We start from the raw sequence: 41,974 nt of genomic DNA, 5'->3' as shown, positions 1-41,974 counted from the left end.
CATCTTAGCTTCCCCCCGCCAGAGCGGGGGAAGTGGCGAGCGTAGCGAGCCGATAGGGGCGTTTATGCAACAGTCCCTTTTGATTTTATTCTATGGGCTATTATATAATGGGCTATTATATCCGATATACAATATAAGTGTGAATGTGTCTATTATGGGAGAACAGACATGAAAAACAATCGAACGGAACTATCGCGGCGCGTGCGTTATGCGCTGCTTGCGGGGATGGCGGGTGCTTTTTTGATTCCGCAGGTCGGCTTTGCCGCGCCGACGGGAGAGCATGTCACCTATGGCGGAGCGACTGTTGGGCGTGCGGGAAATGATACGAACATCAATTCCGCAAACCTGAATAACGTGATCGAGTGGAAGGACTATTCCCTCGCCAGCGGAGAACGTGTCGTGCATGACGGCGGCAACAAGACGAACAACTATCTGAACATCGTCACGGGCGCGAACACCTCGAACATCAACGGCAAGATCGTAGGCGGCAAGGATGTCTACATTGTCAATCCGAACGGCGTCATCTTCGGCAAAACTGCCGAGGTCGACGTCGGGAATCTCTATGTCTCCACGCAGGATACGGGATCTCTGAACCGTGCGGCATTCGAGATCACAGGATCATCGGGTGCATCGCCGCTTGTCAATACTGCCGCGCTCAAAGCCGATGTCGTCAACATGGGTAAGATTAAGGCGGATACTGTCGAGGTGCACGGATCACACATCCGCTTCCTCAATGCGGCGGATGTGACGGCAACGAATCCCGTTGTGCTCTATACGGATGCGCCCGCTGCGAGTCCGACGGCTGCCGACGGCGGCTATGCCCATATCGGCTATCGCGGGACGGCGCCGACGAACTATACGAGTGGTGCAGGCGCGACGCCGGAATACTACCAGTTAGTCAAGAATACGACTGAATTGAGCGGAATCACGTCGAATCTTGCGGGCAATTATATGCTTGAGCAGGATATTGACTACGCAACTGGGACGCATACTCCGATCGGAACGACGGGGACGCCGTTCACGGGCAAGTTCGACGGCAATCTCTTCCGGATCAAGAACTTTAAGACAACCCATCCAAATCGTGCGGGTCTCTTTGGAGAACTCTCAAATGCGCGCATCGAGAATCTCGGCGTGACAGGTGCGACGATTATAGGCGGCGATCCCGACAGTGAGACTGCGGGTGGTATTGCCGGATCTGCAACAGGCAGCCTTATCAAGAATGTCTACGTCAAGGACAGTGTGATCACCAGCGTAATGTCGGATGGCGTTACGGAAGGTGCTGCCTATGTTGGCGGAATTGTCGGAGTGATGGCGAACTCGACGATTGACTCCGCCTACACGAAGAACCGCATTGGCGGAAATGCGGGCGGCATTGCGGGACGTACCAACGCGGGCTCGCAGATTTCCAACAGCTACAACGATTCGGAGGCGATCAGCGCACCCGGGACGAAAATTTATTTCGTCTATATCCCGGGGGGATTAAACACAACAACGATCACGAATTCCTATAATGTCGGACTCAATTTTTCCTCGAATAAGCCTCGTTTGGCGGGTGGATTGACCAACGTCTACGAGCTCGATACCGCAACCAACCAGATGAGGGTCGTCGAGCCGGTGACGACGCCGACCACCCCCACGCGATTTGCCTCCACGGCAGCCGCCTCCTACAGCGGCTGGTCGATCAACAACACGGGCGAGCCCGGCGCGAAGTGGCGCATCTACGAGGGGCGGTCGCTTCCTTTGTTGACCGCATTTATGGGTGTTTCGTCTGAGGCGACGTACAACTATCGCTATTTCAATGGAGTCGGTACGGCGTCGACGGCTGCGGCCAATACGCCCAAGACCAACAATGGCGCAGACATGAAGGACGTGGAGTACAACAGCTACTATCTGAAGATCGTAGACAAGAACTCCCCCAATGCCATCGGCGGCAAGTCGAATGTCACATTCGGCGCGGGCGCGGATACGAGCGGCGTCAAAGACTACGTGAGCGGGAATGACCTCAACAGGACGAACGGCATCCGCAATGTGGGCACGAAGGCGATGCTCTGGACGGATCAGGACGGTCCGAATCTGCGCGGTGTCAACGTCACGATCAAGCCGCGTGTCGTAAGCCTTAACAACGGTTCGCTCAGTCCTTCGCGCATGTATAACGGCAAGAGCGATGTGACAAAGGCGTTCCGTGAGGCACTCACAAGCGGCGGCATCGGCTCCACGGGGTTTACAGCGGAGGATATTGCTAATAGTTCGGTCGCCCTTGACTTTACCACGGGCAGTTTCAAGGCGTGGGCGGTCGATGGCAGCAACAACCCCGATAGGAATGTCGGCACAAACAAGCCCGTCAAGTTCAGCGGAAGCATCGGCTTCAGCGGTCCGGATGCAGGGAACTATAAGTTTGACACCAGCTCTCTCAGCGGTCTGACGGGCAGCGTGACCATTACCAAGGCACCGCTCTACCTCTCGATCCAGAAGAAGACGGCGGACGATAAGACATACGACGGCACATCCAGGGTGGTCGACAGTGCGATGCTGCAGACCAATACGCCCCCGAACATCAAGCTGGACGATACCAAGACGGGTCTGACTCTGGCGCAGATCGATGCCGGTACGCCCGCGATGCCCGACGGCGCGATTATGACGGGCGATGACGATGCGACAAGGGACAATGTCAGCCTCACGACCGTGGGCGGTCCGAAGTATACGAATGCGACGGGCGTGGAGCAGCTTCATGCGGGCACGCACAAGCTCCAGTATACGAACGTCGGGCTACAGGGCAACGACGCGGGCAACTATGAGCTCTACTATACGCCCGCAAACAACACAAAGACACTCGTTTCGACGACGGATAAGACCGTCTACCTCGACGGCAAGATCGTCCCGCGCGAGATCCTCAGGGACAACTTCAATGTCTATGACAAGACGACCCATGCGAAGCTCGATGCAAAAAAGGTCTACGACGGCAACGACGAGTACACGCCGAGCTCGAATGTCTATATCTCCTCGAATGCCGTGACCGGCGGTACGACGGGGCTGGTCGAACGCGACCGGGATCATATCACGTTTGCACTCACGGGCGGCAAGGGGCATTTCGCACAGAATGACGGTACCACCTACAGCAAGAATGTGCAGGATGTCGAAAAGCTCGCCTATGAGGTGACGGGGCATACGGATGACGATACCAACTACAAACTCTCCGACTACTACATCATGGACGGTGGTGTCCAGAAGAGTCTGGGCAGCACGTTCCATGCGACGGGTGCGGGCAAGATCACACCGAAGGCGCTGACGGCGACGGTCAAAAACAACCACATCACGAAGGTCTACGACGCGATGGACGACCAGACCGACGGCAACCGCAATATCACGCGCGGCGATGCGCTCGTCACGCTCTCCGGCTTTGTCAACAACGAGACGCGCACGAATACGTCGACGGCGAAATACGCCTCTCCGAATGTTGTATGGGACGGTGTGAACAACCGTGCAACCACGCAGGGTGTGACCTATACGGCGTCCTTTGATCCCGGCACGGGCGTAGAGTCGAAGAACTATACCCTCGGTGCGGAGGGTGTAACGCCGATCTCGACAACGAAGGCGCTCACGGGCAGCTATACGGGCACGATTACGCCGCGTCCCTTGGGAATCAAGTTTGCTGACGTGACAAAGGTCTATGACGGCACGACGAACAATCCGACAAAGACGATCACGGATATTGACGACAGCGTCGGTGTCGCGGGCGCGACCAAGGGCGCGGTTACGAGCGTGGACGGCACGACGACCACCAGCCTCTCCGCCGCCGCTATGGCAAATGTTACGAGCACCTACAACGATGCCAATGCGGGTACGGGCAAGACCGTCACCTATACAAATCTCTCGGGGCTCCTGAGCAATCACAACTACAGTATTGCGGACTCGCAGACCGGAACGGGGACGATCACGCGACGCCTGATCGAGAACTCGGGTTTTCAGGTGCGCAAAACCGGAGGCACGCCGGCGAATGCGACGAAGGTCTATGACGGCACGAATACCTTCACGCTGGCGGGCGACGAATATCTGGTCGCAAAGCCATCGACAGATCCGTCTGCGACACCGGGCACGGGCATTGTTGCAAAGGACGTTCCGAACATCGTGTTCAAGATGACGGGCAATCAGGGACACTTTCTGAAGTCCGGCTCGGGCACGGCGGTATCGGATCGCACCTCCCACGTTTCGGAGGCGGCGCGCGTTGCCTATGGTGTCTATGCGGAGACGCTCGACGGGACGACGAGCCCGCTCTCGAACTATGAGTTCGGCACAACGATATCCAAGCGCAACCTCGAAGCGGTGACGACGGCAAATCCCGACGCCGTGACGGCAGCGGGGCGTATTACCCCTGCCAAAATTCAGGCGACAACGCGTGAGATCTCAAAGCTCTATGATGGGGTGGCGGAGCATACGGACGGCAACCGGAACGTCCTCAGAGGAGATACGATTGTCGGACTCAATCTGTTTACCGACGCGACGGGACAGCCGACGAATACCTCGACAGCCGTCTATGCAGATAAGAATGTCGCGCGCGATGCGCTCGACAATGTCATCAAGAAAAATGTCACGTATAAGGCACAGCTGACGGGGCAGTACGCGAACGACTATGAGATCGTCGATGCGGGGAACAATGTCATCAGCACGAAAACCGGTGCGGGTGCAGCGCAGACGGTCACAGCGACGATCACGCCGTCTGCGGCGACGGGCACGATCAACCCGCGCAAGCTGAAGATCACGATGAACGACGTGACGAAGACCTACGACGGCACGGCAGCGAATACGTCTGCCACGATCACGGGAATCACAGACGATCCCACGAGCACCGTCATCAATACGATCCTCTCGGGCGACAGCATTACGGCGGGTACATTGCAGACCACCTATCGGGGCATGCTGACCGCCAATACGGCATCGAGCAACTACGGACGTCTCTCGGGGACGAACTTTACCACGAACGCGAACGCGAGCAACGGCACACCGCACGATGTTCAGTACGCGAATATGGACGAGGCGTTCCGATCGGCGTTCAGTGCGGTGGCGGACAACTACGATGTCGCCAAGAATGTCTACAGCAAGGGCACGATCAACCGCAAGGCAATCACGCCGAACACGTTTAAGGTCAGCGGCGGCAAGGCGACGAAGGTCTATGACGGCACGAGCGCCTATACGGTTCCTGCGGGGAGTACACTCACGGCAAATACGGGCGAGCTCGTCGGCACGGATGCGTCCAAGATCCAATTTGCCATCAGCGGGAATGGCGCGAAGTTCACGAAGACGGACGGCGTCACGGAGACGGCAAATGTTGCCGACGCACGCAAGGTCGCCTACAATATCACGGTATCGGGCGACAGCGATACGATTCGGAACTACACGCTGAACGGGCAAAACCTTGAGAGCGGGAATCTGACGGCATCGGGCGACGGCGAGATCACGCGCCGTGCGCTGAATCTGAACCTTGTGCAGAGCACGGGCATCGACAAGGAATACGATGGTCAGACCACGCTCAAGAATACTGCGACAAAGAACTGGAACGCGCTGACCGATGCGGATCCAAAGGGCAACGTGCAGTATGCGGCGGGTTCGACCGCAGCGAACAAGCTTGTCACGACGGACGGCACGAGCTTCAATATCACGTCGAACTATATGAACAATGCCGGTACGGTGGCGGACAAGAACGTGCGCCGCGACGGCTCGAACAATCCCATCGACAAGGCAATCCAGTATCGGGTTACGATCAATGGCGATGCGAACAACTATTCCTTTGACGGCGGCGCGACGAGTGCGGCGAGCGGACTCACACTTTCGGCGACAGGTACGATTACGCCGAAGGATCTTTCGGGTGCGTTCAAGAAGGTGACGAAGGTCTATGACCGCACAACGAATGTTCCTCCCGGGCTGGTCGGCTTTACACCGGGGGCGACTATCGCGGGTGACGTGGTCAATCTCGCGACGCATACAGAGGCGTTCCATAGTGCGAACGTCAACGGCGACGGCACAACGTGGACACCCTCGGGCGGTACGGAGCAGAAGAACTGGGTCGAATACTCGGGGCTTACGCTTGGCGGTACGGATGCTGGAAACTATAATCTCAGTTCCACCGCACGCGGTCTCGGTGAGATCACGCCGCTTGCGCTGAATCCGTCGAGCATCAACTTTAACATCGGGCAGGCGACGAAGGAATACGACGGAACGACGACGGTCAAGCACAATAATTCCACCGCGATGACGGATGTCAAGAACTATATTGCGAGTGCGACGACGACGGTCAACAGCACGACGGTGGATGTTCTGCCGGAGCTGAGCGTCGATGCGGCGACCTACGACACAAAGGACGTGGATGGCGGACGATCGGCGAACCGCGTCACCTATACGCTGAAGTATACGGGAGCGAGCGGGAACTTTACGATCGGCTCCGGCACATTTACGAAGCAGGGCAACGGCGTCATCACGAAGAAGGATGTCACGGCGACGGTCAAGAGCCCCGTATCGAAGGTCTATGACGCGACGACGACGCTCACGGGCGTGGCAAAGGACTCTGCGAACGCGGTCGTGACGAATGCAAACGACCTGATCGGGATGACGGGCTTCACGGGCAACGACGGCGCGACCTATACGACGACGGCTGTGTACGCGGACAAGAATGTCGGCACGGGCAAGCAGGTCGACTATACGCTTACGCTGAACGGCGCGGCTGCGGGCAACTACAATCTGAAATATGGCGGTGCGAACAGCAGCGGCACGTTCTCAACGAATGACAATACGATCACGAAGCGCAAGGTGGATGTAACCTTTGCAGACGTGACGAAGACCTACGATACGACGCCGACGAACACGTCGATCACGGGCACGGTTTCGGCGGCGGACAAGGCGGTGCTGAACACCGACAGCGCGGGGCTTGTGAACGGCTCGAACGCACTCACGAACCTCAGCACGTTAAACAGCCAGTACGGCGCGGGCACGGGTTCGTCGTTCACCGCCAACCCGAATGCGGGCACGAACAAGGATGTCCGCTATCAGGGACTCAGCGCGCAGATGGGGACGACCCTCGGCGCGAATGCGTCGAACTATGAGTTCGATGCGGACGGCTACGGCAAGGGCACGATCACGCGTGCGACGATCAACCCCAGCGATGTCACTTTTGGCACCACCAATGCGACAAAGGTCTACGACGGCACGCGGGCGGTCAAGCACAACGGATCCGCCGCCATGGGCGACGTGAAGAACTACATCACGAACGCGATGTGGAACGGGCACGACATCCTGAGTGAGTTTGCGGTTTCTTCGGCGCAGTACAATACGACGGCGAATGTGAACGGCGGAGCCTCGCAGGGTGTCACCTACAACATGGCGCTCACGGGCACGAACAACAACATTCAGCTCGGTTCGGGCAACTTTACCGCGAACGGCACGGGCGTCATCACGCCGAAGGATGTCGATGTGACGGTCAAGAGCCCGCTCACGAAGGTCTATGATGCAACGACGGCGGTGAAGGATGCGGGCGGCAACCCCATCACGGGGAGTGCGCTCAACAACCTTCTCACGCTGACGGGGCTGACGGGCAACGACGGCGCGACCTATACGACGACGGCTGTGTATGCGGATAAGAACGCGGGCACGGGCAAGCAGGTCAACTATACGCTGACCATGAACGGCGCGGCTGCGGACAACTACAATCTGAAACGCAATGGCGCAAACATTGTCGGCAACGCGTTCTCGACGAACGACAATACGATCACGAAGCGCACGGTGGATGTGGCGTTTGCCGATGTGTCGAAGACCTATGATACGACGCCGACGAACAACAGCATTACGCCGCGTGTTTCGTCCACCGATGCGGCAGTGCTTGCTCTGGACAGCAGCGGCAATGTCAGCGGCAGAACGATCACGGGGCTGACGGGTGTCACGAGTCAGTACGGCACGGGCACAACGGATGCGACCTTTGCCGCCAACCCGAATGCGGGCACGAACAAATCCGTGCAGTATGCGGGCATCGGTGCGGCGATGGGCACCGTGTTCGGTACGAACAACTATGAGTTCGCAGCGAATGGCTATGGCAAGGGCACGATCAACCGTGCGACGATCAACCCCGGCGATGTCAACTTCACGGTGGACCCGGCGACGAAGGTCTATGACGGCACGCGCACGGTCAAGCACAACGAAAATGCCGCACCGAGCGCGGTGAAGAACTACATCACGAGAGCGATGTGGAACGGGCACGACATCCTGAGTGAGTTCGCGGTTTCCTCGGCGCAGTACGATACGACGGCGAATGTGAACGGCGGAGCCTCGCAGGGCGTCACCTACAACATGGCGCTCACGGGCACGAACAACAACATTCAGCTTGGCTCGGGCAGCCTTACCGCGAGCGGCACGGGTGTCATCACGCCGAAGGATGTCGATGTGACGGTCAACGGTCCGCTCTCGAAGGTCTATGATGCAACGACGGCGGTGAAGGATGCGGGCGGCAACCCCATCACGGGGAGTGCGCTCAACAACCTTCTCACGCTGACGGGGCTGACGGGCAACGACGGCGCGACCTATACGACAACGGCGCAGTATGCAAATAAGAACGCGGGCACGGGCAAGCAGGTCAACTATACGCTGACCATGAACGGCGCGGCTGCGGGCAACTATAACTTGAAATATGGCGGCGCGAACAGCAGCGGTTCGTTCTCGACGAACGACAATACGATCACGAAGCGCACGGTGGATGTGGCGTTCAACCCTGTTACGAAGTCCTATGATGGGACGCCGACGAACAATAGTATCACGCCGCGTGTCTCGTCTGCCGATGCGGCAGTGCTTGCTCTGGACAGCAGCGGCAATGTCAGCGGCACAACGATCACGGGGCTGACGGGTGTCACGAGTCAGTACGGCACGGGCACAACGGATGCGACCTTTGCCGCCAACCCGAACGCGGGCACGAACAAATCTGTGCAGTACGCGGGCATCGGCACGGCGATGGGCACGGTGTTCGGCGCGAACAACTATGACTTTGCGACGAATGTCTACGGTACGGGTACGATCACGAAGGCGAACATCAATACGTCGGACATCACCTTTACCACCACGGGCGCCCACAAGGTCTATGACGGTACGCGCACGGTGAAGTACAACGGCTCGGGTGCGTCCGATCAGGTGAAGAACTATATCACGCAGGCGACGGCAAATCTCGGCGGCGGGCATACGGCGGATCTGCGCGGCGATCTCGAGATCGATACCGCAGGTACGAAGTATGCGAGCTCCAATGCGGGCACGGGGATCGGTGTCACCTATAAGTTCCGTCTGAACAACAACAACATCGAAATCTCGGGCAGGAATGAGTTCGAGATGACGGATACGGGCACGATCGACCGCCGCGTGCTGAACCTCGACCTTACGCAGAAGACGGGCATCGACAAGATCTACGATGCAAATGCGGGGGTTGTGGATACTGCTGCGCGCAAATACAAAGCATTCACGGATGACGATGCGCTCGGCAATGTCACCTATGCGGCGGGCACGACGGACGATAATAAGCTCGTGCGTACATCGAATGGTGCGTCGGTGAATGACGGCGCAACGATGACGATCCGGGCGAACTATGTGAATGCGGGTGTTGCCGATAAGAATGTTGCGCGCGACGGCAGCGGCAACGTTGCCGCGAAGGACATCGCCTACCGTGTCAGCATTGATGCCGCGAACGGCGGACAGAACTACAAGCTCTCGGACGGTGTGACCACGGTTGACGCCGAGACGGGGCTGAATCTCTCCGCACGCGGTACGATCACGCCGCGCGAGCTGACGCTTGGTTTTGCGGATGTGAGCAAGCCGTATGATACGACGGCGGTCAACAACACAAAGAACATCAACAGCATTGTGGCGGCGGACAGTGACGGACGCGGGGCGGCGACGCTCACGGCGGACAACATTACGAATGCGACGTTCGATATGACGAATGTCGGGAGTCTCTACGGTGCCGGCAATACAGACGCGACGTTCCAAAGCAACCCGAATGTTGTCACCGACGCGGACGGCAATGTTGTCCCGAACGGCAAGGATGTGCAGTACACGAACATCCGCAGCACGCTCTCGGGAACGAACGCGAACAACTATACCGTTGCGAATACAGCATACGGCAAGGGCACGATCCGCAAGCGCGTGGTCAGTGTCAATGACTTTGATTTCAATATCAGTAAAGCCACGAAGATGTACGATGGCACGGATACCGTGTACTGGCATGACAATGCGGGCAATTCGTACAGCGATCTGGGGCATGTCAAGCAGTATTTCCGGGGGAGCACACTCGATCTCGGCGGCGGCAATACAGTTCCGATCAATCTGGATGATATCGAACTGAATTCGGCGAAGTACAACGATGTGAATGCCTCCCCCTCGACGAGCATTGACTACGGTGTCCGTATCAATGCGAAGAATTTTGAGTTCAATGGCGGGCACGACCGCACGATTCACCATACGGGTGATGAGATCACGAAGCGCAACCTTGCGACTATGCTGCCGAAGCATCTTGTAAAGGAGTATGACGGCGAGGATACGTTTACAGAAACGAATACGGTGTTTGCCAATGCGATGGCGAATGAGAACCTGACGCCGATTGTCGAGCGCGATCGGGGACTGGTTCACCTCGCGGTGGCAGGGCAGTATGACGATAAGCACGCCTCGGCGGAGACACGCGCGGAGGCGGAGGCTCGTACCCCTGCAACGGCGGGGAAGAATGTCGCCTATACGCTGACGCTCTCGGGTGATGCGTCGAGGCTCACGAACTATGAGATCGACGGACAGCCGCTCACGAATACGGTGAATGGCAAGGCAGATATCTACAAGAAGACGCTGACGGTCGGCGTGGACAACATCGACAAGCTCTACGACGGCACGCGGACGGTCGTCCGTCCGAATGGGACGGGCACGCTGCCGCATCCGGAGGCGGGCAAGTTCCGACTCAGCGGCTTTGTGGGCAGCGAGTCCTTCGGCTTCGACCAGACGGCGGCGGACAAGATCGACGGTCTTTACTCCGATGCGAATGTCAGCCGCAGAAACGGTGCTGTTGTCGATAAGGATATCGCGTACAGCGGTCTCCAAAATGCCTTTGCCGACAATGCGACGCGCGATACGACGGGCTATGCACGAAACTACCGCATCGACGGCGATACGCTCAGCGGAAAGGGGAAGATCAATCCCCGTCCGATTACTGCGAATGAGATTACGAACGGACTGACGTTTGACGAGGCGACGAAGGTCTACGACGGCACGCGCGCAGTCAAGTACAACGGGCAGAATACGCCCGATGCGCTCAAGAACTATCTCACGAGCGCGACGGTGAATGTTGACGGTACGCCGATCGACATTCGGAACGATCTGACGATCCGAGCGGATGAGGCGTACACCCATTATGATACGCAGCACGTGGCGGGCGGCGCGCAGCCGCGTGTTACCTATGGGCTGACCTACACGGGCGGCAACTTCGATATCAGCGGGGATCTCACGAAGCAGGCGGACGGTGTCATCACGAAACGCAAGGTTATGGCGTATGCGCCGGGACAGCTGACGAAGATCTATGACGGTACCAACAAGGTTTACGATCCGACCGATACGAGTATCAAGACCTATCGGCGTGGCACGCGCGTCACGGATGGCGACAGCATTGTACGCATGAGCACGGAGGACGGCGATACCGGACTCCTCGCAAATGACGGCGTGCGGAACATCTCGACCGCGACCTTTGACGATAAGAATGTGGGCAAACGCAAGAAGGTTACCTACAATGTGGGCGTTGACGCGGCGCACGCGGGTGACTATGAGATTGTCGACACGCTCGGCAATACGATTTCGGAGCTGACGACGCGCAACAATGAGATCACGCCGCGCCGTCTGGATCTCACGTTTGGCGATGTCAGCAAATCCTATGATGCGACGAGTACGAACGATGATACGCCGACGACGTTTGTGACGGACAGCGATACGCGAAAGACGCTGCAAAAAGATCACGCGCGTATCTTTGGCAATGAGCTGATTCTGCAAGATGGGGCGGGCAATGATCTGACGCTCCCGAGCGACTACGGCTATGGCAGAACGGATCGCACCTTTGCGCCCGATGCAAATGCGGATACGGACAAGTCCGTCCAGTACCGCAACATGGGCGATGCCCTGCGCACGATTCTCGGCGACAATGCGAAGAACTATGAGTTTGACGAGACGGGCTACGGCAAGGGTACCATCAACAAGGCGAATGTGCGCGAGAGCGACTTCGACTTCCGCTTCAATGACGCGGAGAAGGAGTACGACGGCACGTCGGCAGTTGCCGATGCAATGTCGCACCTCGACAAGGGTACGAGCCGTGTGCGTCTGCCGCGCTCGGCGGGATGGAAGAACTACAACCTGCCCGACACGGATATTGCGGGCGTTACCGGAACGTACATGAGTGCGGACGGCAGGACGCCGGACAAGAATGCCGCGGATCGCAAGATCGTGAACTATAAGGTTCAGCTGAATGACCGGAACTTTGCCTTTGAGGGAGGCTGGAATGGCGTCGTCGAAGGTGAGGGACGCGGCAAGATTGAGCGCCGTGCGATTACGGCAGCGCAGTTGCCGTATCTGACGAAGACCTACGACGGTACAAACGCCGTTGTGAACGCTGCGCGCGATGCCGAGGGCAACCTCATCACGGGCAGCGGCGATGCGCTCATGCAGTTCCGTCATGTGGGGGATGCGACACAGTCCGCGCTGATCGCGGGTGATGATGTGACGAATGCGACTACGGCGACGTATGGCGATGCGAATGTCGCATGGAAGGATGATGCGTGGAAGAACGGTCACGGCGATGTAGCGGACAAGGATGTCAACTATACGCTTACGCTCTCCGGTGCGGATGCTGCGAACTACAAGATTGTCGATAGCAATGGCAATGAGGTGTCGAGCACCGTCGGCAAGGGCAGAATCGATCCGAAGGACATTCATCTGAAGTCCGACCCGCAGACGCGTTGGATCAACGAGGGGCTGCCCGACAGCTATACGGGCACGCCGACCGGGTCGAACTATGAGACGGGCGTCAATGGCGAAGCACTCCCCGGCGAGATCTACTATGATACGCCGAACGGAAAGCTGCGCTGGGGCGACTACGCCATCAACGGCTACTATCGTGCGTCGGACAAGGCGCGGTATCAGCGCCCGGACGGCTCGCGCTATCAGCTCGCGGACGGTACACCCGACGGCGACAGCGTTGCGCGCAACTATCGTTTTGTGCAGGATCCCGCGAACGCAACCGCGCTCCATATCGGACCCTATGTCCCCGATCACGAGTACTACAACGCACTCACGCAGGTGAGCAAGATGACTCCCGATGAGTACGCATACGAGAACGCCTCCCTCGATCGCCGCAACCACTTCGGCCGCGATCTCGAGGCAGAGGTCATCCATACACCGCCCTCCGTCAACACGGTGAAGGATGGTGTCGACATCACCAAAACCGGCATTCAGGTAACAGACGAAACCGTCTTCAAACTGATGAATGAAGTGTTTGGTGCGTGATGAAAAGTAACAGTATGTAAATGAAGAGCACCCCAACGACTATGTGATTGGTCGTTGGGGTGCTCTTATTAAACTTTGTAATGGAAAAATAGATTCGCTATGCTATAATATGTAAGATGCAAACGGTTCCTGCAATGAGAGATGAGATATTGAAAACAGAAGGATATTCTGATGTGCTCAAAAAGGGGCGGGATATTATTGAGAAGAAAAATTTTGGTAAAGTCATAGATGACAATATATATGTTTTTAGCATTTCTATAGGTGGTGATATGAGATGAACTATGCAGTATATATTGCAAACGAGATTCAAAAGGGGAATCCAAACGCTGTGATTGAGGCAGAGCGTCTCTATCGCTCACTCTCGCATAAGGTTCCTAGACGTGTGTATGGTAAAATCATGACTCAAATGGTGCGCGATGGGATTCTTGTACGTCTCGCTGAGGGTGTGTATTGCCGTCCGAGAAGATCATGTACAGGGGGCATTGTTCCTCTGAGTGAGCAGGAGATCATTTCACATTATACCAAAGAGAACCGCGGGCTTTGTATCGGATATTCTCTCTACCGTACCAAAGGACTGACGACACAGGTTGCGAAGATGACACGGGTGTTATCAGTTGCGACCGGCGAGGAGCGGGTGAGTGTTCGGAGCGTTTTGGTGGAAAAACTTTCCCAAAAACTTACGCCCGGTCTTGTTCGTGCTATTGAGGTCTTGGAGATACTACAACATCGTGAGCAGGTTGAGGATTTTAATCACCAGGCGTTTACAGGATATATGATAGATTTTGCAAGAGATTATTCGGAGGAAGATATTCGGTCTGCACTATCGGTTCGTTCTTATAATGCTTCGACAATCGCGTCCTTGAAGGAATGTTTGGATCGCCTTGATGTTCCAAATCATTTAGAGGAGCTTTTGGAAACATGCAATGCGCCGGAGAAAATCTATGAATTTGCATGAGTATCCGAATGATTTTCGGGATCTGATTACGGAAACGGCATCCTATATTGGCATTCCTGAAGAGGCTGTGCGTCGAGATTATTTTATCGTTATGTTGCTACAGCAACTTGAAGTCAGTGCGTATGCGGATCAGTGCGTTTTTAAGGGAGGGACATCTCTTAGCAAATGCTATCCGGAAACAATAAAGCGTTTTTCTGAGGATATTGACATCACGTTTCTTATGGGCGAATGTGCTACTGATAAGAAGTATGATAAGATGTTGAAACTTGTGGAGAAAGCCATTGCCGGAAAATTTCGCATCGAGAAAATTGACACTGAGAGAAACAAGCGGAATAAGAGTTCATATGTCTACTTCGGCGAAGGAAACGCTGAGTCTGGCAGAATCAAGCTAGAGATTGGCTCAAACGTTCGCCCTGATCCCTATGACAAGAGGTCTTTACAGACGTATATTCAAGAATATCTGGCAAACCGCGGGCAGGGTGGTTTTATTCAAGAATTTGATCTGAAGACAGTTTCGATCAATACGTTGAAGATTGAACGGACCTTTTTGGATAAGGTGATGGCGGTCAAGCGTCACGCTATGTCTGGAAATCTAGTGCAGAAAATGCGGCATGTCTACGATGTTGCAATGTTGTTTCCAAGGGAAGAAATTCAAGCATTTTTATCAGATCAGGGCGAATTGAAACGATTACTTCAATTGACCAAGAAGAGTGACAGCTTCTATCTACAAAAGCGGAGTATATCAGGAAACTATAATCCCTGTGCTGTGTATGATTTCCCGTCGTGGAGAGCGTATTTTGATAAGAATGCTCGTGATGTATATGAGTCTTTGCATAAAACTTTACTCTATACGAATGAGCCGCAGGATTTTCGACAGGCAATTGATATATTCGAACAGATTAGTCGTGTTTTTGCCGATCTTGGCGAATAAGACTATTGATGCTCCCTATAAAACTTGATGAATGTGAAGTGCCCCATCGACTCAGAATGTCGATGGGGCACTGTTTATGATGTTTTGAGGCACTGTCGTGGGCTGTAGCTCTTGTCCCTTAGTGCGGCGTCGAGGTATTCAAGCGTGGTTGGCGTGATGAGGATGAGGGTGAGGTGGAGCTTTTGCATGTGGGCGGCGTTGATGTCGAGGGAGTCAAGCTGTGCGGCATAGTCGGGGTCATCTGCACCTATGACGGCGGCAATGCCCGTGACCTGCAGGCTCTTTGCGCTGCCCGGTCCTTTGTATTCGTCGTAGATGGCAAGCGCGATGTGCTTGTTCTCCTTGAGCGCACGGAACTTCAGCCCGCCCTCGGAGAAGATGACGAATTTGCCTGCACGATATTTGTACGTGAGTGGGGTACAGCGGATGAAGTCGCCGTCCGCGACGGCAAGAGCGCAGGTGTTGCGTGCCTTTATGAAGTCCTCAATGGCGGTACGGAGTTCATCTGTCGGCATTTTTACGGTGTTCTTGTCTTTTTCTGTCCAAAATGCGGCTGCCTGCTCGTAGTTCATGGCGCGTTCTCCTTTTTGCCTCAATGTTGTTTATCCTGCATTAACGTGCGCAGCAGTGCACGGCAGCCGGCGTCGACATCGCGGTAGGTGACGTCGAAGTTGCCGGTGTACCACGGGTCGGCAACGTCGCGCTCTTCACCGGTATAGGAGAGGAGACGGTGGACTTTGCCGTCCGGATCGCCGCCGGTGAGGCGATCGAGATCGCGCATGTTCTCCGTGTCCATGCCGATGATGCAGTCGTATGCCGCATAGTCGGCGGCGGTCATGAGTGCTGCACTGCGTTTGCTGAATGGAATGCCGTGTGCGCGCAGGACTTCGCGTGTGCCGCGATGGGTGTCGCTGCCGAGCTCGTCGCGGTGGAGCGCCTTGGATGTGACTGTTATTTCGTCGGAAAGATTTGCCTCTCGCACGAGATGCTTCATGATGAATTCTGCCATCGGGGAGCGGCAGATGTTGCCGTGGCAGACGAATAGGATTTTTTTCATGATGTTTCTCCCGCCTCTCTTCTTCTGTTTTTGAAAGTCTACCGCAAAAAAGCGTGAATTGCAACTGCTGAGTGTCCTTCTCGCTTGTGTTTTAGGACTGAAAATGCTAGAATGGAAACGAAATATGAACAGTGTAGGAGTTGAGATCATTGTGCGTGATGGGATGAATTGTATGAAAAAGAATGCGGTTATGCGTGCCGGGCTTGCTGCCTGTGTATGTGCCGGTTTGGCGTGTGTCGGAACGACGAGTTTTGCAGCACCGTCGCTCGCACGTCCGGGGGCGGATATTGCACAGGAGCAGCCGAAAGCGCGGATCGGTGTGGAGGATCGGACGCCGACCTATCGACAGGATGGCGATGATGCGCAGTTCACAATTGAGAACTTCATTATGGAGGCGCCGGATCTGTTCCTAAACAAGGAGGAGCTGACGCGTATTCTTGAGGAGGGAATGGGCGAGCAGCGTACGATGACGCAGCTGCGCCGCACGGTGGACGAACTGACCTCCTACTGCCGTACGCATGGCTATCCGGCGGCTGCGGTGTATCTGCCGCCGCAGGACAGTCCGGATGGGATTGTGGTGCTGCGTGTGTTGCCGGGGCGTTACGATGAGATTGTGCTGGAGAACAACAGCCGTCTGAAAGATTCGGTGGCGCGCGGGATTATCGCGGGGCTGAAGGCGGATGATATCATCACGACGGAGAAGCTCGAGACGGCACTCTACTCGGTGTCGGATGCAACGGGGGCACGCGCGGTCGGCGTGCTGAGTCCGGGCGCCGCATTCGGAACGAGCAAGCTGACGGTGCGCGTCGAGGATTCGAAGGAGTCAAACACGGTTTTCTATGTGGAGAACTACGGGAGCCCGAGCACGGGACGCTATCGCTACGGTTTGCAGGAAACGCTCTACAACCCGTCGGGGACGGGGGATAAGGTGAGCCTCGGAACGCTGATCTCGAACGGCAGCCTGCGGAATTTCTATGCGAACTATGAAACGGTGGTCGGTCATGGCGGCTCGACGTTCGGTGTCGGCATCTCACGTATGAACTATCAGGTCGGCGGTGAGCTTTCCAAAATCGGAGCCGAGGGCAACTCGCTGACGCTCACCTTGTTCGGTCAGGTGCCGCTCTTCCATCTGACGGACCGCAGCCTACTCTTCCGCTACGGCTATAACTACCGCAATCTGAACGACGATATCACGGGCTTTGATCTCAAGGGAAAGAAGCATACGCACAGTGTCTATGCGGGACTGGTCGGGATGCAGCAGCTGCAGGGCGGAATGGCGCTGAACTACAATGCGAATCTGACGGTGGGCAAGCTGGGGTTTGACTCGGATTACAGCCGCGTCCTGGGGAGCCTCAACCATACGAAGGAAGGGACGTATGTAAAGCTCGAGGCAGATGGGACAGCGGTGCAGCGGCTCGGGAACATGACGGATTTCCTCGTCAAGGTCTCTGGGCAGCTGGCAAGTCGGAATCTCGACAGCTCGGAGGAATTCTATCTCGGCGGTCCGAACGGTGTGCGCGCCTATGCGCAGGGTGAGGGTTCGGGCGATGAGGGGATCCTCGGGACAGCGGAGCTGCGCTATCATACGCCGCTGCGCGGGCTGACGTTCAGCTCGTTCTTCGATATTGGAACGGTGCGCATGAGCAAGGGTTACGAGCTGACTGACAATTATGCGACGCTGCGCGGCTGGGGACTTGCGGCGGCGTACAGCAATCCGGGTGAGTGGTTTGCACGTGTGGACTACGCGCGGCGGATTGGGTTGGATTCGACGGTGTCGCCGAGGAACAACGCGCAGAATCGTATCTGGTTCATGGCGGGCAAGATCTGGTAATTCACGTTGACTTTTCGCTGCGCTCTCGCTGTGAACGGGGGCGCAGCGTATTCATATGGGCTTCTCAGACGATGGCGAACGGGGTGAACGGGAAGGGCTATGCGACTCAGGCGAAAGCCGTGGATTGATACGGCAATTTTGGATTATGCGGATTTCGTCACGCCGCTCGGCGGGGACTGGACGCAGTTCGCAGGCAGATGGGCGGAGACATTCGGACGTACGGCGCCGCTCCATGTGGAGATCGGCGTGGGCAAGGGCGATTTCCTGACGGAACTCGCTGCACGCAATCCCAATGTCAACTATGTGGGGCTTGAGGCGCAGCAGGGTGTGCTCTACTTCGCTGCGCGTAAGGCAGCGGAGCGAGGACTCGCGAATGTGCGTATGCTCGTCTTTGATGCGGCGCGTCTGACCGATCTCTTTGCGCCCGCTGAGGTCGATCGGATCTATCTGAACTTCTCCGATCCGTGGCCCAAGAAGCGCCATGCAAAGCGTCGACTGACGAGCGAGTTCTTCCTCGCACGCTATGCCGCCGTGCTGAAGGTGGATGGCGAGATCCGATTCAAAACGGATAATATGGGGCTGTTTGACTACTCGATCGAGACGATGGAACGCGCGGGATGGCATCTTTCGCGAGTGACGCACGATCTTCATGCGCTTGACGAGGATGACAACATTATGACGGAGTATGAGCGCAAATTCAGTGCGCGCGGGGCCAAGATCGGACGTCTCGTGGCACGCCGTCCGTCGGAGCAGGCGTGATGCGTACGCGCTATACGCTCTTTAAGAGTGAAACGGAGCCGATTGTCATCATCATGGTGATTCTCCTTGTGACGGGGACGATCAATGTCTTCAGCTCGAGCTATGTGCTCGCGGCGATGAACTATGAGAATCCGTATTATTTCCTGCAGCGTCATCTGCAGTGGCTTCTGATTGGGGTTGTCGCGTGCTGGCTCTGCCGCCGCATGAATTATCAGCGGATGCGCGGACTGATGTTCGTGGGTATGGGCATTACGGTGTTCCTCCTCATTGCCGTGCTCTTTGTTGGGACGACGGTGAACGGCGCGCAGCGTTGGCTTGACATTGGTCCTCTGAGATTTCAGCCGGCGGAGTTCGCAAAGCTGATGGCGGTGCTGATGGGCGCGTTCTCGATCTCGGCGGTGCTCTCAAAGGAACACTTTCGTCTTGATCGGGACGGCGGTCGCGTATTTACACCGTTTGGCTCGATCCTCGTGATGGCGTTTCTCGTCTATCGCGAGCCGGACTTCGGGACGGCGTGCATTGTGTTCGGCGTGCCGCTGCTGATGGCTCTTGTTCTCCTCGTGCCGCCGCGCCGCTGGTTCTGGATCGTGCCGCTTACGGTTGGGGTGGCGTTCGCGCTCGGAACCCTCCAGCCCTATCGCATGAAGCGCATCGAGGTTTGGTTCGATCCGTGGTCGGATGCACGCGATGCGGGCTATCAGATGGTGCAGTCGCTCTCGACGATCGGCTCGGGCGGGATTTTCGGCATGGGCTTCGGCGACGGTGTGAGCAAGTATGAGTACCTGCCCGAGGCACATACGGACTTTGCGTTTGCTATCTTCAGTCAGGAGCACGGCTTCTTTGGAGTCCTCTTGATCTTCTTCCTCTTTGCGGTGCTGCTCATCACCTGCATGCGTGTGGCGGCACGGGCAAAGGATACATTCGGGCAGGTGCTTGCGCTCGGCATCATCTTCCTCGTGCTCGGACAGGCTCTGGCGAATCTTGCGATGGTGGCAGGACTCCTGCCCGTTGTTGGGGTGCCGCTGCCGTTCATCAGTTACGGAGGTTCGTCGCTGATTGTAACGATGGCGGGAATGGGGATGCTGCTCGGGATTGCCGATCGCAGCCGTGAGACGCCCCCGCAGAAGAAGGATGCGGAGGAACCGGAGAAGCGGCGCAGCAGGATTCATGTGGTGCGGTGATACGGGGGAGGCTTGGGGATAACGGCATGTTAGCTTCCCCCGCCGAAGCGGGGGAAGTGGCGAGCGCAGCGAGCCGATAGGGGCGCCCCGAGAGCAGATCCCTCTGCTCTTTGTGAGGTATTCGATGTTCAGTGATTTCTTTTTGGGGATGCAGCAGGATCTGAAGATCTTTCTTCTGCCGCCCCTTATCTGTGCGATGTTTCGCCTGATCTTTATCCTTGTCTATCGTCCGAAGAAGTCACCGCGTGGCGAATGGGGGAAGTGGCTGACCTGCTTCCGGTACGGATTCTGGTGGGGGATGGACTTCAATGCCTATGTATTCCTTGTGCCGCTGCTCCTTGTTTCAGTGCCGGGGGCGTTTATCCCTGCGTACTTTGCCATAGGTGACACGGTGCGTTTGACGCTCTTCCTCCTCTATGCGGCGCTTCTTTATACGGCGTTCATCGGCAAGATGATTTTCTTCTCGCATTTTCACGATACGTTCAATCAGACGATTTGGCTCGGACGACATGCGGATAAGCGGAATTTTGCCGACATTTTCTTTCATCAGAATCACGGCGTGTGGCTGCTGCTGGGCTATCTGCCCTATCTGGCGCTCTGTTTCCTCGCAGGGAATGCCGTGCTTTCCCTGCCGTCGCTGTCCTATTCGACCGTGACAGATGGGGCGGGGCAGTACGCCGTCAATGCGCTGGTGTTCGTTCTTTCTATTGTTCTTTTTTACTGGCTGCGCTACGGAGGGACACTGCGCCATCGCCTGAAGCCCGAGTGGGATGAGGTGCCCGCCATCGTCAAGGAGGATTTTATCCTCGGAAAGGCGACGATGGATGATCTCATCGCGCTCAAGATGGTGTGGAAGCGTCCCGTGCAGGAGATCCTGCACCACTCCGATGAGGAGAGCCACATGATTATGCGTGCGGTATTGCCGGCAAAGTGCTCCCTTGACCGCACGCCGCTCGAGGCGTTCAAGCGGACGGCACGGGGCGCGCGCATCACGAAGCCACGCCACATTTTTTTTCTTTTAGGTGAGAGCTACGGGCAGGTCTTTTTTGATGCGCCCTATGCCGCGCTCAATCTCATGGAGGCGGGCGCGCGTTTTCGCGCGGAGCCGCATACGGTATGTATCAACAATTTTCTCCCGAGCGGCATGATCTCGCAGCCCTCGCTCGTGAGTCTCCTGCTCGGCGTCTACGATGCAGATCTGGAACTCAATGAGAATGTGCTCTTTTGGAATCACACACTGCCGACGTCGCTGCTGTACCAGCTTAGGGCACTCGGCTACCGCACGTCCTTTTGGTATGGCGGCGGTCTGAACTGGGGGAGCCTCGTGCACTTTATCCCCGCGCTCGGGTTTGATGCGGCGTACGGCGGCACGGATATCTGTGGGGCAGACGCACCGCGGACGTGGCTCGGCGTCTACGACCACATTTTTCTCGCGGAGGCGGCGCAACGCATCCGTGACGAGGGGGATGCAGCACCGTCCTTTCACTTCCTCTATACAACCTCAAATCACGGACCGTTTCTCATTCCGTTTGAGGAGTGCGGCTTTGATGCCGCACGACTGAATCCGGAGATGGCAGCTGCGCTAACGAAAAACTCGAAAAAGTATCGCGGGCTTGGCTGCGCATGGTACGGGGACTTCGCGCTCTGCCGTTTCATCGACGAGATGCGGGCGGCGTTTCCGGACAGTCTATTCATCGTGACGGGCGACCATGTGGGTGGAGAGAATCCGATTATTGAGGGACTCTCGGAGCGGCAGGAACTCCTGCTGCGCGAGCGGATCCTGCCGTCGTTCTCCATGCACCATCCCGCGCTTACGGCGGAGCATTTGGCGCACAACGAGATCGGTGGGCATATGAATATCCTGCCGACGCTGATCGAACTGATTGCGCCCAAGGGATTCCCCTATTACGCGATCGAAAAGCCGCTGACGGAGCCGATCGAGCGGGTGGTCACGCCCTATGCGTGGATCACGCGTGAGGAAATCGGGTTTTATCGTGAGCGAGCCGCACAGGAACTGACGGTGACGGCGGGAGAGCTGCCGTGGCTCTATGATACGGAACGCTTCACGGCGGAGCGCGATGCTTATATCGAGCTCACGGCATACTATGTACGGCATCCCGAGCTGCTGATGAAGAGTCTGCGCTGAAGGGCGCCCCTAAAAAGCCTGCCCCGTTTACGGGGCAGGGGGATCATGCGTCAGCATGGTGGAAGGGGGGGCATAAAAGATACGCTAGGAGAAGTGTAAATAAGGAACTTTGTAAAATATGCGTTGACAAGCGTTTTGACGGATGATATTATGTGACAGTCCCCTTTTTGGAGGTGCACTATGTCTGTGGAGAGGTTACGCACAGCACGCACGGTCGCCGGCATTCATCAAGTGTGCAGGGCGGTGCAGAGCGGCGCGGCGGAGATGGTGTTCATCGCATCGGATGTCGATGCAAAGGTGCTGCGCGAACTGCTCGCAGCATGTGGGGACGCGGGAATGATCCCGGACCGCACGGCGACGAAGGCGCAGCTTGGTGAAGCGGCGCGCCTCGATGTGAGCGCTGCGGCGGTTGCAACACTACGGTAAAAACGCAGCCTCTGCGTTTTCATACACAAGCATTGAAATGACGACAAAGGAAGGAGGTGCAGTATGCCAACGATCAATCAGCTCATTCGCAAGAGCCGGAAGAGCCTTGAGGAGAAATCGAAAGCACCAGCACTGAAGAACAGCCCGCAGAAGCGCGGCGTCTGCACGCGTGTCTACACGTCCACGCCGAAGAAGCCGAACTCTGCTCTTAGAAAGGTTGCTCGTGTTCGCTTGACGAACAGCATCGAGGTGACCGCATATATCCCGGGAATCGGGCACAATCTGCAGGAGCACAGCGTCGTCCTCATTCGCGGCGGTCGTGTGAAGGATCTGCCGGGTGTTCGTTACCACATCATTCGCGGTTCGCTCGATACCGCCGGTGTGCAGGATCGCGCACAGGGGCGTTCGAAGTACGGCGCGAAGCGTGCGAAGAAGAAGTAAGGAAGTATATCGTTAGGAGGTTGGGCTATGCCACGTAAGGGCCCCGTGCCGAAGCGGGATGTTCTGCCGGATCCGGTATATCATTCCAAGACGGTGACGAAGTTTATCAACAAGGTTATGCTCTCGGGCAAGAAGAGTGTTGCACAGCGCGTTGTGTACGATGCGTTTGACACGATCCGCGAGAAGACAGGGCAGGATCCGCTCGAGGTGTTCGAGACGGCACTGCGCAATGTCATGCCGGTGCTCGAGGTCAAGGCACGCCGCGTCGGCGGTGCCAACTATCAGGTTCCGGTCGAGGTTCGTGCGGATCGCCGCATGACGCTTGGCATCCGCTGGCTTGTCAGCTATGCGCGTCTGCGCGGCGAGAAGACGATGGATGCACGCCTCTCGGCAGAGCTGATGGACGCTGCGAATAATACGGGCGCAGCGATCAAGAAGAAGGAAGATACGCACAAGATGGCGGAGGCCAACAAGGCATTCGCACATTATCGGTGGTAAGGACTGCTGATAAGAGGCTTGTCAGCTTGGCACAGATTTTTCGTTCTATCGAGGAGGCAAACCGGACGCAGAGTGGTGCTCTGTGGAGGATTTGCCGACGATGAGAGGGCGGAAAAGATCGCCAAGATGACTGCGCCGGATTTATCAGAGATTCCGTAACACTAAGCAGTGTAAGGAGCGATAGGAAACAGTGGCAAGAGAATATTCCCTTGAAAAAACGCGGAATATCGGCATCATGGCACACATCGATGCCGGCAAGACGACGACCACCGAGCGCATTCTCTTCTACACGGGCGTAACGCACAAGATCGGCGAGGTTCATGAGGGCGCTGCCACCATGGACTGGATGGTTCAGGAACAGGAACGCGGCATTACGATTACGTCGGCGGCGACGACCTGCCACTGGAAAGACCATCGCATCAATATCATTGATACGCCGGGTCACGTTGACTTTACGGTCGAGGTAGAGCGCTCGCTGCGCGTGCTGGACGGCACGGTGGCCGTTCTGACTGCGCGCGGCGGCGTTGAGCCGCAGACGGAGACGGTCTGGCGTCAGGCGGAGCGCTATAATGTTCCGCGCATGGCGTATGTCAACAAGATGGACATTACGGGCGCAGATTTCTTCAATGTTATGAAGATGATGCGCGAGCGCCTCAATGCGAACCCGGTGGCGATCCAGCTGCCGATCGGCGCAGAGGACGAGTTTAAGGGCATCATCGACCTCGTGAAGATGGATGCCATCGTCTACGAGGACGATCTCGGCAAGGTGACCGATGAGGTCGAGATTCCCGCCGAGTACAAGGAGCAGGCAGAGGAGTACCGCGAGAAGCTGATTGAGGCGTGCGCAGAGGCGGACGATGACCTCATGGAGAAGTATCTCGGCGGTGAGGAGGTCACGGAGGAGGAGATCCGCCGTGCGATCCGCAAGGCGACGATCGCCTGCCAGATGACGCCCGTCACCTGCGGCACGTCGTATCGCAACAAGGGCGTGCAGCCGCTGCTCGACGCCATCGTCGACTACATGCCGGCACCGACGGACATCCCGCCGATCGCGGGCGTGAACCCCGATACGGGCGAGGCGGACAGCCGTCCCGCGTCCGACAGTGCGCCGTTCTCGGCACTCGCATTCAAGATCATGACGGATCCGTTCGTCGGTAAGCTCGCGTTCTTCCGCGTCTACTCCGGTACGCTGAACTCCGGTTCCTATGTCTTCAACGCGACGAAGGACAACAAGGAGCGCATCGGTCGTATTCTGCAGATGCATGCGAACAACCGCAAGGAGATCGACGTGGTCTACAGCGGCGATATCGCTGCGGCAGTCGGACTCAAGAACACGACGACGGGCGACACGCTCTGCGATGAGAATAAGCCGATCATCCTTGAGTCGATGGAGTTCCCAGATCCGGTTATCTCCGTTGCGGTGGAACCTGCGACGAAGAACGATCAGGAGAAGATGGGTATCGCCCTCCAGAAGCTCGCTGAGGAGGATCCGACGTTCCGCGTGCACACGGATGCGGAAACGGGACAGGTCATCATCTCGGGCATGGGCGAGCTGCATTTGCAGATCATCGTCGATCGTATGCTCCGCGAGTTCAAGGTCGACTGCAAGGTCGGCGAGCCGCAGGTTGCATACCGCGAGACGATCCGCAAGTCCGTCAAGGCAGAGGGCAAGTTCGTTCGTCAGTCCGGCGGTCACGGTCAGTACGGTCATTGCTGGCTCGAGCTCATTCCGCAGGAGGCGGGCGAGGGATTCAGCTTCGAGAACAAGGTCGTCGGCGGCGTGATTCCGAAGGAATTCATCAACCCGATCGAGGCAGGTGTCAAACAGGCGATGGAGGGCGGCGTGGTCGCCGGCTATCCGATGGTCGACATCAAGGTCATCGTGTACGACGGCTCGTTCCACGAGGTCGACTCGTCCGAGGCGGCGTTCAAGGTGGCGGGCTCGATGGCGTTCAAGGCGGGTGCCGAGAAGGCGAACCCGGTTCTCCTCGAACCGTATGTCAAGGTCGAGGTCACGGTGCCCGAGGAGTACATGGGCGACGTGATCGGCGATCTGAACTCGCGCCGCGGACGCATCGACGGCATGGAGCCGCGCAACGGTGTGCAGGTCATCAATGCGTTCGTTCCGCTCTCGGAGATGTTCGGATACTCGACGGATCTCCGTTCCAAAACACAGGGCCGCGGGAACTACTCGATGGAGGTTTCCTTCTACGACGAAGTTCCTAAGAATATAGCTGACGCTGTAGTCGCCAAGAACAAAGGCGAATAAGGAGGCAATTTTTAATGGCAAAGGAAAAGTTTAACCGCAGCAAGCCCCATGTCAACATCGGCACGATCGGTCACGTTGACCACGGCAAGACGACGCTGACGGCTGCGATCACGAAGGTTCTCTCCGAGAAGGGCTATGCGAAGTTCGAGGACTATGCGGACATCGACAAGGCTCCGGAGGAGCGCGAGCGCGGCATCACGATCAACACGGCGCACGTTGAGTATGAGACGGACAAGCGTCACTATGCACACGTTGACTGCCCGGGCCACGCGGACTATGTCAAGAACATGATCACGGGTGCTGCACAGATGGACGGCGCGATCCTCGTTGTCTCCGCTGCGGACGGTCCGATGCCCCAGACGCGTGAGCACATCCTGCTCGCACGTCAGGTCGGCGTTCCGGCTCTCGTCGTCTTCCTCAACAAGGTCGACCAGGTTGACGATCCCGAGCTCCTCGAGCTCGTTGAAATGGAAGTTCGTGAGCTGCTCTCGCAGTACGAGTTCCCCGGTGATGACATCCCCGTCATCGCAGGCTCCGCACTCAAGGCGCTTGAGGGTGACGATGCGATGAAGGCGAAGATCCTCGAGCTCATGGATGCGGTTGACGAGTACATCCCGACGCCGACGCGCGATACGGACAAGCCCTTCCTCATGCCGGTTGAGGACGTGTTCACGATCACGGGCCGTGGCACGGTTGCTACAGGTCGTGTGGAGCGCGGCGAGCTGAAGCTGAACGATACGGTTGAGATCGTCGGTCTTCAGGATGAGGCACGCAGCACGGTCGTTACGGGCATCGAGATGTTCCGCAAGCTGCTTGACAGCGCTGTTGCGGGCGACAACATCGGTGCACTTCTGCGCGGTGTTGACCGTAAGGACATCGAGCGCGGTCAGGTTCTCGCAAAGCCGGGTTCCATCAACCCGCACACGAAGTTCAAGGCGCAGGTCTACGTCCTGACGAAGGAAGAGGGCGGCCGTCATACGCCGTTCTTCACGAACTATCGTCCCCAGTTCTACTTCCGTACCACGGACGTGACGGGCGTTGTCCGTCTCCCCGAGGGCACCGAGATGGTTATGCCCGGCGATAACGTCGAGATGGAAGTCGAGCTCATCACACCGATCGCGATCGAGCAGGGCCTCCGCTTCGCTATCCGCGAGGGCGGTCACACGGTCGGCGCGGGTCGTGTTACGGCGATTGAAGGCTAATTCTTAGTCTCTTGATATTCCCTAGGGAGAGGAGCGGCGCTCGCGTCGCTCCTTTTCGAGGGAAATGACGGTTCGATGAAGCTCCTCAGATTGGCGTAGATTTTTGGGGCTGTCAAGGAAGCAAACCGGACGCATAGCCGAGGTGCTATGTGGAGGATTTGCTGACACAGACAGCGCGAAAAAGATGCGCTGAGATGGGGGCTGAATGAACCGGAATTTCCCGCTTGGGAAAAATATAACTTCTTTTCATCTTTTGGAATCATACGACAGACGACGTACTCCATGCGATGACATGGCAGATGGCTATGCCCCGTGGGGCAGAGGGAACTGCCGTGGAGAAATGTTTGGGGCGAGACCCCGGACGAAGGAGGAAAACTACTTTGGCGAAACAGCAGAAAATCAGAATTCGTTTGAAGGCCTACGACCACAAGGCGCTTGACCAGAGTGCGGCGAAGATCGTCGATACGGCAAAGAAGACGGGCGCAATGGTCTCAGGTCCCATTCCACTTCCGACGGAGAAGAATGTCTACACGATTCTCCGTTCTCCGCACGTCAACAAGGACTCGCGCGAGCAGTTTGAGATGCGCACGCACAAGCGTCTCATTGACATCCTGCAGCCGACGAACAAGACGGTCGACTCGCTCATGCGCCTCGATCTGCCTGCCGGCGTTGACATCGAGATTAAGCTCTAAACTAGGAGGTGGAAGCCTTGGCTAAGGCTATTTTAGGAAGAAAACTGGGCATGACCCAGATCTTCACAGAGGAAGGCCGCGTCATTCCCGTGACGGTCGTTGAGTCCGGCAATAACTTTGTATTGCAGAACAAGACCGACGAGACGGACGGCTACAACGCTGTGCAGATCGGGTTTGGCGATGTGAAGGAAAAGAATGTCACGAAGCCGCTCAAGGGACACTTTAAGAAGGCGGGCGTGAAGGCGGTGCGCTTCATTCGTGAGATGCGCCTTTCGGCTCCTTCCGAATACAATGTGGGCGACACGATCGGTGTTGACATCTTCGCCGCAGGCGATCTCGTCGACGTGGTCGGTACGTCCAAGGGCAAGGGCTTTGCGGGCGGCATCAAGCGCCACAACTTCGCACGCGGCCCCATGGGGCACGGCTCGAAATCGCATCGTGAGCCGGGCTCGACGGGTGCGATGATCTCCGGTCCCGGCGGACGCGTCCTCAAGGGCAAGAAGCTCCCCGGGCGCATGGGCGGCGAGCGCGTCACGGTGCAGCGCCTGACGATTGTCCGCGTGGACAGTGACCGCAACCTCATCCTGATCAAGGGCGCGATTCCGGGCCCGAAGAAGGGATTTGTCGTAATTAAAGATACTGTTAAGCCTGCAAAGGCAGCGAAAGAATAAGGAAGGGGGAATCGCAGCATGGCGAATGTAGCAGTATATGATATGTCGCACAACCAGGTTGGCGAGATCAGCCTGAACGATGAGTTCTTCAATGTCGAAATGAATGCCGGCCTCCTTCATCAGGCGGTTGTCCTCCAGCTCGCATCGCAGCGTCTCGGCACACATGCCACGAAGACGCGTGGTCTTGTGCGCGGTGGCGGACGCAAGCCTTGGCGCCAGAAGGGCACGGGGCGTGCCCGCGCAGGTTCGACGCGCAGCCCGCTGTGGGTTGGCGGCGGTACGGTCTTTGGACCGCATCCGAGGAAGTATGGCTTTACGATGCCGCGCAAGCAGCGTCGTCTTGCCCTCAAGTGCGCGCTCTCGGACAAGGTTCGTACGGGCGATTTCATCGTCCTCGACCAGCTCGACTTCGAGGCACCGAAGACGAAGGCAGCCGTAAAGCTCCTGAGCGATTTCGGTGTGAATGCAAAGAGCCTCTTCATCACGGCGGACGAAGCTGTGAATGTGGAGCGCTCCACCAGCAATATTCCGGGTGTAAAAGCCATCTCGGCGCGTGGAATCAATGTCTATGACATTCTCCATCACGACAAGCTCTTCATTACGAAGGATGCCATCACCCGTATCGAGGAGGTATTCGCATAATGGACGCACGTGATATTCTCGTACGCCCGCTCATCACGGAGCGGACGACGCAGCTCATGGCTGAGGGCAAATACGTCTTCGTTGTTGCAAAGGCTGCAAACAAGATCGAGATCGCAAAGGCGGTTTCGGAGATCTTCAAGGTGAAGGTCGCAAAGGTCAACACGGTCAACGTCATCGGCAAGAAAAAGCGTATGGGCCGCACGCAGGGCAAGCGCCCGGACTACAAGAAGGCCATCGTGAAACTCGCGCCGGGCGAGACCATCGAGTTCTTTGAAGGCTGAGACGAAAGGGAGGTACGAACGTGGCAGTAAAGAGTTTTAAGCCGTATTCTGCCGGCAGACGCTTCATGACGGTCTCTTCCTTCGATGAGATCACAACGGACAAGCCGGAGAAGTCCCTCACCGTCCGCCTGACCAAGTCGGGCGGTCGCAACCAGCAGGGCAAACTGACCGTGCGTCATCGCGGCGGCGGTCACAAGCGGCTCTATCGCATCATCGACTTCAAGCGCACGAAGGACGGAATCCCCGCCCGCGTCGCGACGATTGAATATGATCCGAACCGCAGCGCACGCATTGCGCTCCTGAACTACGCAGATGGCGAGAAGCGTTACATCCTCGCACCGAACGGCCTCAAGGTCGGCGATGTCGTGGAGTCGGGTGCCGAGGCTGACATTAAGCCGGGCAACGCGCTTCCGCTGAAGAATATTCCGCTTGGTACGGTCATCCATGCCGTCGAGCTCAAGATCGGCAAGGGCGCGCAGCTTGTCCGCAGTGCGGGCACGTCCGCGCAGCTCATGGCAAAGGAAGGCGACTACGCACTCCTCCGCATGCCGTCCGGCGAGATCCGCCGCGTGCATATTAACTGCCGTGCGACGATTGGACAGGTCGGCAACCTCGAGCATGAGAACATCACCATCGGAAAGGCGGGCCGCAGCCGCTGGCTCGGACGCCGCCCGGAGACGCGCGGTATTGCGATGAACCCGAACGACCATCCGCACGGCGGCGGCGAGGGCCGTTCGCCGGTCGGACGCAAGAGCCCGATGACGAAGTGGGGCAAGATTGCGATGGGCAAGAAGACGCGCCGCAAGAAGAAGGCGTCCAACCGTCTGATTGTTCACCGCCGTAAGTAATCGGTTCTGTGGATAGCCCCCTTTGGGGGGCGTCCCTCTGAATCGGTAATTTAACACCGCAACTTGCAGATAGAACCATCGCCGAACCATACTGCGTTCGGCGAAAGGAGGAAAAACTTTGTCAAGATCGATTAAGAAAGGGCCTTTCGTCGCAGAGAGCCTGATGAAGAAGATCGATGCGCTCAACGAAAAGAACGAGAAGAAGGTTGTGCGCACATGGTCGCGCAGCTCGACGATCTTCCCGGATTTCGTCGGCCACACGATCGCTGTCCATGACGGACGCAAGCATGTCCCCGTCTACGTCACGGAGGATATGGTCGGACATAAGCTCGGCGAATTTGCGCCGACACGTACATTCAAGGGTCACGCGGGCGAAGAGCGCAAGACCTCGCTGCGCTGATAGAGAGGAGGACGATTCGTGGCACAGGAAGTAAAGGCTACCGCCAAATACATCCGTATCGCACCGCGCAAGGTTCGCATCGTAATGAACCTCGTGCGCGGCAAGAGCGTCGCTGACGCTCTCGCGATCCTGAAGTTCACGCCGAAGGTCGGCGCGGATGCCGTGGAGAAGGTGCTCCGCTCTGCAGTTGCAAATGCGGAGAACAACTTTGACATGGATGTGGATCGACTGTTCATTTCCTCAGCTTTCGTTGACCAGGGACCGACGCTCAAGCGCATTCATCCGCGCTCACGCGGACAGGCGTTCAAGATTTTGAAGCACACGTCCCACATCACGGTTGCCGTAAACGAAAAGTAATAGGGAGGGAAACAGTTTGGGTCAGAAAGTAAATCCCCATGGCATTCGCCTTGGCATCGTCAAGGACTGGGATGCCCGCTGGTATGCAGACAAGGATTTCGCGCAGAATCTGCATGAGGACATCAAGATTCGCGATTACCTCAAGAAGAGCCTCCAGACCGCAGGTGTTCCCCGCGTGGAGACGGAGCGCAGCAAGAACCGCCTGAAGCTCACGATCCATACGGCAAAGCCGGGTATGGTCATCGGACGCGGGGGTTCCGGCATCGAGCAGATCAAGGAAGGTCTCAAGAACCTGACGGATAAGCGCGTTGACATCAATATTGCGGAGATCAAGCAGCCGGACCTCGACGCGACGCTCGTCGCCGAGAACATCGCGGCGCAGCTCGAGCGCCGCATTGCGTTCCGCCGTGCGATGAAGCAGGCGGTCGGGCGCACGATGCGCCTCGGTGCGAAGGGCATCAAGATCGCCGTCAGCGGTCGTCTCGGCGGTGCGGAAATTGCACGCCGCGAGTCCTATCGCGAGGGCAGCATCCCCCTGCACACGCTGCGTGCAGACATCGACTATGGAACGGCTGAGGCACACACGACCTACGGTCGCATCGGCATCAAGGTCTGGATCTTTAAGGGCGAAGTTCTCCCCGACAAGAAGAATCAGCCGAAAAACGGTAAGGAAAGGAGCGAGGCGTAATGTTACTCCCAAAGCGCGTAAAATACCGCAAGCAGTTCCGCGGACGCATGAAGGGCAAGGCACAGCGCGGCAACACGGTCAGCCACGGTCAGTACGGTCTCGTCGCTCTGGAGCCGGCATGGATTACAAATCGCCAGATCGAGGCTGCGCGTATTGCGATGACGCGTTACATCAAGCGCGGCGGTAAAGTCTGGATCAAGATTTTCCCGGACAAGCCGGTCACGGCGAAGCCGGCAGAAACCCGTATGGGCTCCGGCAAGGGCTCGCCCGAGTACTGGGTAGCCGTCGTCAAGCCCGGTCGTGTCCTCTTTGAGATGGACGGCGTGGCACGCGACGTTGCGGCAGAGGCAATGCGCCTCGCAGGCCACAAGCTCCCGATCAAGACGAAGTTCGTCGTACGCGAAGAAGTAGAGGGCGGTGAAGTGAATGAAGGTTGATGAGATCCGCGGTCTGAGTGCCGACGAGCTCACGGAAAAACTCGCGTCGCTCAAGGAAGAGCTCTTTGGCCTCCGTTTTCAGCACGCCACCGGACAGCTCGATAACCCGATGCGTATCAAGGACGTAAAGAAGACGATTGCCCGCATCAAGACCATTCAGCGCGAGCAGGCAAACGCCTAAGACCAGTTACGGCATTCGTTCGATACGCAGAAGGAAGGAGGCTCACTAGATGAGCGATAGAAACGTACGCAAAGTGAGAGTCGGCAAGGTCGTGTCCGACAAGATGGACAAGACCGTTGTCGTTGCTGTCGAGGAGCTCGAGCAGCACAAGATGTATAAGAAGCCGGTTAAGAAGACGGTGAAGTTCCACGCGCATGATGAGAAGAACGACGCGCACGTCGGCGACCGCGTATCCATCATGGAGACGCGTCCGCTCTCGAAGACGAAGCGCTGGCGCGTGGTCGAAGTCGTCGAGCGCGCGAAGTAAGGAGGAACAGAATCAATGATACAGCAGGAAACAATCCTGAATGTCGGCGATAACACAGGAGCGAAGGAAATCCTCTGCATTCGCGTACTGGGCGGCTCGTACCGCAAGTATGCCAACATCGGCGACATCATCGTCGCCTCCGTCAAGGCGGCAGCGCCGGGCGGCACGGTGAAGAAGGGCGACGTCGTCAAGGCGGTTGTCGTCCGCAGCGTTAAGGGATTGCGCCGTCCGGACGGTTCCTACATCCGCTTCGACGAGAATGCGGCGGTCATCATCAAGGACGACCACACACCGCGCGGAACGCGTATTTTCGGACCTGTCGCACGCGAGCTGCGCGAGAAGGATTTCATGAAGATCGTCTCGCTCGCTCCCGAAGTTCTTTAAGGAGGAGGTGTTATTTTGTCGCTGGCAAAACTGAACGTCAAGAAGGGCGATACGGTCGTCGTTCTTTCCGGTAAGGATAAGGGAAAGCAGGGCAAGGTCATCGAGGCTCAGCCGAAGAAGGGTAAGGTCATCGTGGAGGGCGTGAACAAGGTGAAGCGTCACACGAAGCCGAGCCAGAGCGCACCGCAGGGCGGGATCATCACGAAGGAAGCACCGCTCTATGCATCGAAGGTGCAGCTGGTCTGCCCCGCATGCGGCAAGGCAACGCGCGTTGCCCATCGCATCATCGGCGAGCGCAAGGTGCGCGCCTGCAAGAAGTGCGGCGAGCCAATCGAGCAGTAAGATTAGCGGAAAGGAGGAATACGCAAAGTGGAAAGACTCAAGGAAAAGTATCAGAAGGAAGTTGCACCGGCTCTGACGGAGAAGTTCGGCTATAAGAACGTCATGCAGCTCCCGAAGGTGGAGAAGGTCATCATCAATATGGGCGTCGGCGAAGCGGTCGGCAACCCGAAGGCACTCGATGCCGCTGTGACGGACCTCACCGCCATCGCAGGTCAGAAGCCCCAGCTCACGCGTGCGAAGAAGTCGCTTGCTGCGTGGAAGCTCCGCGAGGGCATGCCAATCGGCTGCAAGGTCACGCTGCGCGGCACGCGCATGTATCAGTTCCTCGACAAGTTCATGAATGTCGCACTTCCGCGCGTCCGCGATTTCCGCGGGGTCAGCGAGAAGGCGTTCGACGGCCGCGGCAACTATGCTGTGGGGCTGCGCGAACAGCTTATCTTCCCCGAAATTGACTACGATAAGATCGACAAGATTCGCGGCATGAACATCGTCATCGTTACGAGCGCGCATACGGACGAAGAGGCCAAAGAGCTCCTGCGTCTCATGGGTATGCCGTTCCGCGCGTAACGGGCAAGGAGGAACAACTGTGGCAAAGAAGGCAATGATTGAGAAGTGGAGCAAAGAGCCCAAGTTCTCGACACGCAAGTACAACCGCTGCAAGATCTGCGGACGCCCGCACGGCTACATCCGCAAGTTCGATATGTGCCGTATCTGCTTCCGTGAGCAGAGTTACAAGGGCGCCATCCCTGGTGTAACGAAGGCAAGCTGGTAATAAACCTAAAGGAGGATATCGATTCATGGCAATGACTGATCCTATCGCAGATATGCTGACCCGTATCCGCAACGCGAACTCGGTCTACCACGAGAGTGTGGCGATCCCCGGGTCGAAGGTCAAGACGGCAATCGCCGAGGTCTTGAAAAAGGAAGGCTTCATCAAGGACTACTCCTTCCAGGAGGACGGCAAGCAGGGCGTCCTCACCGTCACGCTGAAGTATGGAGCTAAGCGTGAGCACGTTATCTCCGGCCTGAAGCGCGTTTCCAAGCCTGGACTTCGTCAGTATGCAAAGCACGATGCGCTCCCGCGTGTCTACGGCGGCCTCGGTATCTCCGTGATCTCCACGTCGAAGGGGATCATGAGCGACAAGGACGCACGCAAGGCGGGGCTCGGTGGCGAAGTTCTCGCATTCGTATGGTAATGCACAGGCAGGAGGTGTAACAATGTCAAGAATTGGAAGAGCACCGATTCACATTCCGTCTGGCGTTACCGTCACGGTCGGTGCGGATAATCTCGTGAAAGTGAAGGGCCCGAAGGGCGAACTTTCGCGCGAGATCCATCCGGATATGAAAATAACCGTCGAGGATGGTGTCGTTACCGTCATCCGTCCTTCGGACGATAAAATGCACAGGTCGCTCCACGGCCTTTCCCGCACGCTCATCAATAACATGGTGGTTGGCGTGTCGGAGGGCTTCACGAAGACCCTTGAGATCAGCGGCGTCGGCTATCGTGCAGCCAAGCAGGGCAAGAACCTGAACCTCTCGCTCGGCTTCTCGCACCCCGTTGTCGTTGAGCCGCCCGAGGGCATCACGTTTGAGTGCCCCTCTGCTACGGTCATTACGATCTCCGGCATCAACAAGGAAGTCGTCGGTCAGACCGCAGCCGAGATCCGCGCACATCGTGAGCCGGAGCCGTACAAGGGCAAGGGCATCAAGTACGCCGGAGAGCATATCCGCCGCAAGGAAGGCAAAGCCGGCGCGAAGGGCAAGAAATAAGAAGGAGAGGAGTGACACACTGTGCTTATCAAGCAGGATAAGAATAAGGCGCGCCAGAAGCGCCATCTGCGCGTGCGCAATCACATTGCGGGCACTGCGGCACGTCCGCGTCTCAATGTATTCCGCAGCCTGAAGAACATCTACGCACAGATCATCGACGATGAAAAGGGCGTGACGCTCGTCTCCGCGAGCTCGAAGGACAAGGGCTTCGCGCAGTACGGCGGCAACGTCGAGGCGGCAAAGGCGATCGGCTCCGCTGTTGCGAAGAAGGCTCTTGAGAAGGGCATCACCGAGGTCGTTTTTGACCGCGGCGGCTACATCTACCATGGCCGCGTCGCTGCTCTTGCTGAGGCGGCACGCGAAGCGGGCCTGAAATTCTAAAGGAGGGAAAGCATGGCTAGACATAACAACGAAAACGAGACGCCGGAGTTTGAAGAGCGTGTCGTATTCATCAACCGCGTATCGAAGGTTGTCAAGGGCGGCCGACGCTCCTCCTTCAGCGCGCTTGTTGTCGTCGGCAACAAGAAGGGCAAGGTCGGCTTCGGTCTCGGCAAGGCTGCCGAGGTGCCGGAGGCAATCCGCAAGGGCGTCGAGGACGCAAAGAAGAGCCTGATCGAGGTACCGCTGCGCGAGGAGCGCACGATCCCGCATGAGATCACGGGCATCTTCGGTGCCGGTCGCGTGCTGTTGAAGCCCGCCGCCAAAGGTACCGGCGTCATCGCGGGCGGTCCCGCGCGTGCGGTGCTCGAGCTTGCGGGCGTGCGTGACATTCTCACGAAGTCGCTCGGCTCGTCCAACCCGAACAACATGGTGCGCGCCACGATGGAAGGTCTCATCGGACTCAAGAACCCTGCCGATGTGGCAGCTCTGCGCGGCAAGACCGTCCGCGAGATTTTTGGCTGATAAGGAGGAACGAACATGGCAAAAGTCAGAGTAACGCTGACACGCAGCTTGATCGGTCGTCCTGAGACGCAGCGCAAGACTGTGAAATCGCTCGGACTGCGCAAGCGCAACTCCGTTACCGAGCTTCCCGACACGCCCGCCGTGCGTGGGCAGCTTCACAAGGTCTCCCACCTCATCACGGTGGAAGAGATAAAAGACTGAAGAGGGGAGGCAAACATCTATGAAACTGCATGAATTACAGCCCGCTGAGGGCTCGCGTAAGACGTCCAAGCGCGTCGGTCGCGGCATCGGCTCCGGCATGGGCAAGACCTCGACGCGCGGCATGAAGGGGCAGAAGTCCCGTTCCGGCGGCGGCGTCCGCAGCGGATTTGAGGGCGGTCAGATGCCTCTCTACCGTCGTCTCCCGAAGCGCGGCTTCAAGAACATCTGGGCAAAGACCTTTGCCGAGGTGAACGTTGGCAGCCTGAACTGCTTCGAGGACGGTGCAACGGTCGATCCCGTTGCGCTCATCGAGGCGGGTATCCTCAAGAATGTCCGTGACGGCATCCGCATCCTTGGCGATGGCGAGCTCACGACGAAGAACCTCACCGTTCGCGCACAGGGCTTTACACAGGGCGCGGCGGAGAAAATTGCAGCGGTAGGCGGCAAAGTCGAGGTGATCTAAGGTGCTCGATGCCCTTGGAAACATCTTTCGGATTCCGGAACTGCGGCAAAAGATTGTATTCACACTCATCATGTTCGCCGTGTTCCGCATGGGGACGCACATCCCTGTGCCCGGCGTCGATCCGACGGCGATCGAGCAGCTCTTTGCACAGGGAACCCTGTTCGGACTGCTCGACCTCTTCTCGGGTGGTGCGTTCAGTAAATTCTCCGTCTTTGCGATGAGCATTACGCCCTACATCAACGCAGCCATCATCATCCAGCTGCTCAACGTCGTTGTACCGACACTTGAGCAGTGGTCGAAGGAAGGTGCGGAGGGGCATAAGAAGACGACGAAAGTCACGCGGTACCTGACGGTTGCACTTGCATTCTTTCAGGCGATCGGCATGTCGATCGGTCTCAAGAGTGCGATCCTCAACCCGAACCCCATGAACATCCTCATCATTGCGATCACTCTCACAGCGGGAACGGTATTTCTCATGTGGCTGGGCGAGCAGATCACGGCAAACGGCGTCGGCAACGGGATCTCCCTGATCATCTTTGCCGGTATCGTCGCGGCACTGCCGAAGAACATCGGCACGATCTACGCCTACGTCAAGGCGGGCACGATCAGCTACTTCAGCGTGTTCATGTTCGGCGTCATTGCACTTGCGATGATCGTCTTTGTCATTCACATCGAAACGGGCTTCCGCCGCGTTCCGATCACGTATGCAAAACGACTCGTCGGCGGGCGCGTCGGAACGAGCGGACATTCGAGCCACATTCCATTCAAGGTGAATCAGGCGGGTGTTATTCCGATCATCTTCGCCTCGTCGGTGCTCATGTTCCCCATTACGGTCGCACAGTTCATCGACGTGCCGTGGATCAAGACCGCAGCAACGTATCTGGAGTGGGGGAAACCGCTCCAGACGACGCTCTATGTGCTCATGATCATCTTCTTCACCTACTTCTACACATCGGTTACGGTGAAGATCCCGGATATGGCGGATAACCTCAAGAAATACGGCGGCTTTGTGCCGGGGCTTCGTCCCGGACAGGCGACGGCGGACTATCTTGACTACGTACTGACGCGCATCACGCTCGCGGGGGCGTTCTTCCTCGCATTTATCGCTGTGCTGCCCAATCTGATTGCGAGCGCAACGAACATTCAGGGCGTGTACTTTGGCGGAACGGCGCTGCTCATTGTCGTGGGCGTTGCCCTCCAGACGATGAAGCAGATCGAGTCGATGGTCGTCATGCGCCACTACGAAGGCTTTATGAAATAGCATAAGGAGATAGAGCTATGCACATCATTTTGATGGGTCCACCGGGTGCCGGCAAGGGCACACAGGCGGCAAATCTCGTAAAACGCTACGGTATCCTGCATATCTCCACGGGCGATATGTTTCGTGAAGCCGTGAAAGAGGGCACGCCGCTCGGCAAAGAGGCAAAGTCCTATATGGACGCGGGCAAGCTCGTCCCCGATGAGGTGACGATCGGCATTGTGCGCGAGCGTCTCAGTAAGCCGGACTGCAAGAAGGGCTTTATCCTGGACGGCTTTCCGCGCACAGTTGAGCAGGCGGATGCCCTGAACGAAATTCTTGCAGACAACGGGCTGAAGCTCACGGGCGTCCTCAACATCAACGTCCCCGCTGCCGATCTGATCGAGCGTGCGGTCGGACGCCGCATCTGCAAGAATTGCGGACATTCCTTCCACGTGAAGTTCAACCCGACGAAGGTCGAGGGTGTCTGCGATGACTGCGGCGGCACGACGTATCAGCGTGCCGACGACAGCGAAGAGACCATGAAAAGCCGTCTTTCCGTCTATGAATCCTCCACACGCCCCCTCATCGAGTACTACAAGAAGGCGGGCGTCTACAAGGAGATCGACGGCAGACAGGACATCGCAAAGGTCGAGGCGGATCTCGCCGCCGTCCTTGAGGCGTAAAAGGAGCGAAAGGGAAGTATGTCAAAACAGGATGTCATCGAGGTAGAAGGAAGAGTCGTCGAGAAGCTTCCCAATGCGATGTTCCAAGTCGAGCTTGAGAACGGACACGTTGTCCTCGCTCATGTTTCCGGAAAGATACGCATGAACTTTATCCGTATTCTGCCGGGCGACAAGGTAACCATCGAACTCACCCCGTACGATCTGACTCGTGGACGTATTACGTATCGCTTCAAATAGTCCTGAAAAAACTGGCAGGATCCAAAGATCTGTGCTAGAATAGAAAAGATCGACTTGAATGTAAGGAGACGGAAGGAGGCAAGCGCAGTGAAGGTAAGACCGTCTGTCAAGAAAATCTGCGAGAAATGCAAGATCATCAAGCGCAAGGGCCGTGTCATGGTCATTTGCGAGAATCCGAAGCATAAACAAAGACAAGGATAAAAGGAGGTGCACTTATGGCACGTATTGCCGGTGTAGATTTGCCCCGTGACAAGAGAATTGAGATTTCCCTGACGTACATCTACGGGATTGGTCTCACGACCGCGAAGAAGCTGCTCGCGATCGCGAACGTGAACCCCGATACCCGTACGCGCGACCTCACGGAGGATGAAGTCGTCAGACTTCGTGATGCCATCGACAAGAATGCCGTGGTGGAGGGCGACCTTCGCCGCGAAATTCAGATGAACATCAAGCGTCTCGTTGATATCGGCTGCTACCGTGGCCGCCGCCACCGTCTCGGCCTGCCTGTCCGCGGACAGAATACGAAGAACAATGCGCGCACGCGCAAGGGCCCGAAGAAGGCCGTCGCAGGCAAGAAAAAGTAAAGGAGGCTCGTAGAGGTGGCTGTTAAGAAAACAACACGTTCCAAGAAAAAAGTTCGCAAGAACATAGAGTCGGGCGTTGCACACATCAGCTCGACATTCAATAATACGATCGTCACGCTCACCGATAAGAGCGGCAATGCCCTCTCGTGGGCGAGCGCCGGCGGTCTCGGCTTCCGTGGCTCCCGCAAGAGCACGCCGTTCGCCGCACAGATGGCTGCGGAGACGGCGGCAAAGGCTGCGATGGAGCACGGTCTGAAGTCCGTCGAAGTCTACGTGAAAGGACCCGGCGCCGGCCGCGAGGCGGCAATCCGCTCGCTGCAGGCAACCGGTCTCGAAGTCAACATGATCAAAGACGTGACGCCCATCCCGCACAACGGATGCCGTCCGCCGAAGCGTCGCCGCGTCTAACAGGAGGTGCATGAAACAACATGGCAATTGATAAAGTACCAGTCCTCAAGCGCTGCCGTGCGCTCGGTCTCGAGCCTGCAACCCTTGGTCGCTCGCGCCAGTCGACGCGTCAGCTCCGCCGCACGAACCGCAAGGTTTCGGAGTACGGTCTCCAGCTCAAGGAAAAGCAGAAGGCAAAGTTCATCTACGGCGTCCTTGAGCGTCAGTTCCGCGGCTACTATGACAAGGCGAAGAAGATGTCGGGCGTCACGGGTGAGAACTTGCTGAGCCTCCTTGAGCGTCGTCTTGACAATGTCGTTTTCCGCCTCGGACTTGCGAACACGCGCCGTCAGGCACGCCAGCTCGTCCGTCACGGTCATTTCACGGTGAACGGCAAGCGCGTTGACATTCCTTCCGCACTCGTTCATGAGGGCGACGTGATCGAGGTCGCCGAGAAGAGCCGTGCAAGTGCGTTCTTCAAAGAGCTGAAGGAGAGCAGCAATGCCCTTTCCGCTCCCGCATGGCTGACTGCCGATCAGGCAAATCTGACGGGTACGGTCACGCGTTTCCCCCATCGTGAGGAAATCGACGTGCCGGTCAACGAACAGGCCATCGTCGAACTCTACTCCAAATAATGAATGTGAATGTGTCTGCATTACGCGTTTATTATGGAGGAGGCACATAGATGACAGATATCGAGAAACCGAAAATCGAGATCGCAGAGATCAGCGAGGACGGACATTATGGACGTTTCGTCTGCGAGCCGCTCGAACCGGGCTACGGCACGACGTTCGGCAACAGCCTGCGACGTATGCTGCTCTCGTCCCTCGATGGAGCGGCGGTTACCTCCATTCAGATCGACGGCGTGTTGCACGAATTCTCCACGATCCCGGGTGTACGGGATGATGTAACGAATATTGTGCTTGCGCTCAAGCAGCTCTGCATCCGTATGCAGGGGAGTGAGCCTCATACCATCCGCATTGAGGCGGAGGGAGAGCGCGAGGTCACTGCGGCTGACATCGAATGCGGCAGCGACATCGAGATCCTGAATCCGAATCTTCACATTGCAACGCTCAATGCGACGGGCAAACTCAAAATTGAGATGACTGTCGAGCGCGGGCGCGGCTATGTGGCAGCGGATAAGAACAAGAAGGCGGATGACTCCATCGGCGTCATTCCCATTGACTCCATCTTCTCCCCTGTGCAGCGCGTCAACTACACGGTCGAGGACACGCGCGTCGGCAATGTCACCGACTACGACCGCCTCATTCTCGACGTATGGACAAACGGTTCCATCCGACCGGAGGAGGCCGTGAGCAAGGCGGCCGCCATCCTTGTCATGCATCTGCGCCTGTTCCAGAACATGGACGGCACGGTCATTGAGGAGGAGGAGGAAGTACCGAACTTCCCGCCCGAAGAGGTCGACGATAGTGCGAAGGTGCTGGAGATGACCATCGATGATCTGGATCTTTCCGTCCGCTCCTTCAACTGCCTCAAGCGCGCCGGCATCAACACCGTTGCCGATCTCGCGCAGAAGACCGAGGACGACATGATGAAGGTGCGCAACCTCGGACGCAAATCTCTGGATGAAGTGAAGAAAAAACTTGAGGAGCTTGGACTCTCCTTGAGACAGGAAAACGAATAACGATAGGAGTGGGAAACACATGAGAAAGCTCGGACGCAATTCCGCGGCCCGCAAGGCTCTCCTCAGGAGCATCCTCACATCCTTCTTCAAGTATGGACGCATTGAGACGACCGAGGCAAAGGCAAAGGAGCTCCGCTCCCTCGCCGACGGTCTCATCACGCTCGCCAAGCGCGGCGATCTCAGTGCGCGCCGTCAGGCCATCGCGGCACTGGCAGAAGAGGATGTCGTGAAGAGGCTCTTCGGCGAAATCGCAGAGAAATACACGGATCGTAAGAGCGGTTACACCCGCATCTTGAAGCTCGGTCCCCGTCGCGGCGACGCTGCCCCGATGGCAATCATCGAGTTGGTCTAAGGACATCATAAAAGCCCTCCCGAAACGAATCGGGAGGG

At 57.2% G+C, this 41,974-nt stretch carries 45 protein-coding genes; 43 read left to right on the top strand and 2 right to left on the bottom strand.

Annotated elements, in window-relative coordinates; genetic code table 11:
* Positions 1-168 precede the first annotated feature (168 nt).
* The 4 genes from HMPREF9081_RS11665 (at position 169) to HMPREF9081_RS11655 (ending at position 15,431) form a co-directional block, all read left to right on the top strand.
* Positions 169-13,545 (top strand): YDG domain-containing protein, encoded by a 13,377-nt coding sequence (locus HMPREF9081_RS11665; protein ID WP_006307593.1) that lies wholly within the window; start codon positions 169-171, stop codon positions 13,543-13,545.
* 116 nt (positions 13,546-13,661) lie between these two features.
* On the top strand, positions 13,662-13,823 hold the full coding sequence (locus tag HMPREF9081_RS14150; protein WP_006307591.1) for a hypothetical protein: 162 nt from the start codon (positions 13,662-13,664) through the stop codon (positions 13,821-13,823).
* On the top strand, positions 13,820-14,500 hold the full coding sequence (locus HMPREF9081_RS11660) for a hypothetical protein (RefSeq protein ID WP_006307590.1): 681 nt from the start codon (positions 13,820-13,822) through the stop codon (positions 14,498-14,500). Before HMPREF9081_RS14150 ends, HMPREF9081_RS11660 begins: the two co-directional genes overlap by 4 nt.
* On the top strand, positions 14,487-15,431 hold the full coding sequence (locus HMPREF9081_RS11655; RefSeq protein WP_006307589.1) for a nucleotidyl transferase AbiEii/AbiGii toxin family protein: 945 nt from the start codon (positions 14,487-14,489) through the stop codon (positions 15,429-15,431). Before HMPREF9081_RS11660 ends, HMPREF9081_RS11655 begins: the two co-directional genes overlap by 14 nt.
* A 74-nt stretch (positions 15,432-15,505) precedes the next feature.
* On the opposite strand, the gene HMPREF9081_RS11650 is transcribed toward HMPREF9081_RS11655, so the two are convergent.
* Positions 15,506-16,003 (bottom strand): pyridoxamine 5'-phosphate oxidase family protein, encoded by a 498-nt coding sequence (locus tag HMPREF9081_RS11650; RefSeq protein ID WP_006307588.1) that lies wholly within the window; start codon positions 16,001-16,003, stop codon positions 15,506-15,508.
* A gap of 20 nt (positions 16,004-16,023) precedes the next feature.
* On the bottom strand, positions 16,024-16,488 hold the full coding sequence (locus HMPREF9081_RS11645) for a low molecular weight protein-tyrosine-phosphatase (protein WP_006307587.1): 465 nt from the start codon (positions 16,486-16,488) through the stop codon (positions 16,024-16,026).
* A gap of 172 nt (positions 16,489-16,660) precedes the next feature.
* On the opposite strand from HMPREF9081_RS11645, the gene HMPREF9081_RS11640 reads away from it, so the two are divergent.
* The 39 genes from HMPREF9081_RS11640 (at position 16,661) to rplQ (ending at position 41,936) form a co-directional block, all read left to right on the top strand.
* Complete coding sequence (locus HMPREF9081_RS11640; protein WP_154647325.1) at positions 16,661-18,319, top strand: ShlB/FhaC/HecB family hemolysin secretion/activation protein; 1,659 nt, start codon at positions 16,661-16,663, stop codon at positions 18,317-18,319.
* A 99-nt stretch (positions 18,320-18,418) separates the two neighbouring features.
* On the top strand, positions 18,419-19,078 hold the full coding sequence (gene trmB, locus HMPREF9081_RS11635) for a tRNA (guanosine(46)-N7)-methyltransferase TrmB (protein WP_006307584.1): 660 nt from the start codon (positions 18,419-18,421) through the stop codon (positions 19,076-19,078).
* The gene (gene ftsW / locus HMPREF9081_RS11630) at positions 19,078-20,259 is read left to right on the top strand and encodes a putative lipid II flippase FtsW (protein WP_006307583.1); all 1,182 of its coding nucleotides are present in this window, start codon (positions 19,078-19,080) and stop codon (positions 20,257-20,259) included. Before trmB ends, ftsW begins: the two co-directional genes overlap by 1 nt.
* A 124-nt stretch (positions 20,260-20,383) precedes the next feature.
* On the top strand, positions 20,384-22,405 hold the full coding sequence (locus HMPREF9081_RS11625; RefSeq protein ID WP_006307582.1) for an LTA synthase family protein: 2,022 nt from the start codon (positions 20,384-20,386) through the stop codon (positions 22,403-22,405).
* A gap of 180 nt (positions 22,406-22,585) precedes the next feature.
* Positions 22,586-22,831, top strand: a complete 246-nt coding sequence (locus HMPREF9081_RS11620; protein ID WP_006307580.1) for a ribosomal L7Ae/L30e/S12e/Gadd45 family protein — start codon at positions 22,586-22,588, stop codon at positions 22,829-22,831.
* A gap of 63 nt (positions 22,832-22,894) precedes the next feature.
* Entirely contained in the window at positions 22,895-23,272 is a 378-nt protein-coding gene (rpsL, locus tag HMPREF9081_RS11615) for a 30S ribosomal protein S12 (protein ID WP_006307578.1), read from the top strand.
* Between the two features lie 27 nt (positions 23,273-23,299).
* Positions 23,300-23,770: a 30S ribosomal protein S7 gene (rpsG, locus tag HMPREF9081_RS11610; protein WP_006307577.1), complete on the top strand. Its 471-nt coding sequence runs from the start codon at positions 23,300-23,302 to the stop codon at positions 23,768-23,770.
* Positions 23,771-23,960: 190 nt separating this feature from the next.
* Positions 23,961-26,039, top strand: coding sequence for an elongation factor G (gene fusA / locus HMPREF9081_RS11605; RefSeq protein ID WP_006307576.1), 2,079 nt, complete (start codon positions 23,961-23,963; stop codon positions 26,037-26,039).
* Between the two features lie 14 nt (positions 26,040-26,053).
* Positions 26,054-27,241: an elongation factor Tu gene (gene tuf, locus HMPREF9081_RS11600; RefSeq protein ID WP_006307575.1), complete on the top strand. Its 1,188-nt coding sequence runs from the start codon at positions 26,054-26,056 to the stop codon at positions 27,239-27,241.
* Positions 27,242-27,621: 380 nt separating this feature from the next.
* Positions 27,622-27,933: a 30S ribosomal protein S10 gene (gene rpsJ, locus HMPREF9081_RS11595; RefSeq protein WP_006695835.1), complete on the top strand. Its 312-nt coding sequence runs from the start codon at positions 27,622-27,624 to the stop codon at positions 27,931-27,933.
* 17 nt (positions 27,934-27,950) lie between these two features.
* Complete coding sequence (gene rplC / locus HMPREF9081_RS11590) at positions 27,951-28,604, top strand: 50S ribosomal protein L3 (protein WP_040395191.1); 654 nt, start codon at positions 27,951-27,953, stop codon at positions 28,602-28,604.
* 18 nt (positions 28,605-28,622) lie between these two features.
* Positions 28,623-29,246: a 50S ribosomal protein L4 gene (gene rplD, locus HMPREF9081_RS11585; protein WP_006307565.1), complete on the top strand. Its 624-nt coding sequence runs from the start codon at positions 28,623-28,625 to the stop codon at positions 29,244-29,246.
* Positions 29,246-29,527 (top strand): 50S ribosomal protein L23, encoded by a 282-nt coding sequence (gene rplW / locus HMPREF9081_RS11580; protein ID WP_006307564.1) that lies wholly within the window; start codon positions 29,246-29,248, stop codon positions 29,525-29,527. The genes rplD and rplW overlap by 1 nt, the downstream gene beginning before the upstream one ends.
* Positions 29,528-29,547: 20 nt before the next feature.
* Positions 29,548-30,375 carry a 50S ribosomal protein L2 gene (gene rplB / locus HMPREF9081_RS11575; protein WP_006307563.1) on the top strand — a complete coding sequence of 276 codons (828 nt, stop codon included), beginning with the start codon at positions 29,548-29,550 and terminating at the stop codon, positions 30,373-30,375.
* Positions 30,376-30,493: 118 nt separating this feature from the next.
* Complete coding sequence (gene rpsS / locus HMPREF9081_RS11570; protein ID WP_006307562.1) at positions 30,494-30,775, top strand: 30S ribosomal protein S19; 282 nt, start codon at positions 30,494-30,496, stop codon at positions 30,773-30,775.
* Between the two features lie 18 nt (positions 30,776-30,793).
* Positions 30,794-31,132, top strand: a complete 339-nt coding sequence (gene rplV, locus HMPREF9081_RS11565) for a 50S ribosomal protein L22 (RefSeq protein WP_006307561.1) — start codon at positions 30,794-30,796, stop codon at positions 31,130-31,132.
* 16 nt (positions 31,133-31,148) lie between these two features.
* A complete protein-coding gene (gene rpsC / locus HMPREF9081_RS11560) occupies positions 31,149-31,820 on the top strand; it encodes a 30S ribosomal protein S3 (protein ID WP_006307555.1) in 672 nt (223 codons plus the stop codon).
* Positions 31,820-32,257 carry a 50S ribosomal protein L16 gene (rplP, locus tag HMPREF9081_RS11555; protein ID WP_006307554.1) on the top strand — a complete coding sequence of 146 codons (438 nt, stop codon included), beginning with the start codon at positions 31,820-31,822 and terminating at the stop codon, positions 32,255-32,257. The genes rpsC and rplP overlap by 1 nt, the downstream gene beginning before the upstream one ends.
* Positions 32,247-32,438, top strand: coding sequence for a 50S ribosomal protein L29 (gene rpmC / locus HMPREF9081_RS11550; protein WP_006307553.1), 192 nt, complete (start codon positions 32,247-32,249; stop codon positions 32,436-32,438). Before rplP ends, rpmC begins: the two co-directional genes overlap by 11 nt.
* Before the next feature lie 49 nt (positions 32,439-32,487).
* On the top strand, positions 32,488-32,745 hold the full coding sequence (gene rpsQ / locus HMPREF9081_RS11545) for a 30S ribosomal protein S17 (protein ID WP_006307552.1): 258 nt from the start codon (positions 32,488-32,490) through the stop codon (positions 32,743-32,745).
* 15 nt (positions 32,746-32,760) lie between these two features.
* The gene (rplN, locus tag HMPREF9081_RS11540; protein WP_006307551.1) at positions 32,761-33,129 is read left to right on the top strand and encodes a 50S ribosomal protein L14; all 369 of its coding nucleotides are present in this window, start codon (positions 32,761-32,763) and stop codon (positions 33,127-33,129) included.
* 15 nt (positions 33,130-33,144) lie between these two features.
* Positions 33,145-33,471 carry a 50S ribosomal protein L24 gene (rplX, locus tag HMPREF9081_RS11535; RefSeq protein WP_006307550.1) on the top strand — a complete coding sequence of 109 codons (327 nt, stop codon included), beginning with the start codon at positions 33,145-33,147 and terminating at the stop codon, positions 33,469-33,471.
* A gap of 27 nt (positions 33,472-33,498) precedes the next feature.
* Positions 33,499-34,038: a 50S ribosomal protein L5 gene (gene rplE / locus HMPREF9081_RS11530; RefSeq protein ID WP_006307549.1), complete on the top strand. Its 540-nt coding sequence runs from the start codon at positions 33,499-33,501 to the stop codon at positions 34,036-34,038.
* 19 nt (positions 34,039-34,057) lie between these two features.
* On the top strand, positions 34,058-34,243 hold the full coding sequence (locus HMPREF9081_RS11525; RefSeq protein WP_006307548.1) for a type Z 30S ribosomal protein S14: 186 nt from the start codon (positions 34,058-34,060) through the stop codon (positions 34,241-34,243).
* Positions 34,244-34,268: 25 nt separating this feature from the next.
* Positions 34,269-34,667 carry a 30S ribosomal protein S8 gene (rpsH, locus tag HMPREF9081_RS11520; protein ID WP_006307547.1) on the top strand — a complete coding sequence of 133 codons (399 nt, stop codon included), beginning with the start codon at positions 34,269-34,271 and terminating at the stop codon, positions 34,665-34,667.
* A 22-nt stretch (positions 34,668-34,689) separates the two neighbouring features.
* A complete protein-coding gene (rplF, locus tag HMPREF9081_RS11515) occupies positions 34,690-35,241 on the top strand; it encodes a 50S ribosomal protein L6 (RefSeq protein ID WP_006307546.1) in 552 nt (183 codons plus the stop codon).
* 21 nt (positions 35,242-35,262) lie between these two features.
* Positions 35,263-35,622: a 50S ribosomal protein L18 gene (rplR, locus tag HMPREF9081_RS11510; protein WP_006307545.1), complete on the top strand. Its 360-nt coding sequence runs from the start codon at positions 35,263-35,265 to the stop codon at positions 35,620-35,622.
* A gap of 12 nt (positions 35,623-35,634) precedes the next feature.
* Positions 35,635-36,144, top strand: a complete 510-nt coding sequence (gene rpsE / locus HMPREF9081_RS11505) for a 30S ribosomal protein S5 (RefSeq protein WP_006307544.1) — start codon at positions 35,635-35,637, stop codon at positions 36,142-36,144.
* A 15-nt stretch (positions 36,145-36,159) separates the two neighbouring features.
* A complete protein-coding gene (gene rpmD, locus HMPREF9081_RS11500) occupies positions 36,160-36,345 on the top strand; it encodes a 50S ribosomal protein L30 (protein WP_006307543.1) in 186 nt (61 codons plus the stop codon).
* Positions 36,346-36,364: 19 nt separating this feature from the next.
* Positions 36,365-36,808, top strand: coding sequence for a 50S ribosomal protein L15 (gene rplO, locus HMPREF9081_RS11495; RefSeq protein WP_006307542.1), 444 nt, complete (start codon positions 36,365-36,367; stop codon positions 36,806-36,808).
* Between the two features lies 1 nt (position 36,809).
* On the top strand, positions 36,810-38,069 hold the full coding sequence (secY, locus tag HMPREF9081_RS11490) for a preprotein translocase subunit SecY (protein WP_006307541.1): 1,260 nt from the start codon (positions 36,810-36,812) through the stop codon (positions 38,067-38,069).
* Positions 38,070-38,086: 17 nt separating this feature from the next.
* Positions 38,087-38,731: an adenylate kinase gene (locus HMPREF9081_RS11485; protein ID WP_006307540.1), complete on the top strand. Its 645-nt coding sequence runs from the start codon at positions 38,087-38,089 to the stop codon at positions 38,729-38,731.
* 18 nt (positions 38,732-38,749) lie between these two features.
* Entirely contained in the window at positions 38,750-38,968 is a 219-nt protein-coding gene (infA, locus tag HMPREF9081_RS11480) for a translation initiation factor IF-1 (RefSeq protein ID WP_006307539.1), read from the top strand.
* A gap of 87 nt (positions 38,969-39,055) precedes the next feature.
* Positions 39,056-39,169 carry a 50S ribosomal protein L36 gene (gene rpmJ, locus HMPREF9081_RS11475; protein ID WP_006307538.1) on the top strand — a complete coding sequence of 38 codons (114 nt, stop codon included), beginning with the start codon at positions 39,056-39,058 and terminating at the stop codon, positions 39,167-39,169.
* A gap of 14 nt (positions 39,170-39,183) precedes the next feature.
* Positions 39,184-39,552, top strand: coding sequence for a 30S ribosomal protein S13 (gene rpsM / locus HMPREF9081_RS11470; protein ID WP_006307537.1), 369 nt, complete (start codon positions 39,184-39,186; stop codon positions 39,550-39,552).
* A 15-nt stretch (positions 39,553-39,567) separates the two neighbouring features.
* Positions 39,568-39,960: a 30S ribosomal protein S11 gene (gene rpsK, locus HMPREF9081_RS11465; protein ID WP_006307536.1), complete on the top strand. Its 393-nt coding sequence runs from the start codon at positions 39,568-39,570 to the stop codon at positions 39,958-39,960.
* Between the two features lie 20 nt (positions 39,961-39,980).
* Complete coding sequence (gene rpsD, locus HMPREF9081_RS11460) at positions 39,981-40,574, top strand: 30S ribosomal protein S4 (protein ID WP_006307535.1); 594 nt, start codon at positions 39,981-39,983, stop codon at positions 40,572-40,574.
* A gap of 50 nt (positions 40,575-40,624) precedes the next feature.
* Entirely contained in the window at positions 40,625-41,584 is a 960-nt protein-coding gene (locus tag HMPREF9081_RS11455) for a DNA-directed RNA polymerase subunit alpha (protein WP_006307534.1), read from the top strand.
* A 19-nt stretch (positions 41,585-41,603) separates the two neighbouring features.
* On the top strand, positions 41,604-41,936 hold the full coding sequence (rplQ, locus tag HMPREF9081_RS11450; protein WP_006307533.1) for a 50S ribosomal protein L17: 333 nt from the start codon (positions 41,604-41,606) through the stop codon (positions 41,934-41,936).
* Positions 41,937-41,974 lie beyond the last annotated feature (38 nt).

The sequence above is a fragment of the Centipeda periodontii DSM 2778 genome (assembly GCF_000213975.1).
Lineage (GTDB): Bacteria > Bacillota > Negativicutes > Selenomonadales > Selenomonadaceae > Centipeda > Centipeda periodontii.
The sequence above is the reverse complement of the archived record's forward strand: the minus strand, read 5'-3'. Positions and strand labels throughout refer to the sequence as shown.

What these genes read in the sequence shown, in the direction of transcription:
- HMPREF9081_RS11625 (WP_006307582.1), top strand. Translation starts at nt 20,384, where the DNA reads ATGTTCAGTGATTTCTTTTTGGGGATGCAGCAGGATCTGAAGATCTTT.
- HMPREF9081_RS14150 (WP_006307591.1), top strand. Translation starts at nt 13,662, where the DNA reads ATGCAAACGGTTCCTGCAATGAGAGATGAGATATTGAAAACAGAAGGA.
- rplF (WP_006307546.1), top strand. Translation starts at nt 34,690, where the DNA reads ATGTCAAGAATTGGAAGAGCACCGATTCACATTCCGTCTGGCGTTACC.
- trmB (WP_006307584.1), top strand. Translation starts at nt 18,419, where the DNA reads ATGCGACTCAGGCGAAAGCCGTGGATTGATACGGCAATTTTGGATTAT.
- rplW (WP_006307564.1), top strand. Translation starts at nt 29,246, where the DNA reads ATGGACGCACGTGATATTCTCGTACGCCCGCTCATCACGGAGCGGACG.
- rplO (WP_006307542.1), top strand. Translation starts at nt 36,365, where the DNA reads ATGAAACTGCATGAATTACAGCCCGCTGAGGGCTCGCGTAAGACGTCC.
- HMPREF9081_RS11650 (WP_006307588.1), bottom strand. Translation starts at nt 16,003, where the DNA reads ATGAACTACGAGCAGGCAGCCGCATTTTGGACAGAAAAAGACAAGAAC.
- ftsW (WP_006307583.1), top strand. Translation starts at nt 19,078, where the DNA reads ATGCGTACGCGCTATACGCTCTTTAAGAGTGAAACGGAGCCGATTGTC.
- rplD (WP_006307565.1), top strand. Translation starts at nt 28,623, where the DNA reads ATGGCGAATGTAGCAGTATATGATATGTCGCACAACCAGGTTGGCGAG.
- HMPREF9081_RS11485 (WP_006307540.1), top strand. Translation starts at nt 38,087, where the DNA reads ATGCACATCATTTTGATGGGTCCACCGGGTGCCGGCAAGGGCACACAG.
- rpmD (WP_006307543.1), top strand. Translation starts at nt 36,160, where the DNA reads ATGGCAAAAGTCAGAGTAACGCTGACACGCAGCTTGATCGGTCGTCCT.
- rpsQ (WP_006307552.1), top strand. Translation starts at nt 32,488, where the DNA reads ATGAGCGATAGAAACGTACGCAAAGTGAGAGTCGGCAAGGTCGTGTCC.
- HMPREF9081_RS11640 (WP_154647325.1), top strand. Translation starts at nt 16,661, where the DNA reads ATGAAAAAGAATGCGGTTATGCGTGCCGGGCTTGCTGCCTGTGTATGT.
- rpsM (WP_006307537.1), top strand. Translation starts at nt 39,184, where the DNA reads ATGGCACGTATTGCCGGTGTAGATTTGCCCCGTGACAAGAGAATTGAG.
- rplQ (WP_006307533.1), top strand. Translation starts at nt 41,604, where the DNA reads ATGAGAAAGCTCGGACGCAATTCCGCGGCCCGCAAGGCTCTCCTCAGG.
- tuf (WP_006307575.1), top strand. Translation starts at nt 26,054, where the DNA reads ATGGCAAAGGAAAAGTTTAACCGCAGCAAGCCCCATGTCAACATCGGC.
- HMPREF9081_RS11660 (WP_006307590.1), top strand. Translation starts at nt 13,820, where the DNA reads ATGAACTATGCAGTATATATTGCAAACGAGATTCAAAAGGGGAATCCA.
- rpsD (WP_006307535.1), top strand. Translation starts at nt 39,981, where the DNA reads ATGGCAATTGATAAAGTACCAGTCCTCAAGCGCTGCCGTGCGCTCGGT.
- HMPREF9081_RS11645 (WP_006307587.1), bottom strand. Translation starts at nt 16,488, where the DNA reads ATGAAAAAAATCCTATTCGTCTGCCACGGCAACATCTGCCGCTCCCCG.
- rpsL (WP_006307578.1), top strand. Translation starts at nt 22,895, where the DNA reads ATGCCAACGATCAATCAGCTCATTCGCAAGAGCCGGAAGAGCCTTGAG.
- rpsE (WP_006307544.1), top strand. Translation starts at nt 35,635, where the DNA reads ATGGCTAGACATAACAACGAAAACGAGACGCCGGAGTTTGAAGAGCGT.
- HMPREF9081_RS11655 (WP_006307589.1), top strand. Translation starts at nt 14,487, where the DNA reads ATGAATTTGCATGAGTATCCGAATGATTTTCGGGATCTGATTACGGAA.
- infA (WP_006307539.1), top strand. Translation starts at nt 38,750, where the DNA reads ATGTCAAAACAGGATGTCATCGAGGTAGAAGGAAGAGTCGTCGAGAAG.
- HMPREF9081_RS11620 (WP_006307580.1), top strand. Translation starts at nt 22,586, where the DNA reads ATGTCTGTGGAGAGGTTACGCACAGCACGCACGGTCGCCGGCATTCAT.
- rpsG (WP_006307577.1), top strand. Translation starts at nt 23,300, where the DNA reads ATGCCACGTAAGGGCCCCGTGCCGAAGCGGGATGTTCTGCCGGATCCG.
- rplP (WP_006307554.1), top strand. Translation starts at nt 31,820, where the DNA reads ATGTTACTCCCAAAGCGCGTAAAATACCGCAAGCAGTTCCGCGGACGC.
- rpsH (WP_006307547.1), top strand. Translation starts at nt 34,269, where the DNA reads ATGGCAATGACTGATCCTATCGCAGATATGCTGACCCGTATCCGCAAC.
- HMPREF9081_RS11455 (WP_006307534.1), top strand. Translation starts at nt 40,625, where the DNA reads ATGACAGATATCGAGAAACCGAAAATCGAGATCGCAGAGATCAGCGAG.
- HMPREF9081_RS11665 (WP_006307593.1), top strand. Translation starts at nt 169, where the DNA reads ATGAAAAACAATCGAACGGAACTATCGCGGCGCGTGCGTTATGCGCTG.
- rplN (WP_006307551.1), top strand. Translation starts at nt 32,761, where the DNA reads ATGATACAGCAGGAAACAATCCTGAATGTCGGCGATAACACAGGAGCG.
- rpmC (WP_006307553.1), top strand. Translation starts at nt 32,247, where the DNA reads ATGAAGGTTGATGAGATCCGCGGTCTGAGTGCCGACGAGCTCACGGAA.